This is a genomic window from Rhodococcus sp. Q, assembly GCF_005503035.1.
Taxonomy (GTDB): domain Bacteria; phylum Actinomycetota; class Actinomycetes; order Mycobacteriales; family Mycobacteriaceae; genus Rhodococcus_G.
The window spans coordinates 227,005-283,549 of record NZ_SCOY01000003.1 but is presented as its reverse complement, the minus strand read 5'-3'; the positions used below and the strand labels follow the sequence as shown (position 1 = coordinate 283,549).

Annotated in this window: 56 protein-coding genes and 4 tRNA genes (1 of these 60 cut by a window edge); 31 read left to right on the top strand and 29 right to left on the bottom strand. The window is 67.5% G+C overall.

Annotated features, from left to right (window positions below):
• Nucleotides 1-320: 320 nt before the first annotated feature.
• From FFS72_RS05505 to FFS72_RS05490, 4 genes are read left to right on the top strand one after another with little or no spacing between them, the layout of a single operon-like run.
• A complete protein-coding gene (locus FFS72_RS05505; RefSeq protein ID WP_050066689.1) occupies nucleotides 321-686 on the top strand; it encodes an anti-sigma factor antagonist in 366 nt (121 codons plus the stop codon).
• A 44-nt stretch (nucleotides 687-730) separates the two neighbouring features.
• Nucleotides 731-1,189, top strand: a complete 459-nt coding sequence (locus tag FFS72_RS05500; RefSeq protein ID WP_171018569.1) for an ATP-binding protein — start codon at nucleotides 731-733, stop codon at nucleotides 1,187-1,189.
• Entirely contained in the window at nucleotides 1,186-1,620 is a 435-nt protein-coding gene (locus tag FFS72_RS05495; protein WP_050066513.1) for an ATP-binding protein, read from the top strand. The genes FFS72_RS05500 and FFS72_RS05495 overlap by 4 nt, the downstream gene beginning before the upstream one ends.
• Entirely contained in the window at nucleotides 1,617-2,417 is an 801-nt protein-coding gene (locus FFS72_RS05490) for a SigB/SigF/SigG family RNA polymerase sigma factor (protein WP_050066512.1), read from the top strand. Before FFS72_RS05495 ends, FFS72_RS05490 begins: the two co-directional genes overlap by 4 nt.
• A 12-nt stretch (nucleotides 2,418-2,429) precedes the next feature.
• Here FFS72_RS05490 and FFS72_RS05485 read toward each other — a convergent pair whose 3' ends face one another.
• The 4 genes from FFS72_RS05485 to FFS72_RS05470 all read right to left on the bottom strand — a co-directional run bounded on the left by FFS72_RS05485 (nucleotide 2,430) and on the right by FFS72_RS05470 (nucleotide 6,696).
• Nucleotides 2,430-2,873 (bottom strand): response regulator, encoded by a 444-nt coding sequence (locus FFS72_RS05485; protein ID WP_050066511.1) that lies wholly within the window; start codon nucleotides 2,871-2,873, stop codon nucleotides 2,430-2,432.
• Complete coding sequence (locus FFS72_RS05480) at nucleotides 2,870-4,486, bottom strand: sensor histidine kinase (RefSeq protein WP_502704079.1); 1,617 nt, start codon at nucleotides 4,484-4,486, stop codon at nucleotides 2,870-2,872. Before FFS72_RS05480 ends, FFS72_RS05485 begins: the two co-directional genes overlap by 4 nt.
• Entirely contained in the window at nucleotides 4,483-5,646 is a 1,164-nt protein-coding gene (locus FFS72_RS05475; RefSeq protein ID WP_137873020.1) for a fused response regulator/phosphatase, read from the bottom strand. The genes FFS72_RS05480 and FFS72_RS05475 overlap by 4 nt, the downstream gene beginning before the upstream one ends.
• Before the next feature lie 309 nt (nucleotides 5,647-5,955).
• Nucleotides 5,956-6,696 (bottom strand): GAF and ANTAR domain-containing protein, encoded by a 741-nt coding sequence (locus tag FFS72_RS05470; RefSeq protein WP_137872979.1) that lies wholly within the window; start codon nucleotides 6,694-6,696, stop codon nucleotides 5,956-5,958.
• 402 nt (nucleotides 6,697-7,098) lie between these two features.
• On the opposite strand from FFS72_RS05470, the gene FFS72_RS05465 reads away from it, so the two are divergent.
• The 5 genes from FFS72_RS05465 (at nucleotide 7,099) to FFS72_RS05445 (ending at nucleotide 10,301) form a co-directional block, all read left to right on the top strand.
• Nucleotides 7,099-7,863 (top strand): methyltransferase domain-containing protein, encoded by a 765-nt coding sequence (locus tag FFS72_RS05465; RefSeq protein ID WP_137872978.1) that lies wholly within the window; start codon nucleotides 7,099-7,101, stop codon nucleotides 7,861-7,863.
• Nucleotides 7,850-8,881: a polysaccharide deacetylase family protein gene (locus tag FFS72_RS05460; protein WP_249353132.1), complete on the top strand. Its 1,032-nt coding sequence runs from the start codon at nucleotides 7,850-7,852 to the stop codon at nucleotides 8,879-8,881. Before FFS72_RS05465 ends, FFS72_RS05460 begins: the two co-directional genes overlap by 14 nt.
• 125 nt (nucleotides 8,882-9,006) lie before the next feature.
• Entirely contained in the window at nucleotides 9,007-9,342 is a 336-nt protein-coding gene (locus FFS72_RS05455) for a hypothetical protein (protein ID WP_137872977.1), read from the top strand.
• A gap of 48 nt (nucleotides 9,343-9,390) precedes the next feature.
• Nucleotides 9,391-9,876, top strand: coding sequence for a MarR family winged helix-turn-helix transcriptional regulator (locus FFS72_RS05450; protein ID WP_137872976.1), 486 nt, complete (start codon nucleotides 9,391-9,393; stop codon nucleotides 9,874-9,876).
• Nucleotides 9,873-10,301: an organic hydroperoxide resistance protein gene (locus FFS72_RS05445; protein WP_050066507.1), complete on the top strand. Its 429-nt coding sequence runs from the start codon at nucleotides 9,873-9,875 to the stop codon at nucleotides 10,299-10,301. Before FFS72_RS05450 ends, FFS72_RS05445 begins: the two co-directional genes overlap by 4 nt.
• Nucleotides 10,302-10,376: 75 nt before the next feature.
• On the opposite strand, the gene FFS72_RS05440 is transcribed toward FFS72_RS05445, so the two are convergent.
• Together FFS72_RS05440 and FFS72_RS05435 are read right to left on the bottom strand one after the other, a co-directional pair.
• Complete coding sequence (locus FFS72_RS05440) at nucleotides 10,377-11,033, bottom strand: GAP family protein (protein WP_137872975.1); 657 nt, start codon at nucleotides 11,031-11,033, stop codon at nucleotides 10,377-10,379.
• Between the two features lie 53 nt (nucleotides 11,034-11,086).
• Nucleotides 11,087-12,001, bottom strand: a complete 915-nt coding sequence (locus tag FFS72_RS05435) for an oxidoreductase (protein WP_137872974.1) — start codon at nucleotides 11,999-12,001, stop codon at nucleotides 11,087-11,089.
• 83 nt (nucleotides 12,002-12,084) lie between these two features.
• Between FFS72_RS05435 and FFS72_RS05430 the strand changes: the two genes are divergently transcribed.
• Nucleotides 12,085-13,188 carry a Gfo/Idh/MocA family protein gene (locus FFS72_RS05430; protein WP_137872973.1) on the top strand — a complete coding sequence of 368 codons (1,104 nt, stop codon included), beginning with the start codon at nucleotides 12,085-12,087 and terminating at the stop codon, nucleotides 13,186-13,188.
• 78 nt (nucleotides 13,189-13,266) lie between these two features.
• On the opposite strand, the gene FFS72_RS26340 is transcribed toward FFS72_RS05430, so the two are convergent.
• Together FFS72_RS26340 and FFS72_RS05425 are read right to left on the bottom strand one after the other, a co-directional pair.
• Nucleotides 13,267-13,404 (bottom strand): hypothetical protein, encoded by a 138-nt coding sequence (locus tag FFS72_RS26340; protein WP_171018568.1) that lies wholly within the window; start codon nucleotides 13,402-13,404, stop codon nucleotides 13,267-13,269.
• A 195-nt stretch (nucleotides 13,405-13,599) separates the two neighbouring features.
• Nucleotides 13,600-15,630, bottom strand: a complete 2,031-nt coding sequence (locus tag FFS72_RS05425) for a CocE/NonD family hydrolase (RefSeq protein WP_137873018.1) — start codon at nucleotides 15,628-15,630, stop codon at nucleotides 13,600-13,602.
• A 148-nt stretch (nucleotides 15,631-15,778) separates the two neighbouring features.
• Between FFS72_RS05425 and FFS72_RS05420 the strand changes: the two genes are divergently transcribed.
• Together FFS72_RS05420 and FFS72_RS05415 are read left to right on the top strand one after the other, a co-directional pair.
• Complete coding sequence (locus FFS72_RS05420) at nucleotides 15,779-16,678, top strand: pseudouridine synthase (protein WP_137872972.1); 900 nt, start codon at nucleotides 15,779-15,781, stop codon at nucleotides 16,676-16,678.
• Between the two features lie 74 nt (nucleotides 16,679-16,752).
• Nucleotides 16,753-17,961, top strand: a complete 1,209-nt coding sequence (locus FFS72_RS05415; RefSeq protein WP_137872971.1) for a globin domain-containing protein — start codon at nucleotides 16,753-16,755, stop codon at nucleotides 17,959-17,961.
• Between the two features lie 51 nt (nucleotides 17,962-18,012).
• On the opposite strand, the gene aztD is transcribed toward FFS72_RS05415, so the two are convergent.
• The gene (aztD, locus tag FFS72_RS05410) at nucleotides 18,013-19,233 is read right to left on the bottom strand and encodes a zinc metallochaperone AztD (protein WP_137872970.1); all 1,221 of its coding nucleotides are present in this window, start codon (nucleotides 19,231-19,233) and stop codon (nucleotides 18,013-18,015) included.
• Between the two features lie 130 nt (nucleotides 19,234-19,363).
• On the opposite strand from aztD, the gene FFS72_RS05405 reads away from it, so the two are divergent.
• The 3 genes from FFS72_RS05405 to FFS72_RS05395 all read left to right on the top strand — a co-directional run bounded on the left by FFS72_RS05405 (nucleotide 19,364) and on the right by FFS72_RS05395 (nucleotide 22,867).
• Entirely contained in the window at nucleotides 19,364-19,810 is a 447-nt protein-coding gene (locus FFS72_RS05405) for a Fur family transcriptional regulator (RefSeq protein WP_137872969.1), read from the top strand.
• A gap of 60 nt (nucleotides 19,811-19,870) precedes the next feature.
• Complete coding sequence (katG, locus tag FFS72_RS05400) at nucleotides 19,871-22,072, top strand: catalase/peroxidase HPI (protein ID WP_137872968.1); 2,202 nt, start codon at nucleotides 19,871-19,873, stop codon at nucleotides 22,070-22,072.
• A gap of 72 nt (nucleotides 22,073-22,144) precedes the next feature.
• Nucleotides 22,145-22,867: a potassium channel family protein gene (locus FFS72_RS05395; protein WP_137872967.1), complete on the top strand. Its 723-nt coding sequence runs from the start codon at nucleotides 22,145-22,147 to the stop codon at nucleotides 22,865-22,867.
• Between the two features lie 58 nt (nucleotides 22,868-22,925).
• Here FFS72_RS05395 and FFS72_RS05390 read toward each other — a convergent pair.
• From FFS72_RS05390 to FFS72_RS05370, 5 genes are all read right to left on the bottom strand, one after another.
• Nucleotides 22,926-23,002: transfer RNA gene (locus tag FFS72_RS05390), tRNA-Phe, on the bottom strand.
• 60 nt (nucleotides 23,003-23,062) lie between these two features.
• A tRNA-Asp gene (locus FFS72_RS05385) sits at nucleotides 23,063-23,136 on the bottom strand.
• 100 nt (nucleotides 23,137-23,236) lie between these two features.
• Nucleotides 23,237-23,309, bottom strand: a tRNA-Glu gene (locus FFS72_RS05380).
• Between the two features lie 81 nt (nucleotides 23,310-23,390).
• Nucleotides 23,391-24,110 carry a ScbR family autoregulator-binding transcription factor gene (locus FFS72_RS05375; RefSeq protein ID WP_137872966.1) on the bottom strand — a complete coding sequence of 240 codons (720 nt, stop codon included), beginning with the start codon at nucleotides 24,108-24,110 and terminating at the stop codon, nucleotides 23,391-23,393.
• A 245-nt stretch (nucleotides 24,111-24,355) separates the two neighbouring features.
• Nucleotides 24,356-25,378, bottom strand: coding sequence for a magnesium transporter CorA family protein (locus tag FFS72_RS05370; RefSeq protein ID WP_137872965.1), 1,023 nt, complete (start codon nucleotides 25,376-25,378; stop codon nucleotides 24,356-24,358).
• A 140-nt stretch (nucleotides 25,379-25,518) separates the two neighbouring features.
• Here FFS72_RS05370 and FFS72_RS05365 point away from each other — a divergent pair.
• From FFS72_RS05365 to FFS72_RS05355, 3 genes are all read left to right on the top strand, one after another.
• A tRNA-Lys gene (locus FFS72_RS05365) sits at nucleotides 25,519-25,594 on the top strand.
• 386 nt (nucleotides 25,595-25,980) lie between these two features.
• A complete protein-coding gene (locus FFS72_RS05360; RefSeq protein ID WP_137872964.1) occupies nucleotides 25,981-26,343 on the top strand; it encodes a hypothetical protein in 363 nt (120 codons plus the stop codon).
• A gap of 123 nt (nucleotides 26,344-26,466) precedes the next feature.
• Nucleotides 26,467-26,889, top strand: a complete 423-nt coding sequence (locus tag FFS72_RS05355; RefSeq protein WP_137872963.1) for an SPW repeat domain-containing protein — start codon at nucleotides 26,467-26,469, stop codon at nucleotides 26,887-26,889.
• Between the two features lie 24 nt (nucleotides 26,890-26,913).
• Here the strand turns inward: FFS72_RS05355 and FFS72_RS05350 are convergent, their stop codons facing one another.
• Nucleotides 26,914-28,164 carry an MFS transporter gene (locus FFS72_RS05350; protein WP_137872962.1) on the bottom strand — a complete coding sequence of 417 codons (1,251 nt, stop codon included), beginning with the start codon at nucleotides 28,162-28,164 and terminating at the stop codon, nucleotides 26,914-26,916.
• An 82-nt stretch (nucleotides 28,165-28,246) separates the two neighbouring features.
• On the opposite strand from FFS72_RS05350, the gene FFS72_RS05345 reads away from it, so the two are divergent.
• The 7 genes from FFS72_RS05345 (at nucleotide 28,247) to FFS72_RS05315 (ending at nucleotide 36,238) form a co-directional block, all read left to right on the top strand.
• Entirely contained in the window at nucleotides 28,247-29,134 is an 888-nt protein-coding gene (locus tag FFS72_RS05345) for a LysR family transcriptional regulator (RefSeq protein ID WP_137872961.1), read from the top strand.
• A 95-nt stretch (nucleotides 29,135-29,229) separates the two neighbouring features.
• Nucleotides 29,230-29,829 (top strand): DUF937 domain-containing protein, encoded by a 600-nt coding sequence (locus tag FFS72_RS05340; protein WP_137872960.1) that lies wholly within the window; start codon nucleotides 29,230-29,232, stop codon nucleotides 29,827-29,829.
• Between the two features lie 249 nt (nucleotides 29,830-30,078).
• Nucleotides 30,079-31,038, top strand: a complete 960-nt coding sequence (locus tag FFS72_RS05335; RefSeq protein ID WP_137872959.1) for an acyl-ACP desaturase — start codon at nucleotides 30,079-30,081, stop codon at nucleotides 31,036-31,038.
• A gap of 134 nt (nucleotides 31,039-31,172) precedes the next feature.
• Nucleotides 31,173-32,327, top strand: coding sequence for a tRNA dihydrouridine synthase DusB (gene dusB / locus FFS72_RS05330; protein WP_137872958.1), 1,155 nt, complete (start codon nucleotides 31,173-31,175; stop codon nucleotides 32,325-32,327).
• A gap of 159 nt (nucleotides 32,328-32,486) precedes the next feature.
• A complete protein-coding gene (locus FFS72_RS05325; protein ID WP_137872957.1) occupies nucleotides 32,487-34,385 on the top strand; it encodes an LCP family protein in 1,899 nt (632 codons plus the stop codon).
• A gap of 121 nt (nucleotides 34,386-34,506) precedes the next feature.
• Complete coding sequence (gene phoU / locus FFS72_RS05320; RefSeq protein WP_050066488.1) at nucleotides 34,507-35,178, top strand: phosphate signaling complex protein PhoU; 672 nt, start codon at nucleotides 34,507-34,509, stop codon at nucleotides 35,176-35,178.
• Between the two features lie 88 nt (nucleotides 35,179-35,266).
• Nucleotides 35,267-36,238, top strand: coding sequence for an endonuclease/exonuclease/phosphatase family protein (locus FFS72_RS05315; RefSeq protein WP_249353131.1), 972 nt, complete (start codon nucleotides 35,267-35,269; stop codon nucleotides 36,236-36,238).
• Between the two features lie 62 nt (nucleotides 36,239-36,300).
• Here the strand turns inward: FFS72_RS05315 and FFS72_RS05310 are convergent, their stop codons facing one another.
• From FFS72_RS05310 to FFS72_RS05275, 8 genes are all read right to left on the bottom strand, one after another.
• Nucleotides 36,301-37,263: an LLM class F420-dependent oxidoreductase gene (locus FFS72_RS05310; protein WP_137872956.1), complete on the bottom strand. Its 963-nt coding sequence runs from the start codon at nucleotides 37,261-37,263 to the stop codon at nucleotides 36,301-36,303.
• 106 nt (nucleotides 37,264-37,369) lie between these two features.
• Entirely contained in the window at nucleotides 37,370-38,146 is a 777-nt protein-coding gene (gene pstB, locus FFS72_RS05305; RefSeq protein WP_050066486.1) for a phosphate ABC transporter ATP-binding protein PstB, read from the bottom strand.
• A gap of 42 nt (nucleotides 38,147-38,188) precedes the next feature.
• Complete coding sequence (pstA, locus tag FFS72_RS05300; RefSeq protein WP_137872955.1) at nucleotides 38,189-39,094, bottom strand: phosphate ABC transporter permease PstA; 906 nt, start codon at nucleotides 39,092-39,094, stop codon at nucleotides 38,189-38,191.
• Nucleotide 39,095: 1 nt separating this feature from the next.
• Complete coding sequence (pstC, locus tag FFS72_RS05295; RefSeq protein WP_137872954.1) at nucleotides 39,096-40,142, bottom strand: phosphate ABC transporter permease subunit PstC; 1,047 nt, start codon at nucleotides 40,140-40,142, stop codon at nucleotides 39,096-39,098.
• Between the two features lie 46 nt (nucleotides 40,143-40,188).
• Nucleotides 40,189-41,313, bottom strand: coding sequence for a phosphate ABC transporter substrate-binding protein PstS (pstS, locus tag FFS72_RS05290; RefSeq protein WP_137872953.1), 1,125 nt, complete (start codon nucleotides 41,311-41,313; stop codon nucleotides 40,189-40,191).
• A gap of 181 nt (nucleotides 41,314-41,494) precedes the next feature.
• On the bottom strand, nucleotides 41,495-42,223 hold the full coding sequence (locus FFS72_RS05285; RefSeq protein ID WP_137872952.1) for a lysophospholipid acyltransferase family protein: 729 nt from the start codon (nucleotides 42,221-42,223) through the stop codon (nucleotides 41,495-41,497).
• Nucleotides 42,224-42,227: 4 nt separating this feature from the next.
• On the bottom strand, nucleotides 42,228-43,157 hold the full coding sequence (mshD, locus tag FFS72_RS05280; protein ID WP_137872951.1) for a mycothiol synthase: 930 nt from the start codon (nucleotides 43,155-43,157) through the stop codon (nucleotides 42,228-42,230).
• Entirely contained in the window at nucleotides 43,158-43,934 is a 777-nt protein-coding gene (locus FFS72_RS05275) for a winged helix-turn-helix transcriptional regulator (RefSeq protein WP_050066481.1), read from the bottom strand.
• A gap of 164 nt (nucleotides 43,935-44,098) precedes the next feature.
• On the opposite strand from FFS72_RS05275, the gene FFS72_RS05270 reads away from it, so the two are divergent.
• The 6 genes from FFS72_RS05270 to FFS72_RS05245 all read left to right on the top strand — a co-directional run bounded on the left by FFS72_RS05270 (nucleotide 44,099) and on the right by FFS72_RS05245 (nucleotide 48,192).
• On the top strand, nucleotides 44,099-44,878 hold the full coding sequence (locus FFS72_RS05270; protein WP_137872950.1) for an LmeA family phospholipid-binding protein: 780 nt from the start codon (nucleotides 44,099-44,101) through the stop codon (nucleotides 44,876-44,878).
• On the top strand, nucleotides 44,875-45,321 hold the full coding sequence (locus tag FFS72_RS05265) for a thioredoxin family protein (protein ID WP_137872949.1): 447 nt from the start codon (nucleotides 44,875-44,877) through the stop codon (nucleotides 45,319-45,321). The genes FFS72_RS05270 and FFS72_RS05265 overlap by 4 nt, the downstream gene beginning before the upstream one ends.
• Nucleotides 45,322-45,580: 259 nt before the next feature.
• Nucleotides 45,581-46,081, top strand: coding sequence for a DUF4395 domain-containing protein (locus FFS72_RS05260; RefSeq protein ID WP_137872948.1), 501 nt, complete (start codon nucleotides 45,581-45,583; stop codon nucleotides 46,079-46,081).
• A 65-nt stretch (nucleotides 46,082-46,146) separates the two neighbouring features.
• Nucleotides 46,147-46,980 (top strand): sulfurtransferase, encoded by an 834-nt coding sequence (locus FFS72_RS05255; RefSeq protein ID WP_050066477.1) that lies wholly within the window; start codon nucleotides 46,147-46,149, stop codon nucleotides 46,978-46,980.
• Between the two features lie 5 nt (nucleotides 46,981-46,985).
• Nucleotides 46,986-47,291, top strand: coding sequence for a DUF1416 domain-containing protein (locus FFS72_RS05250; RefSeq protein WP_050066476.1), 306 nt, complete (start codon nucleotides 46,986-46,988; stop codon nucleotides 47,289-47,291).
• Between the two features lie 259 nt (nucleotides 47,292-47,550).
• Nucleotides 47,551-48,192 carry a heme-binding beta-barrel domain-containing protein gene (locus FFS72_RS05245; RefSeq protein ID WP_137873016.1) on the top strand — a complete coding sequence of 214 codons (642 nt, stop codon included), beginning with the start codon at nucleotides 47,551-47,553 and terminating at the stop codon, nucleotides 48,190-48,192.
• Between the two features lie 313 nt (nucleotides 48,193-48,505).
• Here FFS72_RS05245 and FFS72_RS05240 read toward each other — a convergent pair whose 3' ends face one another.
• From FFS72_RS05240 to FFS72_RS05215, 6 genes are all read right to left on the bottom strand, one after another.
• A complete protein-coding gene (locus FFS72_RS05240) occupies nucleotides 48,506-49,726 on the bottom strand; it encodes a lipase family protein (protein ID WP_171018566.1) in 1,221 nt (406 codons plus the stop codon).
• Between the two features lie 85 nt (nucleotides 49,727-49,811).
• Nucleotides 49,812-51,527: a thiol reductant ABC exporter subunit CydC gene (cydC, locus tag FFS72_RS05235; RefSeq protein WP_137872947.1), complete on the bottom strand. Its 1,716-nt coding sequence runs from the start codon at nucleotides 51,525-51,527 to the stop codon at nucleotides 49,812-49,814.
• On the bottom strand, nucleotides 51,524-53,212 hold the full coding sequence (gene cydD, locus FFS72_RS05230) for a thiol reductant ABC exporter subunit CydD (protein WP_137872946.1): 1,689 nt from the start codon (nucleotides 53,210-53,212) through the stop codon (nucleotides 51,524-51,526). The genes cydC and cydD overlap by 4 nt, the downstream gene beginning before the upstream one ends.
• Nucleotides 53,213-54,256: a cytochrome d ubiquinol oxidase subunit II gene (gene cydB / locus FFS72_RS05225; RefSeq protein WP_137872945.1), complete on the bottom strand. Its 1,044-nt coding sequence runs from the start codon at nucleotides 54,254-54,256 to the stop codon at nucleotides 53,213-53,215.
• 10 nt (nucleotides 54,257-54,266) lie between these two features.
• Nucleotides 54,267-55,763 (bottom strand): cytochrome ubiquinol oxidase subunit I, encoded by a 1,497-nt coding sequence (locus FFS72_RS05220; RefSeq protein WP_137872944.1) that lies wholly within the window; start codon nucleotides 55,761-55,763, stop codon nucleotides 54,267-54,269.
• Nucleotides 55,764-55,951: 188 nt separating this feature from the next.
• A protein-coding gene (locus tag FFS72_RS05215; RefSeq protein WP_137872943.1) for an aminodeoxychorismate lyase crosses the window boundary here: on the bottom strand, nucleotides 55,952-56,545 show its 3' portion. The gene runs 279 nt beyond the window's last position; the window shows 594 of its 873 coding nt (coding positions 280-873); its start codon lies beyond the right edge, outside the window; the stop codon is at nucleotides 55,952-55,954.

Below are 56,545 nucleotides of genomic sequence, written 5' to 3'. Positions count from 1 at the left end.
TAGGCGGCCGCCCCACCGATCTCGCCGGAATCGGGTGGGTATGGAATCTCGGCGCACGGGGTACCAAGCGGTTGTCGGTATCAGTCGGTGGTCCTCACGGTCACCACGAAGGAGTGTTGAAGCATGCAGTCGAAGACAGCGCGGACATCCTTGTCCGCCGCTCGGATGTCTGTCGTGAAAGGCATGTACGCGGTGTACGGGGTCTCGTACTTTCGGGACAGGACCCGGACCGGGGGCAAGATCATGACGGCACGAACGCGGGCGGTGACCCCATGCGTGCAGTGAACTCCGAGCAGCCGGCCGACGGTAGGGTTCAACAGATGGACCTTCCCGAGCTCGCGCCCGTGTCAAGCCTCGAGCTGGCGGTCGACGTCATCGAAGGCGTCGTGGTCCTGCGTGCCAGCGGCGACATCGACGTCGTGACCGCGCCTGACTTCGAGCAGAAGCTGTCCGAGCTGGTCGGAACGCGCGGAGCGTCCGCGCTGATTGCCGACCTGCTCGGGGTGAAGTTCCTGTCCTCGGCGGGCCTCGCGGTGCTGATGCGCACCGCCGACAGCGCAGAAGGCAGAACCCGATTCCTGGTCGTCGCCGACGGCCCCAACACGTCGCGGCCGATGGAAATCGTGGGAATGACCGACACCGTCGAGGTCTTCCCCACCGTCGAAGCGGCCCTCGCGACGGTGTGACGCCAATGGAACAGGCGGGTTCGCAACGGACGTCGGATCACCGCGTGGACGCCGGCCGCGGCGATCGACGCCTGGCCCTCGAGAGCGTCCATGCCGACCCGTCCGTCCTCACCGCGGTCCGTCACCGGATCGACGGGTTCGCGCGCGAGATCGGGTGGCCGCCGGACACGACGACCGACGTACTGCTCGCGACCTACGAAGCCCTGGCCAATGTGGTCGAACACGCCTACCCAGCCGACGAGCGGGGCACGTTCGACCTGCTTGCCACCTACCACCATGCGGACGGCACACTCAGCGTCGTGATCGTCGACCGGGGCACCTGGCGCCCGCAATCCGACGACAACCCGGCGCGGCGCGGGCAGGGGCTCCGGCTCATGCGCGCCTTGTGCGAGTCCGTCCGCGTGGAACCCCGCGACGGCGGAACAGAAATCGAGTTGCAATGGAAGAGCGGAAATCACCGTCCGTTACCGTTGCCCGGCCGAGAACAGCAGGTTGACCCATGACTCAAGCCACACCGCAGTCGGACGCATCGAAGGCTGTCGGCAGCGAACCGCTTCCTGTCACGCTGTCCGTCCCGGCGCAGCACGCGCAGCTTCCGGTGATCCGGCTGCTCACGGAGATGGTCGCGATGCAGTCCGGCTGCACGCTCGATCAGACCGCCGACGTCAAGCTCGCCGTTGACCAGGTGTGCACACTGCTCATCGATGCAGCTGCCCCGGCCACCGAGATCACCTGTCGATACCAGGCCGTCGGAGACGACTTCCGAATCACTTTGACGGCAGACACGATCACACAGTGGCGACCGGCTCCCGGCAGCCTCGAACGGCGAATCCTCGAGTCGCTGACCGACATGCTCACGATCCGGGACGAGTCCGCCGGAGCAACGCAGCCCGACCGATCGATCGTCCTGCTCAGCATCGGGAAACCCGTATGACGGTGGCAGAATCGGACCACCCGTCCGAACCCACCCGCTCGGCCGAAAGCCAGCAGATCGACGAGTTGTTCACGACCCTTCGACAGCACCCTGAGGGCAGCCCCGAGGCATCCTCGGCACGCGACGAGATAGCAGCCCTGTCGATGCCGTTGGCGCGCAACATCGCCCGACGATTCGCGGGGCGAGGCGAGGACGTGGAGGATCTCAACCAGGTTGCCTACGTCGGCCTGCTTCACGCGATCGACCGATTCGAACCCGCCCGGGGAAGCAACTTCACCTCGTTCGCCGTCCCGACCATCATGGGCGAGGTCCGCCGGTACTTTCGCGACCACAGCTGGAGCACCCACGTGCCCCGCCGAATCAAGGACCTCACCGTCAGCATCGGCAAGGTCACCGACGGATTGGCGCAGCGCCTCGGACGGTCTCCCACGGCGGCCGAGATCGCCTCCGAGATCGGCGCAGAGACCGGCGAGGTGATCGAGGCGCTCGCGGCGCGCAGCGCGTATCAGCCTGCGTCCCTGGACAGCCCGCTCGCGTCGGAGGACGACAACGCCGCCACCCTCGCCGACACCCTCGCCGCGGAGGACGACGAGCTCGAACGTTCGGAGCACTACCTCATGCTTCGGCCACTGCTCGACGAGGTGGCACCCCGGGAGCGGCAGATTCTGATCCTGCGGTTCTTCAAGGAGAAGAGCCAGGCCGAGATCGCCCGCGAGATCGGCGTCTCACAGGTCCACGTTTCCCGGCTGCTGACCAGGACTCTCGCCGAGATCCGCGCCCGACTCGGCGACGACTGATCTCCGCGCCGGTCAGGGCCGGCTGGGTAGGCGAACCACCTGGACGAAGAAGTTGTCTATCTGGCGGATCGCCGCGATGAACTGGTCCAGGTCGACCGGCTTGGTGACGTACGCGTTGGCGTGGAGCTTGTAACTGCGCACGATGTCCTCCTCCGCACCGGAGGTGGTGAGGATGACCACGGGGATGTCCACCAGTTCCGGATCGGATTTGATCTTCTCGAGCACCTGCCTGCCGTCGTACTTCGGCAGGTTGAGATCGAGCAGGATCAGGTCGGGCCGGACGGCATCCGCGTAGTCGCCCTTCCGATACAGGAAGTCGAGGGCCTGCTCCCCGTCGCGAACCACGTGCAGGGTGTTGCCGACCTTGTTGAACTCGAACGCTTCCTGGGTCATCAGTACGTCACCCGGATCGTCCTCGACGAGCAGGACGTCGATTGCCTGGCCTACGGGGCTCATGTGTGTGTTTCTCCAATGTTGTCGACGGTGTCGGTTGACCGGGCATCCGGATCGGTGAGGGCGGGCAGCGTGAAGCAGAACCGGGCGCCGCCGTCGTAGCTCGAATCGAGCGCAATGGTGCCGCCGTGATACTCGACGATCTTCTTGCACAACGCCAGCCCGATTCCGGTGCCGGCATACGCCTCGCGGGCGTGCAGTCGCTGGAAGATGACGAAGATCTTCTCGGAAAACTCTTCGGACACCCCGATCCCGTTGTCCTGCACACATATCTGCCACATGTCGTCGGATCGCTGCGCGGTGACGACCACCAGCGGCTCGATGCCGGGTTCCGCGAACTTGACCGCGTTGCCGAGCAGGTTCTGCCAGAGCATCACCAGCAAGGTGGGATCCCCGTCGATCTCCGGCAACCGATTGGGCCGTTCGATGCGAGCTCCGGTGTCCTCGATCACGACCGCGAGGTTGGCCGCCGCCTTGTCGAGAGTCCGGTCCAGTTCGATCCGTTCGAAACTGTCGGTCACCCTACCCACTCGGGAGAACGTCAGCAGATCGTTGATCAGCGTCTGCATTCGGCGCGCACCGTCGACGGCGAAGTCGATGTACTGACGGCCCCGGTCGTCGAGCGCGTCGCCGTAGCGCTTCTCGAGCAATTGGCAGAACGAGGCCACCTTGCGCAACGGCTCCTGCAAATCGTGGGAGGCGACGTAGGCGAACTGTTCGAGGTCGGCATTGGACCGCCGTAGCTCCTCCGCCTGGGCGTCAAGCTGTCGAGCCTGTTCTTCGAGCTGCGACTGTCGTTCCCGGACCACGCCGAGCTCCGCAACGATCCGTTGACGCATCCCCTCGATATCGGTTGCGAGCGAACGGATGTCGGCGGGACCACGTCCGGCATCGACCCGCCGATCGAAATCGCCCTGCGCGACGAGGCGCGAGGTGTCCGCCAACCGTGCGAGAGGCCGAGTGACAGCGACGCGGACCAGCACCGCGAAGACTCCGGCCGCCAGCACGAGTACCACCGCGAGGGCGGTGAAGACGGCGTTGCGGATGGTCCGCATGTCGCCGAGTTGCTCCTGAGCCTCGCCCACCACGTCGGTCAGGTGCCGATTCTGCTGGTCGAACCCCGCGCGTACCTGGTCGAAGAGTTCCTTTCCACGGTCGTAGAGCGCCTGATCGGCCACGATGGCGTCACCGGCCGGGTCGGCGAGGAGCGGCTCGGCGAAACTCGACCGCCAATCCTGCGCCGAGGCCTCCAGCGCGTCGAGATCATCAACCAGATCGGGCCTGCCGTCGAGTAGTTCGCGGATCTGGTCCGCCGACCGCTGCTGCGTCTGCAGTCCTTCCTGATACGGCGCCAGGAACGACTCGTCGCCCGTCAGCGCGTACCCACGCACGCCGGTCTCCTGGTTCACCAATCCGGCCTGCAGTTGGTAGGCCTCGGAACGCGCGGGCATCAGGCGTCCGACCAGGTCGTCGGTGATGTGGGAACTGCGGGTGAGCACAGTGGCACCGACCACCGCACCGGTGCACACGAGCAGTGTCATGATCACCAGGATCAGGTTGAACCAGCCCTGCACCGTCAGTTTGGTGCCAAGTGAGTTGCGTGCCGTCGTCGTCACGAAGCCTCCTCCGTCTCCGTCCAGCGCACGTGCAGTACCGCGACGTCGTCGCTCAGCCCTCCGTACGGCGCCGCGAGACCCTCCACGTGTCCGATCATCGAGTCGACGAATTCCGCTCCGTCCCATTGATCGTCACACGAACGGGCATACGCGAGCAGACCGTCCTCGCCGAGGCGTTCCTCGGGACCTACTCGCGCCTCGAACAATCCGTCGGTGAACAGCACGAGCCCGGTTCGATCATCGATCTCCAGGATCGACTTCTCCCACTGTCCCCGCCTGCGTCCCACTCCGAGCGCCGGCCCCCCGGGCACCTCGAGCCACTGCACGCCGCCCGGCGTTCGCAGCAGGATGCCCGGATGGCCGGCGCGCACGATCTCGACCGTGCGACGGTCGGCGGCCAGAACCATGCTGGTCACGGTGGCGAAGATGTGCGAGCGGGCACGTTCGGCGACGAGGAGTTCCTCCAATGTGCTCATCGCCGTCTCGGCGTCGATCCCCCCGAGTACCAGAGTCCGCCAAGCAATTCGCAACCCCACACCCAGTGCCGCCTCGTCGGCGCCGTGACCGCAGACGTCACCGATGAGCACGTGCACGGTGCCGTCGTCGCCTTCGACCACGTCGAAGAAGTCACCGCCGAGAAGGCCACCGACGCGGCCCGCCCGGTACCTGGTCACGACCTCCATGCGGCCGCTTCGGAGCAACGGGACCGGAAGCAGGCCGCGTTCGAGGCGCGCATTCTCGCGGGAGCGCTGCTCGCTGGCCCGCAATGCCGCCGACGCCAACTCGGCCCGCTTGCGTTCGATCGCATACCGCACTGCGCGGGTGAGCAATTGCGCGTCGACGTGCCCCTTGACGAGGTAGTCCTGAGCGCCTTCCGCGACGGCGTTCAGTCCCGCGCCCTCCTCTGCCAGCCCCGTCATCACGATCACCGGAACACCAGACGCGTAGCGCTGCACCGCGTCGAGCGCATCGAGCCCTCTCGCATCGGGAAGGTTCAGGTCCAGCACGACGCAGTCGGGCCTGGCGGTGCCGAGATGGAGACGTGCCTCGTCGAGCGAACGCGCCCAGACGATGTCGAACTCGACCGCGGCCTCCGTCGCCATCTCCTCAACCAGTACGGCGTCGCCGAAATCGTCCTCGATCAGCAGCAGGGACACCATGGCGGTCCTCGACCCGCCGAACCGGACGCCGTCGGTTCCGATCACTTCATCTCCTGCACCCCTCACACGGAGTTCCCGAGGGTATCGGGTGTGGAGTGCACTGCGCACGTCATGGACATACCTCTAGTCGTACTCGTCAGGGCGATCGGTCCGCTCACCGGCTCGTGTCGATTGCGGGCTTCTGCTCGCGCAGAATTCACGGAACCGTCTCAGGCACCGTCCCGAGAAGCGTTCATGATCGGCCCGTCGTGGCCGGCAGGAGCGAAAAGGGTTTCGGCCGCGGCGCTGTCGCGATACTCGACGGCCACGTCATCGACCCGACGACCGGGCGTGGTGGCTTTCGACGAGGTCGCGAGCGAGATCTGCCACTTTGCGGTTCATCTGCTGGGACGTGCGGCGAAGCAAATCGAATGCCTCGTCCGACGAGATGTTCTCCGTGGCCATCAACAGCCCGATCGCCTTGCCGATCTCCCTGTTGCTCGCCAACCCGGAGCGCAGTGACGCGACGTCGTCGCCACGATCGACGGCCGTGACGGTCACCGATGCGAAGGCAGTCAGGACGCTGGCATGATCCGCGGACCTGGCGGTGAAGGCGCCGGGCCGGTCGGAGAACAGATTCAACGCCCCGACCTTGTGTTCGTCGATCAACAACCGGAAGCCCATCGCACCCCGGACCGGGGTGGTCTCGACGAGCACGCGGGCCAGTTCGGGCCAGGAAGACCCGTCCCGCAGATCCGCCTCGATCTGTGGGACGGCCTCCTCGATGGTGTCCACACAGGGCCCCTCTCCGAGGGACCTCTCGAGCTGATCGATGTGTGCGGCAACCGGATCTGTCGCGGCGACGGTGACGTAGTCACCCCCCTTGCGGAGCATCACGCTGGCGCGGTCGCAACCCGGCACCAGGAGGGTGGCCGCGGCACAGATGGCGGTGTAGACCTGCTCGGCATCCGCCCCCTTGTAGAGAATCCGCGCCAGCTCGGCGAACACCGTGCCCGGGTCGACGCTCGCTCCATCGAAGGGGCGATCCGAGTCGCCTTCGTCCACCGTCACCGGAGCCGGCTTTCCAGGTTGGGTCGGCGGCTCTGCGTTGACGGGCCTGCCGAGGGGCGGCACGGGGACAACACGCTCATCGATGGGGTTTACCTCCTGGAGGCCCCGGATCCCGCCGCAGCAGCACGACTCGACCCCGCGGACACGGCGACAGAATGGGCTGCTTGTTTAACCCGGACCGATCCTACCCCGGCCGACGCGGTCCCAGCACCGCCGACCTGGGGCGTCACCCGTACAGGAAGCGGCCGAGAACCCTCGCTGTAACCAGACTCACCCAACAAAGGTAAGGTTCACCTAACTCACAGGGGGTTCCCACCGGGTTCCCAGGTTTCAGCCCCTGCGAGTGGTCGCCGCAGCCGAAGCGGCGACCACCCCGTGCCGTATGACGAGGATGGACCGAGGATGACGCTTCTGCAGGAAAAGCGGACCGCACTGGCCCGCGCGGTGCTGGGCGAAGACAACTACCGCCGCGTGTTGCGTGTACTCAACGACCGCCGACAGAAGCCGCGCGTAGGCAAGGTCCGGTTCGGCGACCTGCGGCGAATCGAACCGATCTGCCGCGAGTACGGCTTCGACCGGGGACGCCCCGTCGACCGCTTCTACATCGAGAACTTCCTCACGGCGAACAGCCACCTCGTCACCGGAGCCGTGCTGGAGATCGGCGAGCGGACCTACACCGAATCCTTCGGAGAAGGCGTCACTCGCTCGGACATGCTGCACGTCGCCGATGTCCCGGGCGCGACCTACGTCGCCGACCTCACCGACGCACCGAACGTGCCGACCGACACCTACGACTGCATCATCCTCACGCAGACATTGCAGATGATCTTCGATACGAAGGCGGCGGTGGACACCCTGCACCGCATCCTCAAGCCGGGCGGCGTCGTGCTGTGCACCGTTCCCGGCATCAGTCAGATCGCCGATCCCGTGTGGAACTCGACCTGGTACTGGTCGTTCACGGAACTGTCCGTGAACCGCCTTTTCGGGGACGCGTTTCCGGCGGAGGGAGTGGCGGTGCGGGCGTACGGCAACGTGCTGTCGGCGACGGCGTTCCTGCACGGCATGGCCGATCGTGAACTCGAGCGGCACGAGTTGAACGTCTTCGACCCCGAGTACCCCGTCATCGTGTCGGTGGTGGCGCGCAAGGGCGGCGATGTCGCGGCGTGACGCCCTCGTCGCGGCGCTACGACTGCGGGCCCGGCGATGTCGGCGTCGCGGCGGAATCCTGATGTACCACTGCATCACCGAGGACACCGTCGACCCCTGGGCCATCTGCGTGTCCCCGCACGCATTCGACGAGCAGATGACCGTGCTCGCCCACGCCCGGGCCGCCGTCGATCTCGGCGACTTCGCCGGCGACGACGCCTACACCCGCACCGGCGCCCGGATCGCGGTGACGTTCGACGACGGCTACCTCGACAACCTCACCACGGCATTGCCGATCCTCGAACGCCACGAGATCCCGGCGACGATCTTCGTCATCGGCAACGGGGTGGGACGCACCCGCGAATTCTGGTGGGACGCACTGCAACGCGCTCTGCTCACGGGACCCCTACCCGAAGCGTTGGACTTTCCGTTCGGCTCCGCCCCGACGGGGTACACCCTCGACGAGCGACCCGGTGACGACGAGGCACTCGCGGGTTGGCGCGCCGATTTCGACGTCGCCGTCACATCGCGCCAGAAGCTCTTCCGCGCGTTGTGGGATGCGATCGTCGTACTGGAGCCGACCGAACAGGACGACGCGATCGACCACCTCCTCGCCTGGGCCGGGCGGCCGACGTCACCGCCGACACCACGGCCGGCGGTCGATGCGGAACAGTTCGCGGAGCTCGCGGCGCACCCGCTGATCACCATCGGCAGCCACACCCTCGACCATCCCTCACTCACGGACCTGCCCCCGACTCGGCAGCACGCCCAGATCCTCGAGGGGCGACGGACGATCGAGGAGCTTGCCGGCCATCCCGTGACCCGCTTCTCGTATCCGTACGGCCGCCACGACGACACCGCACGCGCAGCTGTTCGCGATATCGACATCGACATCGCCTGCTCCAGCGTTCCCGTGCCCGCGATCACCGGGGACGATCGCCACGCCCTGCCACGACTGCAGCCGACCGAGATGGACGGCGACCGGTTCACCCGCCGGCTACGCGAGGACTACGGCCTGCTCACCAGCACGACGCGATGAGCACGCGGTCGTGTCACGGGATTCGATCCAGGTGGTAAACCCCGTGTAACCACGGGTCCGGAACGGTGTTCGCTCCGCCACACTTGGCGACGTCCCGATCCGTCACCTCGCCCGCTGGGAACCCGATGAACCCCCTCGAATCCACGCTCCCGAACACCCGCGAACTCGATGCGGCCTGGTTACGACGTTCCCTCGGTGTCTGCAGCTTCCTGGAGCAGTCCCGAGCACTGTGTCCCACCGACGGCGCAGTGGTCACTTTTGCCGTCAAGTGGGCGCCGTTCGGTGGGCCGAGCCCGGAAGATCTCCTGGTCACGTTCGGGGTGAGTCGGGCGAAGTTCGTGTCGATGCTGCGCGCTGCACTGGCCCCGAGGGACAGTGATGTGCACCAGGCCAGGGAGATGAAACGAAAGCTGTTCACCGAACTGGCGGAGTCGTGGGGTGCGGGGTCGCGACCAGCATGAACCGGAGATAAGTTGTGCACAACCAAACTGTGCACTATCTTTCATCGGGTGACCGACGAACTGGCTCTCGACAGGCAGCTGTGCTTTGCGCTGTACGCAGCGTCCCGTGCAACGACGGCGGTGTACCGCCCACTGCTCGACGAGCTGGGACTGACCTACCCGCAGTACCTGGTCATGCTCGTCCTGTGGGAACGCGACGGCCGCGGCGTCCGTGAGATCGGCGACGAACTCGACCTGGACACCGGCACCCTGTCGCCACTGCTCAAACGCATGGAGGGGCTCGGTCTCCTCGAGCGTCGCAGGCAGTCCGACGACGAGCGGCGGGTCCTGATCCATCTCACCGACGCCGGATCCGACCTGCACGAGCCCGCGCTTGCCGTTCCCCGCCGCCTCGCCGGATGCTCCGGTCTGCCGACGGAGGAACTTCTCGCACTCCGCTCGACCCTCAAGCGCCTGACCCTCGAGTTGCGCTCCGGCGCGACCCCAACCGACGACTCCACCACAAGCTCCACCGACACAGGGAGAAACCCATGACCATCGTCTACACCGCAGAAGCGCTCGTCTCCGGAGACGGCCGCAACGGCCAGGGTCGCACCAGCGACGGACGCCTCGACCTGACGTTCGCGATCCCGGTCGAGATGGGCGGCACCGGCGACGGCACCAACCCCGAACAGCTGTTCGCCCTCGGGTACGCCGCCTGCTACCACTCCGCACTGCGTCTGGTCGCCCGGCAGTCCGGCGCCGACGTGACCGACTCCGCGGTCGGCGCCCGCGTCGGCATCGGCCCGACCGAGGGTGGCGGCTTCGGCCTCGAGGTGACCCTCGAGGTGACGCTGCCCGCCCTCACCCGCGAGCAGGCCCAGGAGCTGGCCGACAAGGCCCACCTGGTGTGCCCCTACTCGAACGCCACCCGCGGCAACATCGACGTCACCATCCTCGTCACGGGCGACGACGACTGACGGAACGAGGACCGACGATTCGGCCCGGAAGCACGGATCCGCCACGGCGGAAACGACTTCCGGGCCGAAGCCGTTCTAAAATCCGCCGAGGCCCTTGCCGATCACCACTGCCCCCATCACGACAAGCACGATGGCCATCACCTGGTGGTTCTGGGCCTGCAGCCAGTTCTTCGCGGACGCGAGCGGCTCACGCAACCGGTCTGCAGCCAGTGCGTACCCCACGACCGGGATCACCACCGTCGAGGCCGCCAGCACCGTGAACACCACCAGCGCGACCACCTCGCCGCCGCCATCCAGCCCACCGGCACCGATGGTGACGCCCGCGGACACGCACAGCAGCAGGTTCTTCGGGTTCACCGCGGCCAGCACGACACCGAGACCGGCCGCCTTCGGCAACGTCAGCTGATCGATCGCCTCCATCCACTTCGGGGTGGATGTGTCCCCGCGCTCCCGCCACTGCTTGGCCGCCAGCACCACCAGCAGCGCACCCAGGATCACCTTGATCCACGAGACCGAAGACGACCCGTCGTCGTCCGATGCCCCGACCGTGCCCGCGAGGAGAATGAAGATGCCCGTCGCGGCGACGATCCCGACGACCCAGCCGATGCCGAATCCCACGCTCGCACTGCTCGCGTTCGCCGACAGCAACATGAGGATCGCCGCGACGATCGGAATCGGCGAGATCGCCACACCGACCGCGAGGGGAAGTAGATCACCGATGACTGCACCCATGACGCGACCGTAATTCGGACGGCGTCACACCGCCTCGCCCGATACGAGTGAAATCACTCCACGGGAACACTCTCTTCCCCGAGCCCGGACGACTTCGCGAACCGGTAGGTGACGCCGGTGAGCCGTTCCGACAAACCCCACAGCGACGCCGCGACGGCGCGATCACGGGACTTGCCGGACGATCCCACCACCTTGGGATACCCCCGCTGCTCGAACGGTCCGTCGGGACCGAGGTAACTGCCCGACACCGCGGACGGGGCGGTCGCCGCATACAACTCGGGTAGCGCGCCCATCTCGGCGCTCTGCGCGAACAGGTTGCCGACTCCCATGAGGCGGTCCCAGACGGACTGCGTGTGGCCCTGCAACCCCGTGGACGCGTACCCGGGGTGAGCTGCAAGCGATTTCACGGTGGACCCCGCGGCAGCGAGTCGACGATCGAGCTCGTAGGCGAACATCAGATTCGCCAGCTTGGACTGCCCGTACGCCGGCCACCTTCCGTAGCGGCGATGCTGCCAATTCGGATCGTCGACGTTGATCGTGCCGATCCGGTGCATCAGGCTCGACATCGTCACGACCCGGTCGGTGACGCGGTCCAGCAGCAGCCCGGTGAGTGCGAAGTGCCCGAGGTGGTTGGTACCGAACTGCATCTCGAAGCCGTCCGCGGTCGCGGACTGCGGTACCCCCATCACCCCCGCGTTGTTGATCAGGACGTCGACCGTGTCGACGCCGGCCGCAAAGTCCCGTACCGACGACAGGTCCGCGAGGTCGAGGCGGCGCACCTCGGCGTTCGCGCCGATCGCGTCGGCCACCGGGGCGGCCTTGTCGACGTTGCGGCAGGCCAGGATCACGGTCGCGCCCGCGGCCCCGAGTGCCTTCGCTGCTTCCGCCCCGAGTCCGCTGTTCGCTCCGGTGACGACGACGGTGCGCCCCGTTTGATCGGCAATGTCACGCGCAGTCCATTTCGCCATGCCGCCAGCCTACGTGGATCAGCGGTTCCCGGGACGTGAGAACACCCGCCGATCGAAACAGGCACCGGCTATCGTCGCGTGACATGACCGACCCCCAGACACCCCTCGGACTCGCCGTCATCGGCACCGGATTCGGGTGTATCACACACGTTCCCGCCTTCCGCGACGCCGGCTTCGACGTTCGCGTCCTGATCGGCCGCGATCGCGAACGCACCGCGGCGCGGGCGAAGCGCTTCGACATCCCGCACGCGGCGACCTCACTGTCCGAAGCGATGGAGTTGACGCAGATCGACGCCGTCACCGTCGCCACTCCCCCACACACCCATGCCGACCTGGTGATCGAAGCGGTCGGCCTCGGCCTGCACGTGGTCTGCGAGAAGCCGTTCGCCGCGGACCTGTCGCAGGCGCGCACGATGCTCGACGCGGCGGAGCGAGCCGGTGTCGTGCACCAGGTGGGAACGGAGTTCCGTTACGCGACGCCTCAGGCATTGCTGGCGCGGGAGGTTGCCGCGGGCTCGATCGGTACCCCCAAGCTGGGCACGTTCCTCCTCCACCTGCCGATGTTCGCCGCGGAGGGCGCCGAGGCGCCCGACTGGTGGACCGACGGCGCCTCGGGTGGCGGCTGGCTGGGCGCGCAGGGGACACACATGATCGACCAGATCCGTTACACGCTGGGAGAATTCGAGACGGTCAGCGCCGGACTGCCTGTGGTGGCCGACCGCGGCCAGACCGCAGAGGACTCGTTCACGGTGCACTTCCGGACGGTCACAGGCGTGGACGGAGTACTGCAGAGCACGGTCGGGGCGTGGGGTCCGCTGATGATGACGACCCGGGTCGCGGGAACGTCAGGCACGCTGTGGTTCGAGGGCCAGACCCTCCGGCACGCCGACGCGACCGGCGAACGCGACGTACCGGTTCCGGACGATCTCATCAGCCCTGCACCGGTGCCGCCGCCCTTCGACCTGTTCTCGACCACCTACGACTGGCTGCACGCCTCCGGGATCGACCGCGCGCCGTACACCCGGCTCGCGGACGCCTTCCGTCGCCGCATCCTCGGTGAGCCGATCGGCACGGACGAGCCGCGGCCGGCCACCTTCGCGGATGGGGTTGCCGGGCAAGCGGTGATGGATGCCATCCGGCTCTCGGCAACCGAGGGTCGGTCGGTACAGGTCGCGAACCCGACCTGACCCGGACGGGACCCGACGCACGAGGGAGGGGGTGCAGATTCCTCCGCGCCCCCTCCCATCGGGATCCCGACCTGCGGTCTACAGCGGCGGGGGGGTCACGCCTCCGGCCGACGTATGGGCGCTGATCCAATTGATCACCTCGATGATGCTGAGGATGGACGAGCCGGCGGCCCCGTCCTCGGGCGTCGTCTCGTCGGCAATGTAACCCAGCGCCATGCTGGTCCCCTCTCGTACGTCCGATGCCGCCGATCGGCATCGATTGCCCGGCGGACGTTACCGGAACGAGCGCACCCTCGGCCTCGAACGAAAACAATCACACCTGCGCAGATCCGGATGGGACACCGCTGACTCGCGCACCTGGGCGTTTCCGGTCCGGCAGCACACCCGCGGACCCCCGGAAACCCATCGGATTCAGCGTTCGACACCAACGGTCGGGTAGGTGACGAAGCTCGGCTGATTCGGGTCCAGCTGCAGGTGCTGCGGTCGCAACGCGCTGTCCGAGCGCATCGGTCCGAGAGGCAGGTACCGCGGCGCACTGAGTGCATACACGTCGACCCGAAGGCGGTGACCGGGCTGCAGAATCGCATCGGTCGCCAGCAGCTTCACGTCGAGCACCGTCTGCTCACCCGGAACCGTCGGCTGTCGCGATTCCAGCGAGAGGCGGTGATGTGCATCCACGTAGTCACCGTTCGGAGCCTTCGTCGACTTGGAGTCGTCGACGGCGCGGAGCGAGGACGTGAGTGCACCGTTGCTCAGCACCGTGGACCGGCCGTCGGGTGCGACGTCGTTGAGCGTCACAGCCCAGAAGCCGTCCGTCGCGTCGTGGACCGTGTTGAGGCGCACGTTGACCGGACCCGAGATCGCCGTCGGTTCGGTGACCGGTGCGCCGGTGAACGTCAGACCGTCGCCCTCCTGGACACGCGAGTCCTTGGTGCACACCGATCCGAGAATCACGGTTGCGCCCGCGGTGCCCTGTGCCGAATCCCGGGAGCACAGGCTGCGCAGACCGGGTGCGACGGTCAGCCGGGAATTCTCGGCGGGCTTGTCGACGGCGAGGCTGCCGTCGTGGACGCTGTGGCCGGCGGTGCCGCTCGGCGCCGCCGACAGGTACAGCCGCTCGTACTCGACGCCCACCCTCGGAAACTGGTCGGTCGTCGTCCATCCGCCGCCCTGCTGGAGCAGCGTCACCGGCCCGTACTCGTCGATGCCGTTGTCGATTCCCTTGAGCCACTTGTCGAACCACGCGCGCTCGAGGACGTCGATGCGGGGCGGCGCGCCCGCGGTACCGAATCCCTGACCCGGGTTGAGGTGATACGTCTCGCCCATGACGAGTTGCTTCTCGCCCGGCGGCAGGTCGATGCCGTTGTAGATACGGGGCTCGCTGTTGGCGAAGATGTCGTGCCAGCCGCCGAAGACCATCGTCGGCACCTCGATCGCGCCCAGGTTCGCGAGCCGCTGCTGATAGAACGGCCCGTCCTGCGCGACGTCGAGCGTGGTCGGCGAGATCTCGCCGACCGTCGGAGCGGACATCGCCTGCACCAGTTCGGGAAGCAACGTGCCGGGGTTGGCGAGCCGATCGGCCACCCACCGCTGATCCACCGTGCCCCGCAACAGATCCTGGGCGTTCGGAATGAGTTTGGTGCCGTTCACCAGCGACAGCCACAGAGGCATGAAGCCGACGCCGAGACCGCCTCCCGTACCGACGATGTCGCGGATCAGGTCGTTGCCCGGCTCCACGGGAAAGATCGCCTCGAGCGCGGGTGGCCGATGACCCGCGGCCTGCACCGAGTTGATCCCGGAGTACGAGACGCCACCCATGCCGACCTTGCCGTTCGCCCACGACTGCTTGCTCGCCCAGTCGACGAGCTCGACGCTGTCCTGCTGCTCACGGGGGCCGAGGACGTCCCACATGCCCTGCGAGAAACCCGTGCCGCGGGCGTCGACGACGACCTGCACGTAACCGCTCTGCACCAGCGGGCGATTGACCCCGAACGCCTTCATGCCGCCACCGGCGACCATGCCGGTGAGCTCCGGGATCCCGTCGAGGGGCGTTCCGGTGAGATTCAGTTCGTTGAGGAAGGCGATCAGGTTCTCACCCACGCCGGGCAGCGACAGTCCCGCGTCGGCGACGGCACTGACGAGCTTCGTGTACGGAGTGACATTGAGAACGATGGGCAGCTTCTCGTCGATGGCGCGTCCGGAGGCGTCGGCGGGCCGATACACGTTGGCTCGCAGCACGGTCCCGTCGCTCATGGTGATCGGGACGTCCCAGTCGATCGCGACGCCGGGATGCTTCGGGGCCTCGTCGGCGGTGGCCAGCCACTGCTGCGCGGCCGCTCCGCCGGTGGGATCCGCGACCGCGACGGCCGGACCGCCTGCGATTCCGACTCCGATCGCCAGCGCGGTCACGACCGCACCGAGTACCTTCCCCTGTACGCGCACCCCGGTTGCCCCCTCTGTGTCGACGGGCACCGGGCGCAGCACACCATGACCGGCACCACAGAAAACCTACCGGAGGGTAACGGCTCACTCGGGGCAGGTCAACGGCTACAGGTTCGCGCCCAGAGGCCGTTGCGCCTACCTTTGGACCGTGCCTTCCGCTCCGCTGCCCGTGCGTGACGGCCTCAACCCGACCCGGTTGCGGCTGCCCGCAGACAGCGACAGCGCCACGGTGCTCGATCACCTGCTCGCACGGTTTCCCGACGACCACGAGCGCCTGCGAGAGAAGGTCGCAGCAGCCGAGGTCGTCGACGGATCCGGGACCGCGATCACCGCCGAAACCCCCTATCGCGCACACTCGTTCGTGTACCTCTACCGGGATCCGCCGACGGAGCCGCGGGTGCCGTTCGAGATCGACATCCTGCATCGCGACGAGGATCTCCTCGTCGTCGACAAGCCTCATTTCCTGGCGAGCACTCCGCGTGGCAGACACGTCGTCGAGTCGGCCCTCGTCCGGCTGCGCCGCGACCTGGAGTTGCCGGACCTGACGCCGGTGCACCGGCTCGATCGGGTGACGGCCGGTGTCCTCGTCTTCACGATCCGGCCGCAGGCGCGCAGGCCTTATCAGGAGTTGTTCGCGCACCGAGCGGTCACCAAGGAATACGAGGCTGTCGCCGGGTTCGACGCGAACCTGCCCCTACCGACAACCGTACGGAGCCGGATCGTGAAGCCGGACGGCGAACTGCGGTGCGTCGAGGTCGCGGGCGAGCCCAATGCGGAGACACGAGTCGAGCTGATCGAGGCCAGCGGCGAGGTCGCCCGCTATCGGCTGCTCCCCCGGACGGGGAAGATGCACCAGCTCCGGGTCCACCTGAACTCGCTCGGCATCCCGATCATCGGCGACAATTTCTACCCAACCCTGCACGACGTTGCGCCCGAAGACTATTCGAGTCCGTTGCAGTTGCTCGCACGCTCACTGAGCTTCGTCGATCCACTGTCCGGCGCGACGCGGACATTCACGAGTCGCCGACGCCTGGCCGCCTGGACCTGACCGGCGAAAGGGTGCGGAAGTGGCCTGAATCACACTATCTTGCATCTCAAATGCAAATTAAATAGCTTCAGTTCATGAGCCTCTCAGCAGCGTCCACCGAAGTCATCCGCGCCACCCTCCCCGCGGTCGGGGCAGCCATCGGCGACATCACCCCGCTCTTCTACAGCAAGATGTTCGCCGCGCACCCCGAGCTCGAGCGCGACCTGTTCAACCGCGGGAACCAGAAGCAGGGCGAGCAGCAGCGTGCCCTCGCCGGCTCCATCGCCGCCTTCGCGACGCTGCAGGTGAGCGAGGACGCAGCCAACATCGATGCGATCATGTCCCGAATCGCGAACAAGCACGCTTCGCTCGGCATCACGGCTCCCGAGTACGAGATCGTCCACAAGTACCTCTTCGAGGCCATCGTCGAGGTGCTCGGCGAGGCCGTCACCCCGGAGGTGGCCTCCGCGTGGGACGAGGTCTACTGGCTGATGGCCAACACTCTCATCGCGATGGAGCACAAGCTCTACGCCGACGCGGGCGTAGAGGACGGCAAGGTCTGGCGCGAGGTCAAGGTCGCGCGACGCGTCCTCGAGTCCGCCGAGACCGTGTCCTTCGTCCTGGCTTCGGTCGACGGCACCCCGCTGCCGCACTACCTTCCGGGCCAGTACATCTCGGTCGGCGTGCACCTCGCGGACGGTGCCCGACAGATTCGCCAGTACAGCCTGGTCGGGTCCCCGACTGCCGACGACTGGCAGATCAGCGTCAAGGCCATTCCCGTCGACGGAGACAACCCGGCAGGCGAGGTCTCGAACTTCCTGTACGAGAACGTCTTCGAGGGCGACATCCTGTCGGTGACCACCCCGTTCGGCGACCTCGTCCTCGACGAGGGCGACGCACCACTGCTGCTGGTGTCCGCGGGTATCGGCTGCACCCCGATGATCGGCATCCTCAACCACCTCGCGGCCACCTCTACCGCCCGGCCGGTCTCGGTTCTGCACGCCGACCGCTCCCCCGCACGCCACGCGCACCGCGCCGAGCTGACCGAGCTCGTCGGCCAGCTGCCGTCCGCGACGATCCACCGGTGGTACGAGGACCTCGGACAGCGCACGCAGGACGAGGACACCTATCTCGGACGCGCCGACCTGTCCGGCATCGACATCGCCGACGGCACGCAGGTGTACCTGTGCGGACCGCTGCCGTTCATGCAGTCGGTGCGCGAGAGCCTGATCGAGCGCCAGGTGCCCGCGACCGCGATCCACTACGAGGTCTTCGGCCCCGACAGCTGGGCTCCGGCGAGCTGATCCGAAAATACTTGTGGCCCCGACTCGTTCGAGTCGGGGCCACACGCTTCTCTACGTCCCGGAGATCTCGTTGGGCGTGACGGCGAGCTCCGCACTCGCTGTCACCGCGCCGGTCGTCAGATCCACCGCACGCACGGTCCTCGTCGCAGGCTCGGTCACGTACGCGGTGTCACCGTCCACGAACAGCGTCGGTCGCGGATCCTGCCATTCGAGCGGTTCGGTCCACGGAGCGACGACGTCGATGCGGCGAGCGACGGTGGCGGCGACGGGATCGATCACGTGCAGCGCGCCGTCGGTGCCGAGCACGAGGGCCTCACCCCGCGGCCCGCGGCCCAGCGACCGGAAGCTGTAGCTCGTCCCGAGTTCGACCGGAGTCAGCCGATGGGTCACGGTGTCGACGAGCATCACCCGTTCGGGACGCTCCAGCTCGGCGTCGCGGTCGGTCTTGTAGTCGCCGAGGACGATCGGCGACGCCTCACTGCCCGCCTGATTTCCGATGCGCCCGTATGTGTCCGGGCTCTGCACCTTCGTGATGACACCGTCGCGGTGGACGAGAACGCCGTCCTGACATCCGAAGACCAGCGCATCGTCGGCGGCGACGGCCTCTCCGTGCACGCCGGGGCACTGCTCGACGCGCGTCACCTCGCGGCGGTCGCGGTCGAGAACGACGATGCCGCTGCGGGATTCGGAGTCGCCGATCGTCGTGACGAGTCCGCCGTCGGGTAGGTCGACCGCGACGCCGTGGTGCGCGTGCGGCGTCTGGTGGACGGCGACCTCGGGCCGACCGTCGGCCAATGCGTGTGGATCGAAGGACTCCACGCGCCCGGATCCGTCGGCGAACAGCGTCGTCCGTCCGCCGTGCCGGACGACGTGCCCGGGTTTGTCGGCATCGAAGGCCCAGTCCGCCAACGCAGGCGTGGCGGCGTAGTGGTGCGCGTGGTCGCCGTGAGCCTCCGACCACGCACCCGTGTCGAGCACCCGGAATTGGGACCCGGCGGAGAGCAGGACGTGCCGACCGTCGCCCGCGGGGTTGAGCCGCGTGAAGCCGTCGAGTTCGAACTCGGCCACGGTGTCGAGGCTCGACGCATCGAGGACCGTGACGCCGCCGTCGTGGGTCACGACCAGCCGCGGTGCGGCCTTCGACACCTCTGCCGGCGCCGCGGCCACCGGGGATGTCGATTCGGGATCGGGCGAGTCGGCCGAGGCCGCGCAGCCGGTGAGCAGAGTCGCGAGGGCCGCCGCCGGAACGGCGACCCGGAAGAGTGAGGTCATGCGACAACCCTGACCGTTAATGAAAACTATTGTCAAAGACGATTGCGTGCATGTGTTCGCCGCGAGAAATCCGAAGAAACACCGACGCCAAGTCTTGACTCGTTCCAGAGTGAGGGGCCATATTGGCCAGGTGTCCCCGACACCGGACTACGCAGGCCGACTGCGCGAGGCGGATCTCCGGGCGACCCGACCCCGGGTCGCCGTGATGGGCGCCGTGCACGCCCTACCCCACGCGGACACCGAGACGATCTTCTCGTCCGTCCGCCTCGTACTCCCCGACGTGTCCCGTCAGGCCGTGTACGACGTGCTGCATGCACTGACCGCGGCACGACTGGTCCGGCGCATCCAACCGGCCGGGTTCGTCGCACGCTACGAGGCGCGAGTCGGGGACAACCACCACCACGTCGTCTGCCGATCCTGCGGGATCATCGCGGACGTCGACTGCACGGTCGGCGAGGCACCGTGCCTGACGCCGTCCGATCCCAACGGCTTCCACCTCGACGAGGCGGAAGTGGTGTTCTGGGGCACCTGCCCCAATTGCCACACCGCACAACCAGATTCGTCCGCAAGCACCTGAGAGCGACAGCACCGAAGAGACCTGTGATCAGCCCGTTCACCCACTCTCGGAAGGAACACCGTGACATCCGACAGCAGCGCAACCAACAGCGGTAGCGACAGCGAGAACCCCGCGATCGACACGCCCACACCGAAAGCGCACCGCCCCAACACCAATCAGGACTGGTGGCCGAACCAGATCGACCTTTCCGTCCTGCACGTGCACTCACCACTGTCCAACCCCCTCGGCGCCGACTTCGACTACTCAACCGAGTTCGCGAAACTCGACGTCGAGGCACTCAAGCGCGACGTCATCGACATGATGACGACCTCCCAGGACTGGTGGCCTGCCGACTACGGCCACTACGGCGGACTGTTCATCCGCATGAGTTGGCATGCGGCAGGCACCTACCGCATCTCCGACGGACGCGGCGGCGGCGGACAGGGCGCACAGCGCTTCGCACCACTCAACAGCTGGCCCGACAACGCGAACCTCGACAAGGCACGTCGCCTGCTGTGGCCGATCAAACAGAAGTACGGGCAGCAGATCTCGTGGGCCGACCTGCTCGTGTTCGCAGGCAACTGCGCGCTCGAGTCGATGGGATTCGCAACGTTCGGTTTCGGGTTCGGACGCCCCGACATCTGGGAACCCGAGGAGGTCTACTGGGGCCTCGAGGACGAATGGCTGGGCACCGACAAGCGCTACAGCGGCGAACGTGACCTGGCGAAGCCGTTCGGCGCGACGACCATGGGCCTGATCTACGTGAACCCGGAGGGCCCCGAGGGCAAGCCCGACCCGCTCGCGGCCGCCTACGATATCCGAGAGACGTTCGCCCGCATGGCGATGAACGACGAGGAGACCGCGGCACTGATCGTGGGCGGTCACAGCTTCGGCAAGACGCACGGCGCCGGCGACGCCGATCTGGTCGGCCCCGAACCGGAAGCCGCTCCGATCGAACAGCAGGGCCTCGGCTGGAAGAGCGCATACGGCACCGGGAAGGGCCCGGACCAGATCACCAGCGGCCTCGAGGTGGTCTGGACGCCCACCCCGACCCAGTGGGACAACAGCTTCCTCGAAACCCTGTACGGCTACGAGTGGGAACTGACCAAGAGTCCCGCCGGAGCGTGGCAGTTCACCGCGAAGGACGGCGCGGGCGCGGGCACCATCCCCGATCCGTTCGGCGGTGCCGGCCGGGCCCCGACGATGCTCGTCACCGACATCACGCTGCGCGAGAGCCCCATCTACAAGGACATCACCCGACGCTGGCTCGACCACCCGGAGGAACTCGCCGAGGCGTTCTCCAAGGCCTGGTACAAGCTGCTGCACCGCGACATGGGTCCGGTCTCGCGGTACCTCGGGCCATGGATCGGGGAGCCGCAGCTCTGGCAGGACCCCGTCCCCGCCGTCGACCACCCGCTCATCGACGAGCAGGACGCCGCCGCACTGAAGTCGACGCTCCTCGCGTCCGGCCTGACGGTGGCGCAGCTGGTCGGCGTCGCATGGGCGTCGGCCTCCAGCTTCCGCGGTACCGACAAGCGAGGTGGCGCGAACGGTGCCCGCCTGCGCCTCGAACCGCAGCGGAGCTGGGCCGCCAACGACTCCGCGGACCTGGACACCGTCCTTCCCGTGCTGGAACGCGTCAAGCAGGATTTCGACGCGTCGGGCAAGACGGTCTCGCTCGCGGACCTGATCGTGCTCGCCGGAGCGGCGGGAGTCGAGAAGGCCGCGAAGGACGCCGGATTCGACGTCACGGTGCCGTTCTCGCCGGGACGCACCGACGCCACTCAGGACATGACGGACGTGGAATCGTTCGCGGTACTCGAACCGCGTGCGGACGGCTTCCGCAACTACGCCCGGCCCGACGAGAAGGCTCCCCTCGAACAGCTTCTGCTCGAGCGGGCGTACATGCTGGACCTGACGGCGCCCGAGCTGACCGCGCTCGTCGGCGGCCTGCGTGGCCTCGACGTCAACCACGGTGGCACCAAGCACGGCGTGTTCACCGACAAGCCGGGCACGCTGACGAACGACTTCTTCGTCAACCTGCTCGACATGGGCACGGAATGGTCGGCGTCGGAATCGGAGCCGAACGTGTACGTCGGACGCGACCGCACGACCGGTGACGCCAAGTGGACCGCGACCGCCGCCGACCTCGTTTTCGGATCCCACTCCCAGCTGCGTGCCCTCGCCGAGGTGTACGCGTCGGAGGACGGCAAGGCGAAGCTCGTGGACGACTTCGTCGCGGCCTGGACGAAGGTCTCGAACCTCGACCGCTTCGATCTCTGACCTGATCCACAGCCTCAACCCCGGCACCCCGCGACGCAGTTCTCGCGGGGTGCCGGACATTAAGGTGTGCCAATGACTTCCCAGGAACAGTGGGAGCGGCGCACCGAATGGCCGATGGCCGTCGTCGCATTCGGATTTCTCGTCGCGTACAGCTGCGAGGTGCTGCTCAACCTCAGCGCCGGCTGGGCAGCGGTCTGTTCGGCGGTGATGTCCGGCACCTGGCTGCTGTTCGTGATCGACTACGTCGCTCGTCTGTATCTCGCCGAGCGACGCGTGCACTGGTTCTTCCGGCACCTGCACGAGTTCGTCGTCGTCGTGCTGCCCGCGATCCGGCCGCTGCGCCTGCTTCGCCTCGTGGCGATGGTCACCGTCATGCAGCGGGCAATCGGCGGCGCGATTCGCGGCAAGGTGCTCATCTACACGATCTCCACCTCGTCACTGCTCCTGTACGTCGCGTCCCTCGCCATGTACGAAGCGGAGCGCGACCATCCCGACTCGACCGTCAACTCGTTCGGCGAAGCCCTCTGGTGGTCGATGACGACGGTGACCACCGTCGGGTACGGCGACTACTCACCGGTGACGACGACGGGCCGTCTGATCGCGGCCGCCCTGATGATCGGCGGGATCAGCCTCATCGGTGTGGTGACCGCCACCATCGCCTCGTGGATCGTCGAGCAGGTCGCGGAGGAGGACAAGGCGAAACAGGCGGCCACGGCTCACCAGATCGAGGAGTTGCGGCACGAGGTACGGCGCCTCACGGATCGACTGGCGCAGGATCGGGTGCCGTCGGACTGACACCATCCGAGAAAAGCGAAAACCCCTTCTCGACGGAGAAGGGGTTTCGACGGCATTGTGGTGGCCAGGGCCGGGATCGAACCGGCGACCTTCCGCTTTTCAGGCGGACGCTCGTACCAACTGAGCTACCTGGCCGGGCGGCACCCGGACCGGATGCCTTCGCTCGGTGTGACACGTCACTCTCACACACAAGAGCGACCCTGACGGGACTCGAACCCGCGACCTCCGCCGTGACAGGGCGGCGCGCTAACCAACTGCGCCACAGGGCCTTGCTAAATGTCGTTGTCAGGCGACATTCGTTGTGCCAGACGCTCTCGCGTCTCGCTCGGTTTGAAACCTAGCAGGCGAACCCGCTACTTCCCAAATCCGTACCCCCTACGGGATTCGAACCCGCGCTACCGCCTTGAAAGGGCGGCGTCCTAGGCCGCTAGACGAAGGGGGCCTACCGAATCTCTCCGGCAAGTACCCGCAACGGCTGTTCCGTTGGGAGCTCGCATAGCTTAGGACACATCTTTCCCAGAACTCAAATCGGCTGGTCACCGCCCGTTTCTGCGTCGTTTTCGACGTTCTTCCGGGCCGCCGCGGCCTCGGCAGCTGCGGCAGCGAGCGGCGCGAGGTCCTGCCAGCCGTCCCGATGCCACCGGGCAAGCCATTCCTCGGATGCCATGGCCTCGAGCAGTACCTCGAAGGCCTCCTCGAACCGGTCGGTCAGTCCCGTGCTGTCCGTGGTCATGTCGACCATGTACCGCTGGCCGGCCAGACACGCACCGAGCACGCGACTGAAGACTGCCGGGTCGGCGCCCGGACGAAGGAGACCCTCGCGCTGTGCGCGCAGGACGAGTTCGTGAGCGGTGTGCCCCCAGACCTGCGATCCGCCTGCGCGAACGTCCGAATAGAACTCGGGTTCGATGATCAGGCGGAATTCGGCCTGGACGATGACCTCCGAAGCGAAACGCTCGGAGAGTTCGACGATGATCGCGTGCAGCACCTGAAAGGGGTCGGCGTCGACCCGCTTCCAGTAGTCGATCGCCTCGGTGTACTTGCCGAGTGCTTCCGCCAATACTGCTCGAGCGAGGTCTTCCTTCGATTCGAAATGGAAGTACATTGCGCCTTTGGTCGCGTGCGAACCTTCGAGGATCGTGTTGACCGACGCCGCGGCGTAACCGCGGCGCGCGAACTCAACAGCGGCTGCCTCGACAATCGCCGCGCGGGTTCGCCGTGCGCGTTCCTGTTGACGTGCCATATGAGCTTGTCTCGCCTCCGAAACCTGCAAGTCGTGTCCGTCCGCCCCGACAGGCCACAGAAGACCTCGATCAACACTAACCCCGCAGGACCCGAATTGTGCGCATGCTCGCCGACGTGCGGAATGTTAGAGTTCTTACCCGGGAGTAAGGTTGCGTTACCCACGGCAGAACACACCAAGTGGTACGCTTTCCGGAACTCGGGTGCGCCGCAGGGGGTGCGCACCCGAGTTCACTCTTCCCGAACCTAGAGCCAGTCCCGCCTCTTGAAGCTCCAGTACAGGCCGAATCCGAGCCCGAGGAGCAGCGCCAGACTGAACCAGAACCCCGAGGGGTTCCCGAATCCGGGAAACGGGACGTTCTGCCCGAAGTACCCGGTCACACCCGTCGGGATAGCGATGATCGCAGCCCACGCCGTCAGCTTCTTCATGGTCTCGTTGAGGGAATTACCTTGCATGGCAAGGTGCGTCGCGAGAATCGACTCGATGGTGTCCCGCATGCCGTCGATCCGCTCGGTGGCCCGCAGGGTGTGGTCGTAGACGTCCTGGTAGTACGGCACCAGGTCGCCCGCAACGACGTGCGAACCCTGACGCAGCAGGGCACTGAACGCCTCGTTCATCGGCAACACCGCCCGACCGAGATGCGCGACCGCCTTCCGCAGCACGAAACTGCGAAGCTGCACCGCGTTCTTCGGCCCCGCCCCCAGCAGCAGGTCGTCCTCGAGGGTCTGGATCCGGTCGTCGAGCGTGTCGATCACCTCGAAGAACCCGTCGACGACCGCGTCGAGCACCGTGTGCAGGAGGAACCCGACGCCATGCGTCACGAGATCCACGTTGTCGTCCCACTCCTCCAGGACCGGCCCGAGCGCGAATCGGTCGTCACCTCGGATGGTGATCAAAGCGCGGGCGAGCACGAAGATCGACAGATCCGTGCCCTCGAGATGATCGGTCGCGGTGTCGTACCGCACCGCGCGGCAGTGAAGGAGGCTGTGGTCGCGGAAGCGCACCAGGCGCGGTCGCTGGCGCCCGGAGAGCACGCTCTCGATCGCGAGGTGATGCAGGGCCACCTCGCCCCCGATCAGCGGCGCCATCAGGGCGATGTCGGTGGCGGACGGAGCGAGGAGATCCACCCAGATCAGGGCGTTCTCCTGCGAGCGATGTGATGCGAGCTCCGCCAGCGGCAGGTCGCTGCCCACCAGCTTCCCGTCGACGTAGAGCCGATTGCGGATCGCGCACGACACGTGCGCACCCGCCGCGCCCACCGTGTCCATCGCACCTCCAGATCGCCGCCCACCAATCCTGACCCGGCGAACCCACAATCGCAGGCAACCGCGGCCGTGCGCGGCGCGGCGTGGCGGGTGGGGGTCCCGTGGTCGCAGCCGCCCCGGGCACATTAGACTCCTGCACCACTGCCCCTTTAGCTCAGTTGGTAGAGCTACGGACTTTTAATCCGCAGGTCCTCGGTTCGAGCCCGAGAGGGGGCACCACCGCCCCATCGGGTTCACCCGGTGGGGCTTTTTGTTTGCCCTCCGTTTGCCAAACGATGTGGTGATCATCACCTCCAACCCTCCCGCGGTCACTCAGGGTCACGTTTCACGCGATTCCGAAACAACCTGATATGCAGCGGTTTTCGAGAGATTCCGCGCCTTCCTGCCGTGCATCGGACAGTCGATCCGTCGGACTCGACTGGGTAACGCTTTCCTCAAATCCCACTCCAGGGATATCGGTTAGGCGAGTGGTCTGATACCACTAATGAGGCAGCAACGAAGTAAAACGGCCAACTCGACTACAAATCAACAACTTTCGTGGTCGACCTCGGCTTACGCGCAACGCACGAGCTTGTTCAACGAGGCCCGAAAGGCGGTGAGTGGAGATGACCATTCCCCACGTCGCTAAGCAGTCGACCCTACGCTCGGCACGACGGTCCTGTGCGTGCCCAGGCGAACGTATCGTCGAGTCCGCGGCCATCCGTTCCACCGATGCCGACCTCGGTCACACCACCTTCCGCACCCTCGAGAACGCGACGACCTCTCCGCTCACGACCGCCCAGGCCGCGGGCCTCGGCCGGCTGGTCCGCAGGATCGTCAACAGCCCCGTCGGCCTGCCGGGCGGTTTCGACACCGTCGAGGATCTCTGTCGCGGGTACCTCGCCGCCAACCTCGCCGCTCCGACCACCGACCAGGTACGGGCAGGCGTCCAGCGCACCCTCACCATGCTGCGATCCACACACGCCTGACGACTGCGGGCGGCACCCGCCGCCCGACTGTGTCGAGTGGTGCACGATCCGGTAAAGCAGGTCGACACCGCGTTCACCACGGGATCAGAATGGACTCCTGAGGCTCTATCCCAGGAGGCCGTCATGACCGTGAACGCCGCCGACGCGAGTTCCGCCAACTACTCGGACGACCGAGATCCGTCACATACCCGCGAGGTCCGCCGGGACTTCCTGGTCGTGGCGACGGGCGTGGCCCTCGTCCTGCTCAGCCTGTGGGTGCCCGTTCAGGGCGACGAACAGATCACCGCCACCATTCTCATCCTCGGCATGGTCGCCTACTCGGCCGGACTCTGGGCCATGACGACGGAGTCTCGAACCAGCCACTGGGGGCTGGTGGTCCTGGGAGCGGCACTCCTGCTGACCCCGCTGGTCATGGCGTTCCCGTCGGGAACCACCACCGCGGCCGTGGTTGCCGTGACATCGGGCGTCATCGTCGCCGCCGCCGGCATCCTCGGGCTGATGATGAACCGGGACGACGACCAGGTCGCCCCCCAGCACCGCCGCTGACCGGCGCACGAGGAGGATCGCCGGCTACCGACGGGTGAGCACCGCCAGCCGCGACGCGAGCAGGACGCCGATCGCGAGCAGCGCCCCGATACAGGCCACCGTTCCGAGCCAGCCGCCCGCCCCGTATGCGATACCTGCGCCTGCCCCCGCGAGGCTCGACCCCAGGTAGTAGGCGCACAGGTACAGCGCGGACGCCTCCGCCCGGTGGCGGGTCGCGAGGAGCCCGACCCATCCGCTCGCAACCGAGTGCGCCGCGAAGAATCCCGCGGTGAACAGCACCATCCCGGTCAGCACCCACGGCAGCGAGTCCACGAGCGTGCACGCCATTCCCGCTGCACTGCACCCCAACCCCGCGAGCAACACCCAGTGCCTTCCGAGTCGGTCCGCGAGGCGTCCCGCGGCGGACGACGTCACCGTCCCGGCGAGGTAGATGAGGAAGACCAACCCGACGACGGACGACGGCAACGCGAACGGATCGCCGAGCAGTCGGAAACCGAGGAAGTTGTAGGCGGAGACGAACCCACCCATGAGGATGAAGCTGAGTACGAACAGGATTCGCAGTCGTGGGTCACGGAGGTGTTCGGCGAGGTTCGACGCCACAACCCGCAGGCCGACGGGCTGCGGCCGGAAACGCCGAGACGCGGGCATCACTCGCATCATCACGACCGCGAACAGCAGCGCCGCGATCGCCGCCGCCTGCATCGCCCACCGCCAGGTGGTGACGTCGAGCAGGGTGGTGGGGATCATCCGGCCGAGCAGTCCGCCGATGGTGGTGCCCGCCACGTACCGTCCCATCGCGGCGCCGAGGTCGCCGCCGTGCACCTCCTCCGCGAGATACGCCATCGCGACGGCGGGGATTCCCGCGAGCGTGGCGCCCTGCAGCGCCCGCCCGGCGATCAGGACCTCCAACGTCGGACTGAACGGCAGGAGCAGACCGATCGCACTCGACGTGACGGCCGAGACGGCCATCACCCGAGTCCGCCCGAAGCGCTCGGACAGCGCGCTGGCGGGCACGATCACCAGCGCCAGGACTCCGGTGGTGACGGACACCGCCAACGCCGCCGAGGCGGGCCCGACCCCGAAGTCGTCGGCCAGCGCAGGAAGCAGTGCCTGCACCGAGTACATCGAGATGAAAGCGGCGAGACCCGCGGCGAACAGGGCCACGGTGATACGGGTGTAGCCGGGTGTGCCGCGGCGGTACGGCGGCACGCGATGCGCAGCCGTTCGCGCTTGATCCGTGTCGGGCCGAGCAGTGCTGTGGTTGACGAGCGTCATGGAACCTCCGGGCCCCATCCTGATCCGCAACCACTCATCAGTAAAATGCGAGAAACTCGCGTTTCTCATGTAGAAAATGCATATGCTCAGCACCGGGCTCCGCTGGTTCGTCACCCTCGCCGAGGAGGGACAGGTGACGGCGGCCGCGGACGTCCTCGGCATCGCCCAGCCCACCCTGTCGCGGCGCCTCGCGACGCTCGAACAGAGCATGGGTGTCGACCTGTTCGACCGGTACGGCCGTCGACTCGCACTCAACGCCCACGGCGCACTCCTCTACGAGCACGCCCGGCGTGCCCTCGACGAACTCGACGCCGCCGAATCCCGCATCGCGGAGCTGACGAGCGCGACGGACGGCACTGTCCGGCTCGACTTCCTTCACTCCCTCGGCTCCTGGCTGGTACCGGCACTGATCCGCGACTTCCACCGCACGGCACCGCGGGTGCGGTTCGCCCTGCACCAGGACGCCGCCGGCCATCTCGCCGACCGGATCCTCGCGGGACACAGCGACCTTGCCGCGGTCTCGCCGCGGCCACGCGCGGAGGGGCTCGGCTGGCTCCTGCTCGACCGCCAGCAACTCGCGCTCGCCGTCCCGACCGGGCACCCCCTCGCGGACCGCCCCGAGATCGACCTCCGCGACGCAGCAGGCGAACCGTTCATCGCGATGCACCCCAACTACGGCATGCGGCGCCTCCTCGACGAGGCCGCCGAACGCGCCGGCTTCGCCCCTCGAATCGTGTTCGAGTCGAGCGAGCTCGCCACCGCGACGGGCCTGGTCTCCGCGGGACTCGGGGTCGCGCTGGTGCCCATCCGGGAAGCCGACCCCGAGGCAGCAGGCGTGGTCGTCGTGCCGATCCGCGGCGCGGACGCCGTCCGCGAAGTGGGGATGGTGTGGGCGCTGAGCCGCCCGCTCACTGCTCCGGCCCGCAGGTTCCGCGACTTCGTCGCACAGCACGACCGATCCACAGGGTGACGGCCGAGCGCGTCGACGCGCGAACGGCGCCCCAGCGGGCCGATACTGTCCGGAATGGCTTGCAGCGACGCAGACCTGAACAGAAAGCGAGCACCATGTCCGCCGTAGACGAACTCCTCGCACAGATTCCCATCTCTCAGATCGCCGCCCGGCTCGGGGTCGACGAAGCCACCGCGGAAACGGCAGTGAGGTCGGCCGTCCCGACACTCCTGGGTGGCCTCGAAGCCAACGCGCAGGACAGCGGCGGAGCCGCATCCCTCGAGAGCGCTCTCGCCCAGCACCAGGGCAGTTCCCTGCTCGAAGGCGGCGTCGACATCGACCAGGTGGACGCGGCCGACGGGGAGAAGATCGTCGGTCACGTGTTCGGCGACAACACGGACCAGGTGGTCAGCACCCTCGGCGGCATCGGTGGGGCAGGCGGCAGTTCCCTGATGAGCAAGCTCCTGCCGATGCTGGCACCGCTGGTGCTCACGTTCGTCGCCAAGCAACTCGGCGGTGGGGCGCAGGGGCAAGCGACCTCCGCATCGGGTGGCGGTATCGGCGATCTCCTCGGCGGCCTGCTCGGCGGAAAGTCGGCGGGCGCGGGCGGCGGTATCGGGGACCTCCTCGGCGGCCTGCTGGGCGGCGGCGGGACCGGCGGTTCCGGCGGTATCGGCGACCTCCTCGGCGGCCTGCTGGGCAGCGGCCGCAAGTAGCGCAGAGCCTCCGGCGGCATCCAGGTCGCCGGGGGCCGCGTAACGGATCCGACTCCGTCGCCGATGTCGATCGGTAACCGGCTGTAGGTGACCTCCGGGATATCGACGGCGAATTCCGAGGTGGTCGCGGTAGGGAACCGAAAGTTATCAGCCGATTCCCAGTTCGAGACCCGCCGGAAACATCCCGGGCCAACCTACGGTCCCGTAGGCTGGGTCCCGCCAATACCCGCGACACCTGGAGGCACAGCAATGGCGAGAGAGCTCACCCAACTCGAGTTGCTCAAGGAACTGGAGCCGGTGGCCGAAGCCAACCTCAACCGCCACCTGTCCATGGCCAAGGATTGGCACCCGCACGACTACGTCCCGTGGGACGAGGGCCGCAACTTCGCGGCGATGGGTGGCGACGACTGGGCGGAAGAGCAGTCCCGACTCGATCCCGTCGCGAAGGCGGCGATGATCACCAACCTCCTCACCGAGGACAACCTCCCCTCCTACCACCGGGAGATCGCGGAGAACTTCTCCCGCGACGGTGCCTGGGGCACCTGGGTCGGCCGCTGGACGGCCGAGGAGAACCGGCACGGCATCGTGATGCGCGACTACCTCACCGTCACCCGCGGTGTGGACCCCGTCGCCCTCGAAGAGGCCCGGATGATCCACATGACCAACGGGTACTCCTCCCCCGGCGACACCGAGGGCCTCCTGCACTCCGTCGCATACGTCACCTTCCAGGAGTTGGCGACGCGCGTCTCGCACCGCAACACCGGCAAGGCGTGCAACGACGACATCGCGGACCGGATGCTCACGCGCATTGCGGCCGACGAGAACCTGCACATGATCTTCTACCGCAACATCTGCGAGGCGGCGCTCGACGTGTCCCCCGACCAGACGGTCGCGGCGATCACCGACGTTCTCACGCATTTCCAGATGCCCGGCGCCGGCATGCCGAACTTCCGCCGCAACGGCGTTCTCATGGCCAAGCACGGCATCTACGACCTGCGTCAGCACCTCGAAGAGGTCGTCATGCCGGTGCTGCGCAAGTGGAAGATCTTCGAGCGCACCGACTTCACCGCCGCAGGCGAGGCCTCGCGCGATTCGTTGTCGGTGTTCCTCGACGACCTCGGCGTGCAGGCGAACAAGTTCGAGGAGCAGCGCGACCGCGCGCTCGCCCGCGAGGCGGCCAAGCGGGAGCGCGAGGAGCGCGCCTCCTGACCTGAACCAGGTGCGACCCCGGCCGCCGTGCACGCTGCAGAGCTGCCCGCGCGGGACGGTCGTTCCCGGAAAACAGCTATCCTGTGCCCGGCACCGAACTTCGGTGCCGGGCACATTTCTTTCGAGGTTTATCGATGTCCACCACTGACCCACGCCTGCGTATCGGCTCGCTGGAGCTGCGCAGTCCCGTCGTGCTCGCCCCGATGGCGGGCATCACGAACGTGGCGTTCCGCACGCTCTGCCGCGAGCTCGAACTCGAACGCTCCGGCAGTACGTCCGGCCTGTACGTCTGCGAGATGGTCACCGCTCGCGCGCTCGTCGAGCGGCAGCCCGCGACACTGCACATGACGACCTTCGGCCCCACCGAGACGCCGCGTTCGCTGCAGCTGTACACGGTCGATCCCGACACGACGTACGCGGCAGCCAAGATGATCGTCGACGAGAACATGGCCGACCACATCGACATGAATTTCGGCTGCCCGGTCCCCAAGGTCACCCGCAAGGGCGGCGGGTCTGCACTGCCGTACAAGCGCACCCTGTTCGGCCGGATCGTCGCGGCCGCGGTGAAGGCGACCGAGGGCACCGACATTCCGGTCACGGTGAAGATGCGCGTCGGAATCGACGACGAACACCACACTCACATGGACGCGGGACGCATCGCCGCTGCCGAGGGTGCGGCGGCGATCGCACTGCATGCGCGTACCGCTGCGCAGCGCTACTCCGGCACCGCCGACTGGAGTGAGATCGCCCGGCTCAAGGAACACGTCACCGACGTTCCCGTGCTCGGCAACGGCGACATCTTCGCCGCGGAGGACGCCGTGCGCATGATGGCGGAGACCGGCTGCGACGGCGTCGTCGTCGGTCGCGGCTGCCTGGGCAGGCCGTGGCTGTTCGCCGAGCTGAGTGCCGCCCTCAACGGCACGCAGATGCCGACCCCTCCGACGCTCGGCGAGGTCGCCGCGATCATCCGCAGGCACGCCGAGCTGCTCGCCGACCACCACGGCGAGGGCAAGGGGATGCGGGAACTGCGCAAGCACGTCGCCTGGTACCTGCGCGGCTTCCCCGCGGGGTCGGACATGCGCGTCGCGATGGCGATGGTGTCGACCCTCGACGAATTGGACGCGCTCCTCGTGCAGCTTCCCGCGGACGTGCCCTTCCCGAAGGACGCGGAAGGCCCGCGCGGCAGGCAGGGGTCGCCCGGCACCGTCGCCCTTCCCGACGGCTGGCTCGACGACCCCGACGACTGCCTCGTCCCCGTGGGTGCCGACATGATGCATTCGGGTGGCTGAGCTGCACTGATTCGGCCCGAATGGCTGCCTCAGGTTCGATAAGTATCATGTGTGAACCGTTGCCGGGCGGTCACGAACAGGTCATGTTCGTGACCGCCCGAAGCACGGCACCAGAACTGCGGCACACCAGACGACGAGACCACGAGCAAGGGACATCAGTTGGGCGACGATCACGATCCGGGTTCCGCACCCGACGGTCGCGCCCCATGGGAAAGACACCTCTCGCATGTCGGTCGCCCCGGCCATCGACCTCGACCCGAGCCGGAGGACCCGCCCGCCCCCACCTCGCCCGAACCGGACCAGCCGCCCAGAAGTGGACGCGGCGAACCCAGTGACCGGCTCTCCGTCGCCGAACTGATGCAGCGGGTCGGCCGTGAGGACGATCCCGAAGCCACCGATCTCACGACCCCCGTTCAGGAACCGTCGCGGTCGACGACCGGATGGATGTACAAGGCCGCGCCCACCGCGGTCGCCCCGGACGAGCAGACCCAAGCGGGTACCGCGGCAACCACACGACTCGTGGAGAGCAAGGCGCGCAAACGTCGACGCCTGCGCCTCGCCGGCCGAACGGCCACCGCATTCGTCGCCGTGATGGTGCTCACGATGACCGGTGTCGTGTGGGGGTACCTCCGCTCCACCGACAGCGGCTTCAGCCAGGTCGCTGCACTCGACCTCGAGAGCACCGACGTCGTCGACCCCGGCGGCCAGTACGGCGACGAGACGTACCTGATCGTCGGCACCGACACCCGCGCGGGCGCGAACTCCGCCATCGGCGCGGGCACCGTCGAGGATGCCGAGGGCGCCCGTTCGGACACCGTCATCCTGGTGAACATTCCCGCCGACCGCAGTCGGGTGGTCGCGGTGTCGTTCCCTCGCGACCTCGACGTCGAGGTGCCGACCTGCCAGGCCTGGGACAACAACACCGCCCAGTACACCGACGAGATCTACCCGGGCGGCTACAACGACAAGCTCAATTCGGCGTACGCGCTGGGTGGACCGAAATGTCTGGTGAAGGTCATCCAGAAGATGTCCGGTCTGAAGATCGGCCACTTCATCGGAATGGACTTCTCCGGGTTCGAAGCGATGGTCAACGAGATCGGCGGTGTGGAGGTGTGCACCACCACTCCGCTGGTCGACGGTGAACTCGGCACGGTCATCGCGAACCCGGGCAGGCAGACCATCGACGGCGTCACCGCCCTGAACTACGTGCGGGCCCGCAAGGTCGAAGCCGAAGGCAACGGCGACTACGGCCGCATCAAGCGGCAACAGGTGTTCCTGTCGTCGCTGCTGCGTGGGGCCCTGTCGAACAAGGTGCTGTTCGACCCGGGCAAGCTGAACGGATTCATCTCCGCCTTCACCAAGGAGACGTTCGTGCAGAACGTCGACACCAAGTCGCTGGTGACGCTGGGCCGGTCCCTGCAGAAGGTCGATGCGGGCGCGGTGACGTTCCTGACCGTCCCGACGGCAGGCACGAACGAGGTGGGCAACGAGATTCCGCGCCTCGACGACATCGATGCGATCTTCCGGGCGATCATCGACGACGAGCCGCTGCCCGGCGAGGTGCGCACCCCGGACGCCGTCGCCACCGAGGCCGCGAAGGCTCCGGCCGTCGCGACTCCTCCCCCTCCCTCGGAAGTCATCGCCGTCGACTCGTCGATGGTGACCATCCAGGTGTCCAACGCGTCCGGTGTGACCGGCGTGGCGGCGCAGGCCGCGGAATCCCTCGAGGCACACGGGTTCGCCATCTACAGCGTCGGCAACTACAGCGGAACGAGCTCGTCGACACTGGTCCGATTCGGACCGGGCCAGGAGGCGGAGGCGGCATCCGTCGCGGCAACCCTCCCTGGCGCACAACTGTTGGAGAGCGACGACCTCGACGGCATCGTCGACGTGGTGCTCGGCTCCGACTTCGACGGCATCGTCACCACACCCCCCGAGCCGGGCACGCAATTGCATCCGACGATTGCACCGCGATCGACGGTCATCTCCGGGACGACGATCGAAGAGCTGCCCGCCGACCTCGCCTACACCAACGCCGGTGACGACACCTGCGCCTGAGCCGATCGCGCCCGAAAAGCGGTATTCCGAGGTCGGGGGGCACCTACGTGCACCCACGGTTCATTCCACGTTCACTGCCAGTAAGTGACTTGTCCCAAGACGAGAATTAGACTGTCCCAACATGCGCGTGGCTTACAACGAACAGATGACCGAACTCGCCGACATGCTCGGCGTGATGGCCGGGCTCGCGGGCACGGCGATGGAGAAGGCGACGCAGTCGCTGCTCCAAGCCGATCTGACCCTCGCCGAAGAGGTCATCAGCGATCACGACCAGATCACCGACCTCAGTGCCCTCTGCGAGGAGCGGGCCTTCGCCCTCCTCGCGCTGCAGGCCCCGGTCGCCGGTGACCTGAGGTCGGTCGTCAGTGGCATCCAGATCGTCGCCGACATCGACCGGATGGGCGCCCTCGCACTGCACGTCGCAAAGGCCGCTCGGCGCCGACATCCCAACCACGTGCTCCCCGAAGAGGTCAACGGCTACTTCGCGGAGATGGGACGCCTCGCCGTCGCACTCGGCGCCGCCGCCAGGGAAGTCCTCGAATCGCGCGATCCCGAACGCGCCGCGAAGCTCCGCGAGGAGGACGAGGCGATGGACGACCTGCACAAGCACCTGTTCACCGTGCTCATGGACCGTGAATGGGAGCACGGCGTCGCGGCGGCCGTCGACGTCACCCTCCTCGGCCGCTACTACGAGCGGTTCGCCGACCACGCAGTCGAGGTCGGCAGGCGCGTGATCTTCCTCGTCACCGGCAAGATGCCGACCGAACCCGAGGACACCGGCGAGATCAACTGACCCACATCCACCTGACGGGCGGTGCCGGGCCACGCTGCGAAGCGAGGTCCGGCACCGCCCGTATTCATGTGTCGGCGAAGATCGAGGCGTGAGGTATCTGGAGGTCTATCGGCAGTCGGCCGCGGTCTTCGCCGCGGCCTGCGGCGCAGTCGGTGCGGCGGCGGTGCTGGCGTCGCAGATCCGGGTGGAGAATCGTTTCGTCATCCTGCTCGCGGGCTGGGCGCCGGTGTGGATCGGCGCGGCCCTCGTCGGTGCGGTGGTCGCCACGATCGCGCGGCGCTGGCTTGTGCAGGGCGCATGCCTGGTCGTGTGCGCGCTCGGCGGCTGGCTGCTCGCGCCGCTCTATGTCACGGGGCCAGGTGTCCCCGATCCGGGCGGTCCGACCCTGCGTGTCATGCAGGCGAACATCAAAGTGGGGCAGGCAGATCCGACGAAGCTCACCACCGCTGTCCGCGAAAGGGGCGTCGACGTCCTCACCGTGCAGGAGCTCACCGACGAGGCCATCGACGCCCTGCACACCGCTGGGCTCGACGACCTCCTCCCCCACCGATTCGTCGTCCCCCTCGGGCCCGGCGGCCTCGGGGGCGGCGTCTACAGCCGATACCCACTGTCGGACACCAGAGTCCTCGACGGATACCTGTCCGCGAACCTCGCCGCCGACATCGACGTCGGACTTCGGGAGCCCGTCGCGCTGCTCGCGGTACACCCGGCCCCGGCATACCTCTTCCCCGCCCGGATGTGGGCCTCCGAACTCCGCGCCGTCGGCGCCGAGATGACAGCAGTCACGAACCGCGACAACATCGTCGTCGCAGGCGATTTCAACGCGAGTTGGCCGCAGCGTCAGTATCGGGATCTGCTCGTCGACGGCTACCTGGACGCCGCCGACCAGACCGGCGCCGGCCTGGTCCCGACCATGCCCGCCCACCGCCGGTACCCGGCCGTCACCGGCATCGACCGCATCGTGACGAAGGGTGCGGTGGCGACGAGCCTCGACCGCATCGTCGTCGACGGCTCCGACCACCACGGCGTGGTCGCCGACATCCGACTGGCACGCGACTGACCCGAATGCGCTGTCCTCGATGCGCACTCGCGCACGGTGCACCGGCAACCGCGCACTCGCGGCTAGCGAGGCGCGAGGGCGCGGATCATCGGCGCCGGATCACCCGGAGCCATGAGCGCGATGACGGGGGTGGTGACGCCCGCGTCGACGTACCGTTCGATGTGCTCGCGGCACCGGGCTGCCGGGCCGTGCACGATCAGCTGATCGACCACCCTGTCGGGGATCGCCTCGAGAGCCGCCTTGCGGTCGCCCTCCGCCCACGTCTTCCACATGCCGGCGAATTCCTCTGTACGGCCGAGCCATTCATGGAACGCCCGGTATACGGGCACGGTCATGTACGCGGCGATCATGCGGCGGCCGATGGCGCGGGCCGTGTCGGCGTCGACATCGGGCAGCACGAAGATCCGCGCGACGATCTCCTTGTCGGGGCCACCGGCGTGCACGTGCGGCGCAACCACCGCCACGTCGTCCGCGGACAGCCAGTTGACGATCGCGCCGTCACCCTCGCGACCGGCGAGCCGCAGCATCGACGGACGCAACGCGGCCAGCAGCACGGGCGGCGGTGGTTCCGCGACCACACCGGACACGAAACCGTCGATCGCGAAAGTGTCGTACTCCTCGACGACCTTCTCCCCGCGCAGCGCCGCGTGCAGGAAGCGCAGAGTGTCGCGGGCCCGCTTGTACGGTTCGTCGAAATCGAGGCCGTTCCACTTCTCGACGATGACGTTCGACGACGTGCCGATGCCGAGCACGAACCGACCCGGCGCGGCCTGCGCCATCGTCGCCGCCGACATCGCCAGCGTCGCCGGCCCCCGCGTGTACACCGGGACGATCGCGGTACCCAGCCGCAGCTGCGGCGCCCACACGCTCGCCAGCGCCAGCGGCGTGAACGCATCCGTCGCGTTCGCCTCCGACGACCACACGTCGGTGTAGCCGAGGTCCGGCAGCTCCGCGACCAGGTCACGCTGATCGGCCAGGGACGGTCCAAGAAGGGGCACGGTCAGTCCCCAGCGCTTCGCTGTCATGGGACCAGACTAGGCAGGGGCCGTCACAGCAGGGATCGACCACGCCCACGCCGCACTGCACCCCGGCCGCAGCGCGACCGGGGTGCGGTGAGAGACGGTGTGCCGATTATCCGAAGCGGCCCGAGATGTAGTCCTCGGTCGCCTTCTGGGACGGGTTGGAGAAGATCTTCTCCGTGTCGTCGATCTCGATGAGCCGGCCGGGCTTGCCGGTGGCCTCGAGGTTGAAGAAGGCGGTCTGGTCGCTGACGCGGGCGGCCTGCTGCATGTTGTGCGTGACGATCACGATGGTGAAGTCCTTCTTCAGCTCCGTGATCAGGTCCTCGATCGCGAGGGTCGAGATGGGGTCGAGGGCCGAGCAGGGCTCGTCCATCAGCAGCACGTCCGGAGAGACGGCGATCGCCCGGGCGATGCACAGACGCTGCTGCTGACCGCCGGACAGTCCGCCGCCCGGCTTGTCGAGACGGTCCTTGACCTCGTTCCACAGGTTCGCGCCTCGGAGGGACTGCTCGGCGATCTCGTCGAGTTCCTTCTTGTTCCGGCCACCCTGCAGTTTGAGCCCCGCGACGACGTTGTCGCGAATGGACATGGTGGGGAACGGGTTCGGGCGCTGGAACACCATGCCGATGGTGCGGCGAACACCGACGGGATCGACCTGGGAGCCGTAGATGTCCTCGCCGTCGAGGAGGATCGCGCCCTCGACGCGGGCACCGGGCGTCACCTCGTGCATGCGGTTGATGGACCGCAGCACCGTGGACTTGCCACAGCCGGACGGGCCGATGAACGCGGTCACGTTGCGCGGAGGCACTGCCAGGCCGACGTCGGCGACGGCGTGGAACTTGCCGTAGTAGATGTTGACGTCCTTGAGATCAAGACGCTTCGCCATGGTGGCTCCCTTGCATGGTGGTGACTCGGAGGGTTGAGGGGGTCACTTGCTGACCCGGGAGAAGTGACCGATCAGCTTCGCGACGATGTTGAGCACCGCGATCAGCAGGATCAAGGTCAGGGCGGCGCCCCAGATTCGCTCCGAACCCGCGGGGGTCGGGTTGTTCATCTCCGCGACCATGACGCCGGGCAGGGAGCCCATCTCGCCGTTGAACAGGTCGAAGTTGATGAACGGCGCGTACCCGACCAGGATCAGCAGCGGCGCGGTCTCACCGAGCACTCGGGCGAGCGCGAGCATGACACCGGTGATGATGCCGGGCAGCGCGGTCGGGACGACGATCCGCATGATCGTCTTCCACTTCGGCACGCCGAGCGCGTACGACGCCTCCCGCAGATCCTGCGGGACGATCCGCAGCATTTCCTCGGTGCTGCGGATCACGACCGGAACCATCAGCAGCACCAGCGCGAGCGACACCGCGAACGCCGACTTCGGGAATCCGAACGTCGCGATCCACAACGCGTAGATGAACAGTGCGGCGACGATCGACGGCACACCCGACAGGATGTCGACCATGAACGTGGTGATCTTTCCGAGCCTCGACGTCCCCGCGTACTCGGTGAGGTACACCGCGACGGCAAGGCCGAGCGGAATCGAGATCACCGCGCACACGACGCCCTGCAGGATCGTGCCGATCAGCGCGTGGTAGATGCCGCCGCCGGAGGCGGACGCGGACAGGCCGTTGAACGAGTTCGTGAACCAGGTGGGGCTGGTGATCGCCGCGAAGCCCTTCTGGATCACCGTGTACAGCACCCAGACCAGCGGGATCAGCGCCAGCAGAACCGATGCCGTGACGAGGACCTTGACGACGAGGTCGGTGATGCGGCGACGCCCGCCCACACCCTGAAATGTGGGGGCCTTGACGGGCCGGTCCATTGTCGAGGTCGTCATGTCAGCTCTTCTTCCCTGCGACGGCGGCGCGGGCCGCGGCGTTGACCACGAAGGTCAGCACGAACAGGACCAGGCCGGCCGCGATGTAGGCACCCGCCTGGATGTCGTTGTTGAACTCGGCATAGCCGAGTGCGATCTTCGACGCGATCGTCGAACCGCCGTCGAAGAGCGACCATGTCGCGCTCTTCGCGGTCGTACGCAGGATCATGTAGAGCGCCATCGTCTCGCCAAGCGCGCGACCGAGGCCGAGCATGGAACCGCTGATGTATCCGGACTTGCCGAACGGCAGGACCGTGGTCTTGACGACTTCCCACTTCGTGGCGCCGAGCGCCAGCGCCGCCTCGATGTGCGACACCGGCGTCTGCGCGAAGACCTCACGGGTCACGGCGGTGATCATCGGCAGGATCATCACCGCGAGCACGATGCCCGCGGTGAAGATCGTGCCGCCGCCCTGGATCGACCCGGACCCGGTCGAGAACAGGAAGAACCAGCCGAGGTTCTCGTTCAGCCATATCGCGAACGGCTTGATCGCAGGCGCGAAGATCAGCAGACCCCACAGGCCGTAGACGATCGAGGGAACCGCGGCGAGCAGATCGATCACGTAGGCGAGCGGGCGCGACAACCGCGGCGGCGCGTACTGCGTGAGGAACAGTGCGATGCCGAGCGAGACCGGCATCGCGAGCGCCAGCGCGAAGAGCGAGACGAGCACCGTGACCTGCAGCAGGTCCAGGACACCGAACGCCATCGCGTTGATGTCGGTGGTGACCCACTCGCGGCTGGTGAGGAAGTTGACCTCGTTCCGCGAGAGCGCCGGGACCGCCCGCCACACCAGGAACGCACCGATCGCTGCGATCAGCACGGAGATGAAGATCGCCGAGCCGGTGGTCAGCGAGGTGAAGATCCGGTCGCCAGGACGGACCACCGCCTTGCCGGGGGAAGACGGTGTGGGCATCGGTGCCTCCGGTGCTCCGCGCGTGCCCCCTGTCCCGGCCCCGGAGTCACCGGGGCCGGGTGCGGGAGGCGCCGACTGGGTGGGCGCGTCGCTCATCTGCGCTCGCATTCTGTTAGTTCTGAATATAGAGCGTCCGACAGAGTCAGCCGATAGCGGCGATCGACGCGTTCAGCTTGTCCTGGACGGTGCCGGGCAGGCTCACGTAGCCCTGCTCCGAGAGTCCGTCCTGACCTTCGTTGGCGGCGCTGGTCAGGAACGACTTCACCGCGGCGGAGGTGTCGGCGTCGTAGCCGTTGGAGCACACGATGGAGTACGTCGCCAGGACGATCGGGTAGGCGCCTGCCTCCTTGGTGCCGAAGATCGAGTCGAGGTTCAGCGTCATGTCGCCGACGGTCTCGGACTTGAACGTCGCACCCTCGATGGCCTTCGCCGCGGTCTCCTCGGTCAGCTCGACCGCGCCTGCGCCGGAGTCGATCTGCGCGATCGCGAGCTTGTTCTGGTCCGCGAAGGACTTCTCGACGTAGGTGATCGAGCCGGGGGCGCCGGCGACGGCCTGCGAGACACCCGCGGAGCCCTTCGCGCCCTCGCCGACGCCGCCGACGAAGTCGGATCCGGCGCCCTTGGTCCAGGCACCGTTCGATGCGACGGTGAGGTACTGCTGGAAGTTGTCGGTGGTGCCCGACGAATCGGAACGCACGATCGGAGTGATGGCCGTGTCCGGCAGCGTCACACCCGAGTTGAGCGCCGCGATGGCCGGGTCGTTCCACTTGGTGATCGCACCGGTGAAGATCTTGGCGATGACCTCGCCGTTGAGGGTCAGGTTCTCGACGCCGTCGAGGTTGTACGCGATGGCGACCGGACCGAAGACCAGCGGCAGGTTCCAGGCGTCGTTGCCCGCGCAACGCTCCTTGGCGGCGACGGCCTGGTCACCCTTGATCGCGGAATCGGAACCGGCGAAGTCGACCTGCTTCGCGATGAACTGGGTGCGTCCGTCACCGGAACCGGTGGGGTTGTAGGCGATCTTGACGTCGACGCCCTTGTCCTTGCACACCGCGATGTAGGTGGCGATGAAGTTGTCCATCGCGTTCTTCTGCGCGGACGAGCCTGCGGCCGACAGCGAGGTCTTGCCCTCGCACGTCGCGCTCGACGCCGCGCTGTTGACGGAGGTTCCCGACGAGGCCGTGTTGTTGTCGCTTCCACAGGCAACCAGGGTCATGGCACCGACCGCGACTGCACCGAGCACGGCAGCATTGCGCTTGAAGTTCACGCTGTTTCCTCCGGGAGACTCATCAAGTTCGGGCAGCACCCCGCCACCCTGCTCGTGAAACGTAAGCGCAGGTGGTGGACAGGTGGTCCCGAGAGGATGAACGAGAGGTGAACAGGACTATGCGTCTTCAACTACCCTGCGACGCTCCACCGCGATCGTGGTGAAGATCACGTGGTCGACGTCAGCCGGCCTTGGATTCGGGAGCGCGGAAGTCGCGGACGGTGTCGGCCGCGGGGGGCACGTTCTTCTTCAGCGACGCCGCGTAGACGTCGACGTACTCCTGGCCCGACATCCGCATCAGCTCGTACATGATCTCGTCGGTGACGGTCCGCTCGACCCACCGATTTCCTGACATGCCCTCGAAGCGGGAGAAGTCCAGCGGCTTGCCGTACTTCACCTGAACTCGGTGTCGACGCCACTTGAACGGCCCGGGCGGGCAGATGACGTCGGTCCCGATCACGGCGACGGGGATGACGGGGATGCCCGTGCTCAGTGCGAGCCGCGCGGCACCAGTCTTGCCCTTGTACAGGCGACCGTCGGGCGAGCGAGTGCCCTCCGGGAACAGGCCGACGAGCTTGCCCTCGTCCAGAAGCCGCGTCGCCGTGTTCAGCGCGGAACTCGCAGCGTCGGCACCACTGCGGTCGATCGGAACCTGGCCCGCACCCGCGTAGAACGCCTTCTGCAGGAACCCCCGGAAACCCGGGGTCGTGAAGTACTCGCTCTTCGCGAGGTACGTGATGCGCCGCGGCGACGACAGCGGCGCGAACAGCCAGTCCGCGATCGACAGGTGATTGCCCACCAGGATCGCCGGACCCGACGTCGGGATGTTCTCCACCCCTTCGACCTTCGGACGGTTGTACAGGCGGATGAACGGCCCGACGAACACGAACTTCAGCAGCCAATAGAACATCTCGCTACCCCTCGTCCCCTGTATGCGCGACGTCCGCATAGGCGACGTCCACGTGATACCGCTCGAATGCGAGCCGATAGTAGGTGTGGAGGGCGGCCTCGTTGTCCGCCTCCGTGTACAGCAGTACCGCACCGAGGCCGCGGTCGCGCAAGTAGCGCAATCCGGCGACGGTCAGCAACCGGCCGAGTCCACGACCCTGGGCCGTCGGGGCGACCGCGACGACATAGACCTCGCCGATCGCGGGTTCCGCGCCGGACTCCGGATGCACCTTCGTCCAGTGGAAGCCGAGCATCTCTCCGGTGTCGGAGTCGACCGCGACGAACAGTCCTGCCGGGTCGAACCACGACTCCGCGACCCGCTCGTCGATTTCTCGTTGGGTCCAGGAGCCCTGCTCGGGATGCCAGTCGAACGCCGCCGCGTTGACGCGAAGCAGATCCGCGTCGTCGCTCGGTCCGGCGTAGGTGCGGAGCGTGACGCCCTCGGACGCGGGAACCTCCGGCAGTGCGGGCTCGCCCAGTGCTCGGCGCAGTTGGAGCAGTTCTCGCGCCGGTGCGAGCCCGAGCCGGGACGCCACAGCCCGCGCTGCGGGCAGGTCGCCGTGCGCCCACACCCGAGCGTCGCGGCCACCGCGCTGCAGCGCCTGCGCCACGAGTTCCCGGCCGATTCCCGCACCCCGGTGATTCGGATCGACTGCCGCCTCCACCATGGCGGGGTGCCCGTCGTGCGCCGGCTCGACACCGGCATAGCCGACGATGTCGCCACCCGACCTCGCCAGCAGATGCGTGGCGTCGGAGCGCCCGCCGAGACGGTGCACCGCCTGCTCGGACACCGGTTCGGTGCCGTCGACCACGGCCGCGCGGGACAGCAGTTCGCGCACCTGCCTTGCCTCGTCTGCACTCAGCAGGCTGGACCAGTTCGTCGCCGCTTCGGCCATCTAGAGGGCCGTGCCGTTCGCCGGCGTCAGCGACGTGTCGTCGGGGTTGTCCTCGTCGGCACCGAAGTCGCCCTCGTCGTCGGTGCGGCTCGCTCCCGGTCCCGGCTTGCGGCTCGGCCGGACCGCCTTGTAGCCGACGTTGCGGACGGTACCGATCAGCGCCTCGTACTCGGGGCCGAGCTTCGCGCGGAGTCGTCGCACGTGGACGTCGACGGTCCGTGTGCCGCCGAAGAAGTCGTAGCCCCACACCTCCTGCAGCAGCTGGGCTCGGGTGAACACCCGACCCGCGTGCTGCGCGAGGTACTTGAGCAGCTCGAATTCCTTGTAGGTCAGGTCGAGGGGACGTCCACGCAGACGCGCGGTGTACGTGCCCTCGTCGATGACGAGTTCACCGAGCGTGATCTTTCCGCTCGATTCCGGAGCTGCCGCGCCGCCGTTGCGTCCCACCAGCAGACGAAGACGCGCATCGAGTTCCGCGGGCCCGGTGCCGGGCAGCAGGATGTCGTCGAGACCCCAGTCCGAATTGACTGCGACGAGTCCGCCCTCGGTGAGAACCGCGACGACGGGAATCGCGGACCCGGTGCTGCCGAGCAGCCTGCACAGGCCACGTGCCGCCGCAAGATCGGTACGGGCATCCACGAGTGCGACGTCGGCCGAACCGGCGTCGAGCAGCGACGACACTTCCGTCGGTGCCGGCCGAACTGTGTGCGCGAGCAGCGCAAGGGAAGGTAGGACCGATTCCGGATTCGGATCGGAGGTCAGCAGGAGCAGCTCCACACAGGCCTCCCCTTCTTGCCGTTCAGGTGCCTGAGCACAGCCGACAACGATGCCAAGTACGGAGTACAGACTAGCCTGCCATCCCCCGGTACCGGCGACGCGAGGCCTGCGGCTCAGACCGCGACGCCTGCGGGTCCACCGCCGGCGTCCGTCACAATGGTCGAGTGCGCAAACTGATACTCACCGTGGTGTGCCTGATCGCGGCGGCCGTACTCGTCGACTTCGGCGCCGCCGCATATTCGGAGTACCGGGTGTCGCGGAGCCTGAGAGAGGGCGCGGGCCTCGACGCCGATCCGTCGGTGACGATCACCGGATTCCCGTTCCTCACGCAGGCCGCCGCCGGCCGCTACAAGCACATCGAGATCCGCGCGACGGGCGTCCCGAGCACGGAACTCGGTGACGTGTCCGTCGAGGCCGACCTGCACGGCGTCGAGGTGTCCGCATCGGACCTGATGGCGGGCGACGTCCAGACGATTCCGGTGGAACGACTCGACGGCCGCGTGAAGATCGAAGCGACGAGTCTCGGTGCGTACCTCGGTATTCCGGACCTCGAGGTCTCCGCTCCGCCCGCCGACCCGTCGGACGGGACGGGCGGCTCCGGCGGATCCGGGATGACCACGGGCGGCGGCATCGTCCTCACGGGCACCGTCCCGGTCGGCCCGGTGGAGGCCACGGTCAGCGTGACCGCCAACCTCGCTCTCGACGGTGACAACGTCACCATCGTCGCGACGGATCTGTACTTCGGGCCCGAGGGCAACGCCAACTTCACCGTTCCCGCGCCACTCAAGCCCGCGGTGCTGGGACTGTTCAGCAGGCAGGTCGACGTCGACCAGCTGCCGTTCGGCGTTCGCCCGACGAAGGTGTACGCGCAGGGGTCTCAGGTGGCGATCGAGGGTTCCGGCGAGAACGTGGTGATCAACATCGACGAGATGACCACGCCGTGACGGGGCTGATCGTGCTGCTGGTGGTGCTGGTGGCGGCGCTCGGGGTCGCGATGCTGATCAAGGCACGTTCGGGGACGGTGCGCGCCACCGGTACCGGCGGGTCGACGCCCGCCGCCCGCGCGGCGTTGCTGCGCGAGGTGGGCGTCCCGGGTGCGGGACCGACGATCCTGCACTTCTCGGCAGACTGGTGCGGTCCGTGTGCGGCGGTGCGGCGCGTGGTCGGCAACACCGTTGCGGCCCTCGACGAGCGGCTCGACGCGGACTCGGCCCGCCCCGTCGACCTCGAGCTCGACATCGACGAGAACCCGGTACTTGCACGCGAACTCGGCGTACTGTCCCTTCCTACGACCTTCATCTTCGACCGTGACGGCGCGGAACGGTTCCGGGTCTCGGGTGTACCCACCGCGTCGGACCTCGAAACGGCCTTGGTGCCGCTCTGCTGATAGGCCCTGGTCGTGCTGCGCCGACCTGAGGGTTCACTTCCCGACGAAAACCGGTAAGCTCGCCGACGTGCACACCGCCACCGAGCTGCTGCTCACCCGACGCCGCGCAGTTGATCTGTGCCGCCTCGGCGGTTGTTGCTGTCCCTGCTGCTGATCATCACGCCTCCTCCGGTTCGCGCTCCCGCGAGCCCCACGTGACAGATCCCCCATGCCCCGCCAGTCACATCTGTGCACGGCACTCGAGCAGGAGCACTACGCAATGCCCACCAACACCACCCATGTCACTCCACCCGTGCCCAGCGTCCACACGGCCGATCAGGTCGACGTCCGTGGACCTCGATTCGCGGCATGGATCACCACCGTCGTACTGGTGGCCGTGCTGATCGTGTCCGTTTTCTCGGCCGTCGCGGCGGCCCTGCTGCTCGCTGTGCAGGCGGTCGTGTTCGCGATCGGAGCCGTCGTCGGCCCGCGTCGCAGCCCCTACGGCCAGATCTTCGCGAAAGTGGTCGCGCCCCGACTCGACCCGGTGTCCGAACGGGAGCCGGTGGCACCGCTGAAGTTCGCACAACTCGTCGGTGGCGTCTTCGCCACCGTCGGTGTCGTCGGATTTCTCGCGGGACTGCCCCTGCTCGGCACGGTCGCGACCGGTTTCGCCCTGTTCGCGGCCCTTCTCAACGCCGCCGTCGGCTTCTGCCTCGGCTGCCAGATATATCCGCTCGTGGCCCGCTTCCGCAGGTCGACCCCGATCGCATCGGCGTAGCCGCCAGGACCGGGCCGCAGTACCCACTCATCAGCACCACGCAAGTCAGTACCGAAAGGAAACCCATGGCACGCTCCGACGTCCTGGTCTCTGTCGACTGGGCCGAGCAGAACCTCAATGCGCCGAAGACGGTGTTCATCGAGGTCGACGAAGACACCTCGGCCTACGAAGGTGGCCACATCGAGGGCGCGATCCGCCTCGACTGGCGCAAGGACCTCCAGGACGGCGTCCGTCGCGACTTCCTCGACCGTGAGAAGTTCTCGGCGCTGCTCTCCGCGAAGGGTGTCGCCAACGACGACACCGTGATCCTGTACGGCGGAAACAACAACTGGTTCGCCGCCTACGCGTACTGGTACTTCAAGATCTACGGCCACAAGGACGTCCGGCTCATCGACGGTGGACGCAAGAAGTGGGAGCTCGACGGCCGCGAGCTCTCGCGCGATGTGGTCGTCCGCCCCGTCACCGAGTACAAGGCCGAGGAGGCCGACACCTCGATCCGCGCGTTCCGCGACGAGGTCATCAACGCCATCGGTTCGAAGAACCTGGTCGACGTCCGCTCCCCCGACGAGTTCGCCGGCAAGATCCTCGCCCCGGCGCACCTGCCGCAGGAGCAGGCGCAGCAGCGTGGCCACGTCCCCGGAGCCATCAACATTCCGTGGTCGACCACCGCGAACGAGGACGGCACCTTCAAGTCCGACTCGGACCTCGAGACCCTGTACGCGAACAAGGGCTTCGACGACAGCCGCGAGACCATCGCGTACTGCCGGATCGGCGAGCGCTCGAGCCACACGTGGTTCGTGCTGCAGGAGATCCTCGGCAAGAAGAACGTCAAGAACTACGACGGCAGCTGGGTCGAGTACGGCTCACTCGTCGGTGCACCGATCGAACTGGGAGCGTAATAGTCATGTGTGGAGCACCTGTCCAGGGACAGACCCTGCCCGCCGGCGTGGACGCGTCGAAGGAAACCGTCATCACCGGTCGCGTGCTGGCCGCTGACGGCCAGCCGGTCGGCGGTGCGTTCGTTCGCCTGCTCGACGGCACCGGCGAGTTCACCGCCGAGGTCGTGGCGTCCGGCACCGGCGACTTCCGGTTCTTCGCCGCCCCCGGCACGTGGACCGTTCGCGCCCTGTCGAGCACCGGCAACGGCGACAGCACCATCAGCCCCGAAGCCAACGGCATCCACAACGTGGACATCACCGTCAGCAAGTAGTCGGGCAACGACGGCAACATGCTGTCGGACCCCGACGGCGGCCCCGCACCTATCGGTGCGGGGCCGCTTTCGGTTCGCGGCGCCTGGCGGTCTAAACTGTCCCCGTGGTCATCTTCTTCGAGGTGCTGCTGGTTCTCGCAGCCGTTCTCATCACCTGGTTCTCGCTGTACGTCGTGTACCGACTGGTCACCGACAAGCCGTGAGCTCGACCGGCGACAACGAGCCGCGCGACGCCGGTAGCGACGCGTCGGCTCCGTCCATCAAGCGTGGCAGCGGCGACAAGGCCCTGGCTGACGCCGCTGAGCGCTCCAAGGACACAGCCGGGCTGAACATCCCCGTACTGCCCGGACTTCCCCTGCCCGAGGACACCGCGAACCTGCGCCTCGGTCCGGACATCCATCCGGAGCTGCTGGCCCTGCTGCCGCTGGTCGGCGTGTGGCGCGGCGAGGGCGAGGGAAACAACCCCGACTCCGGCGACTACCGCTTCGGGCAGCAGATCGTCGTCTCGCACGACGGCGGCAACTACCTGCGCTGGGAGTCCCAGTCGTGGGTTCTCGACGCCGACGGCAACTACGTCCGCCCCGACCTGCGTGAGAGCGGCTACTGGCGGGTCGGCGGCGACGGCATCCCCGGCAGCGTCGACGAGGAGACCGTCGAACTGCTCCTGACGCACTCGTCCGGCGTCGTCGAACTCTATTACGGCACGGCCCTCACCCAATCGAGCTGGGAACTCGCCACCGACGTGGTGATCCGCAGCAAGCACGGTGCGCTGGTCGGCGGTGCGAAGCGCCTGTACGGCATCGTCGAGGGCGGCGACCTCGCGTACGTCGAGGAACGCGTCCTCGCGGACGGCGAACTGAAGCCCCACATCTCGGCGCGACTGTCCCGCTACATCGGCTAGGTGCGCCTCGCGCATACATCGGCTAGTGCACCTCGCGCATACGTCGCTGGTGCGCTGCGCGCAGAACGACCCCCGAGCCGGACGTCGACGTCCTGATCCCGGTCGGACTTGGCCGGGAGACTCGGGGGCCGGGTGGCTGCTGGGATTCGCCGGCCGCGGAGGCGGTTGGTGAAACCCTTCAGCGTCGTTGGCTAGCGGACAGCCACCTCACGCGTCCTGTAGTTCTTCAACTTCAGACCACCTCCTTCCTCGTGTAAGGCCGAAAGTACGCCCGTCCCGCGATGTCGGCAACGGATTATTCGGAGCGTGGAACTCAGCAGGTCGAGGGTGCGGGCACGCCGCGGAACCGGGCGTCGAGCCAGTCGAGGGCCTGCGGCAGTCCGAGTACCGCCGCGGACAGGTGGTCGGGGCTCGGTGTGAGAAGCGTCTGTACCGGAACGCCGGCGGCGCAGTATCGACGGACCGTGTTGTCGATGGCGTCGACGGGCACAAGAGCGTCCGTGGGACTGTGCCATTCGAAGATGGGGACGGACGGAACACCGGGATACAGCTCGAGACTGTTCTCCTCCATCACCTGCCACGCCGACGGGTCGTCCATGAAGTTGACGTTGTCGGTGACCTGTGACGCGGAACGGCCTACGCCCCAGAACATGATCTCGTTGGTGCAGCCGTCCCGGATCATCGACTGGAGCCAGCGCCCGTTGTCGTTCAGCTGATCCGTGACGTTCATCCGCTCCGGGTACTCGCGCTCGAGGCCGAGCGCCGCCGCCATGGCGAGACCGAACGCCGGATGCGGATTCGTCCCGAGCGTCGATGCCATCTTCACCATGTTCATCGGCGCGCCGCCCTCGGCAGCGCCGACGATGTCCAGCTCGGGCGCGTAGGTCGGCGCGAGCGCGGCAGCCCACGACGTCGCCATGCCGCCACCGGAGTAGCCGCCCATCCCGACCGGGCTGTTCACCACCCGCAGCTCGGGCACCCGCTTGACTGCCCGGATGCCGTCGAGCGTGATCTGACCACCGAGTTTCGCTGCACCGTAAGCCATTCGGGGACCGAGGTGATCCGGCAACGCAACCGCCCATCCCCGTGCCAGTGCAATGTTCAGCCCCGGCGCCTCGCGAATCTGGGTGAGCGGGTCCGTCGTGTACAACTCTGTCGCGATCTTGCACTTGTGCCCGAGCGCATTGATGATGTGCTGGTACGACACCAGCGGGCTGTCCGGAACGAAGTTGGGCGGAATCAGCAGGGTGGTGTTCGCCGCGATCGGTTTGCCCTCCGAATCCGTTGTCCGGAAGAGCAGTTCCCACACCTCGCTGCCCGGAAAGTACAGATTGGGCGGCATGTGCCGGATCTTGAGGACGTCGCCGGGCTGATGCGCTGCGACCAGGTCGGCGGGTGCTCCGAAGAACGGGTCCGGGTCGGACACGGGGTAGATGGGCAGCGCAGAGGCGGACGGTCCGACCGTGGACATCATCAGTGCCGTTGCGAGTCCCACGATCGGTAAGGCGACTAGTCGACGAATCAACGCTCCCATGAACAACTCCCAGAGCCGTATGGACGTGTGACCGAGCACTACGACCGAGCACTATGCCAGTTACGCACGCACCCCGCAGCGTTCGTTACCGCAACGCGTCCGTGTCGTCCGACCTGTCGTGTCCACGGTCGGACCGCCGGTCGATCGTGACGATCCGGTCTGCGCGGAGGGATTCGGGCAGGTGGTGCGTCACCACCACGACGGTGCGGTCGACGTCGACGAGCGCGCCGCCGCGGTCCAGGAGCGCGTGCAGGACGCGGGCAGCCGCATCGGCGTCGAGATGTTCGGTGGGTTCGTCGAGGAGCAGGACCCGTGCCGGCGACACCAACGCGCGGGCGAGCAGGATGCGACGGCGTTGACCACCGGAGACGGACCGACCGCCCGCGTCGAGGGTGGTGTGGACGCCGTCCGGCAGTGAGCGCACCCAGTCGCCGAGGCCGACCTGCTCGAGCGCCGCGACGGCCTCCTCGTCGGTGAGACCGCCGTGCGCCACGCGCAGGTTCTCGAGCAGTGACGTGTCGAACAGGTGCGCGTCCTCGGCGAAGAAGCCGACCTTGCGGCGCAGCTGGTCGGCGTCGATCTCCCGGAGGGGCGTGCCGTCGATGTCGACCGTGCCCTCGATCGGCGGCAGCAGCCCGGCGAGCGTCATCAGCAGCGTCGTCTTGCCCGCCCCGGACGGCCCGACGACGGCGGTGCGCGATCCCGGCCGAAGATCCAGGTCGACCGGTCCGCCGGGAGCCGGGGTGCCGGGCCATCCCGTGCGCAGCCCGGACGCCGCCAGGTGTACGGGCTCGGGAACGGGGTCGGCCCCGCCCGACTGCGGTGTGCCCGACCGGTCGAGCAGTTCCATGATGCGGGCGGACGCGAGCCGGCCGCGCGTCAGTGCGATCGCCGCCGCGGGCAGCGCCGACGTCGCCTCGAACGCGGACAGCGGCAGCAGGACGAGGATCCCGAGTGCCATCGGCGTCATCGCACCGGCGGTCCCACCGTCCGGTCCGTACAGGGTGATGCCGATGAGCAACGCTCCGAGGACGCTCGCCCCGATGGCGAGGGGTGTCGCTGCGTCCGCGAACGCGGCCGGAACGGCGGCGCGGTCGGTTGCGCGGATGACGTCCCGGTCGTGGCGGTCGGCGCGCTGCACCATCTCGTCGAGTCGGCCTGCGACGCGCAGTTCGGCGGCGTGGTCGAGCGCGAGGACAGCGGTTTCGGAGTATCGGGCCGCCGCCTCGGCGCTCGCCGCCTCTGCCAGGCGAGCGGACCTGGCCGCGAGCGCGGGCGCGAGGATGCCGGAGACGGTGAGCGCGACCGCGAGGACCAGCGCCGCCGCGGGCGAGATCAACGCGAGGCCGACGACGGCCGTCAGTGCCATCACGACGGCGACGGCCATCGGGACAAGCGCCCGGATCACGACGTCACCGAGCGCGTCGACGTCCGCACCCGTGCGGGCGAGGAGGTCGCCGCGGCGCAACCCCGCCGGCGCGGCCGGATCGCCGGTCGCGAGCCTGCGATACAGGTTCTCCCTGGCCGAGACCGTGCCGCGAAGTGCGGCGTCGTGGGTGGCGAGACGCTCCAGATAGCGGAACAGGCCGCGGGAGATGCCGAGGGCACGAACGGCGACGACGGCGACGGTCAGGTCGAGCACCGGGGGCATCTGCCAGGCGCGCGTGATGAGCCACGCGGACAGCGCCGCCAACGCGAGCGCACTGCCGAGCGTCGCGACGCCCGCGAGGACGGCGTACAGGACACGGCGCGGATCGAGGTCGAGGAGCGCCAGTGCGCGGCGCAGCGGGTCGCGGCTCACACCGTCACCTCCGCGGCGACGGTGACGACACTGTCGGCGGCGGCGAGCACCGACGCGCGGTGCCCGACGAGGAGCACGGCCGGACCCGACGCGGCGAGCGTGCGGATCGCCGCGAGTACCCGTGCCTCGGACGCGGCGTCGAGGTGTGCGGTCGGCTCGTCGAGCAGGACCACGGATGCGTCGGTGAGCAGCACGCGGGTCAGGGCGAGCCGCTGCCGCTGTCCGAGCGACAGGCCGAGGCCACCCGCGCCGACGACGGTGTCCCAGCCGTCCGGGACGTCGCGCAGCACCTCGTCGAATCCCGTTGCGCGGCACGCGGCATCGAGCTCGTTCGGATCGGCGTCGACGGGTCCGGTGAGTTCGAGGTTCTCGCGCAGCGTGCCGGGGACGAGGACCGGATGCTGAGGGAGCCACGCGACCGTCTTCCACCACGCTGCCGGGTCCAGGTCGCGCACGTCGGTGTCCCCCATCACCACCATCCCCTCGTCCGGATCGGCCAGTCCGAGGATCGCCTGCAGAGCGGACGATTTCCCGACCCCGTTGGGTCCGGTCAGTCCGGTCACCCGCCTCGGCTCCAGTGCGAGATCGAGACCTCGTGGGGCCCAACCCGATCGGCTGCGCATCCCGAGCCCGCGGACGGTGACAGTGCCGTCCGGTACGGCCGCTCGGCCGCGCCGGACCGCCTCACCACGATCGTCCAGTACGCCGAACGCCTTGTCCGCAGCGGCCATTCCGTCCTCCGCGGCATGGAACTGCGCACCGACGGCACGCAGCGGGAAGTACACCTCCGGTGCCAGCACCAGCGCGATCACGCCGGCCTGCAACGCCATCTCGCCGAACACCAGACGCAGACCGATGCTGACGGCGATCAACGCGACCGACAGCGTCGCGAGGAGTTCGAGCACCATCGACGAGAGGAACGCGATGCGGAGCGAGGCCATCGTCGTGCGGCGATGATCGTCGCCGAGTTTCCGGACCCGGTCCTGCGGTCCCCGTTCGCGGCCCAGTGCGCGCAGCGTCGGCAGGCCCGCGATCAGGTCGAGCAACTGCGCGGACAGCGCCGTCATGGTGCGCAGCGACGCGGCCGCCTTGCCGCGGGTCAGCAGACCGATCAGGATCATGAAGATCGGAATCAGCGGCAGCGTGATGACCACGATCACCGCCGACGTCAGGTCGGTCAGCAGGATGACCAGCAGTGTCAGCGGTGTGACGGTCACCGCCAGGAGCAGCGCGGGCAGGTAGCCGGTGAGGTACGCCCGCAGACCCTCGATTCCGCGGGTCAAGACCGTGGCCGTCTCGTCGCGTCGGGGGTCGAGTTCGCGGGGCGTCATCTCGGTCGCCGCCGCGAGCACCTCGGCGCGCAGTTCACCGATCACGCGCGACGCGGACCGGTGGGCGTACCTCGAGTGCACCCAGGTCGCCCCCACGCGCACCGCGACCGCGGCGGCGAGAACCCTGAGCTCACCGGACCAGTGTCCGATGGTGCGGGAGTCGGATTCGGTGATCACCCCGGCGAGGACGGTGCCGATCATGATCGCGGAGACGATCACGGCGGCCGCGACCACCAGCGACAACGTCACCGTGAGCAGCAGGTAGCCACGCGCAGACTGCGAGTACCGCCACAGCCGGGGATCTACCGGGCCGCGCCTGCTGCGGGCAGACGCGGCCGGGGTGTCGGTCTCCATTCAGCTGGTCTTGATCGGCAGCCCGATCGACGGCGGGATGTGCTTGGTGGAGATCCGCTGCCGGAACACCCAGTACGTCCAGCCCTGGTAGAGCAGCACGACCGGGGTCACGATCACCGCCGCCCAGGTCATCACCTTCAGGGTGTACGGACTCGACGACGCATTGTGGATGGTCAGGCTGTAGGCATCGCTGATCGTCGACGGCATCACGTTCGGGTAGAGGCACGCGAACAGCAGGACCACGGCCCCGACCACGGCGACCGTGGTGAGTACGAACGCCCACCCTTCCCGTGCGACCGCGGTCAGCGCGACGACGCCGAGCAGAGCGGCCGCCGCGACGCCGACGAGGATCCAGGTCCAGCCCTTGCCGTAGGCGAGCTGGGTCCACAGCACGAACGCGCCCGCGACGACGACGGTCGGGATCGACAGCCGGGAGGCCAGCTTCACGGCATCCTCGTGCACCTCGTCGGAGGTCTTGAGCGCGATGAAGACGGCACCGTGCAGCGCGAACACGATGGCGGTGGTGGCCCCGCCGAGCAGCGCGTACGGGTTCAGCAGGTCGAAGAACCCGGACACCACCTGACGGTTCTCGTCGATCGCGACGCCGCGGACGATGTTCGCGAACGCGACACCCCACAGGATCGCAGGCACCCAGGAGCCGAGGATGATCCCCCAGTCCCACCTGGACCGCCACGTCGCGTCGTCGATCTTGCCGCGGTACTCGATCGCGCAGACGCGGACGATCAGGGCCACGAGGATCAGCAGCAGCGGCAGGTAGAAGCCGGAGAACAGCGTTGCGTACCACTCGGGGAAGGCCGCGAACATCGCGCCGCCCGCGGTGAGGAGCCACACCTCGTTGCCGTCCCAGACGGGTCCGATGGTGTTCAGCACGACGCGACGCCGGGTGTCGTTGTCGGCGGATCCGTTCTTGCTTCGGCCGAGCACCGGCATCAGCATGCCGACACCGAAGTCGAAGCCTTCGAGGACGAAGTACCCGGTGAACAGAACCGCGATGAGGATGAACCAGAGTTCCTGAAGTCCCATGTCGCCTCTCCTAGTACGCGAACGACAGTTGCTCGGGCTTGCCGGTGTCGTCCGGCTCGTCGGGCTTGTCGCCCGGCGGGTGCGCGTCGTGCGGGAGCGGTCCCTCGATCGTGTAGCGCCGGATGAGCCAGAACCAGACGACGCCGAGCGCCGCGTAGAGCAGGGTGAACACGATCAGCGACGTCCAGACGGTGACCACCGAATGATCGGAGACGCCCTGGTCGACGGTGAGCCGGATCATGTCGACGCCAGTCGGATTCGGGTGCACGACCCACGGCTGGCGGCCCATCTCGGTGAAGATCCAGCCGGCACTGTTCGCGAGGAACGGCGTCGGGATCGCGATCAGGCTCAGCCACGAGTACCACTTCTGGTCGGGCACGCGGCCGCCTCGGGTCACCCACAGGCCTGCCAGTGCCAGGGCCGCGGACCCGGCGGCCAGGCCGATCATGGCGCGGAACGACCAGTAGGTCACGAACAGGTTCGGCCGGTAGTTACCGGGCCCGAACTGTTCCTCGTACTGCACCTGCAGGTCTTCGACGCCCTGCAGGGTGACGCCGGTGAACTGGCCCTCGGCAAGGAACGGCAGGACGTAGGGCACCTCGAGGACACGGGTGATGCCGTCGCAGTTGTTGTGGGTGCCGATGGTGAGGATCGAGAAGTTGGGGTCGGTTTCGGTGTGACACAACGATTCCGCGGAGGCCATCTTCATGGGCTGCTGCTCGAACATGAGCTTGGCCTGGATGTCACCGGTGATGAACAGGCCGATGCCCGCGATGATCATGACCAGCATGCCCAGTCGGGCCGCGGGGCGGAACATGACCCGCGCCTCGTTCTCCATCCGCTCGGCCTCGGCGGCCTCGGCGAGCTTGGCCCGTCGCATGTTTCGGACCATCCACCAGCCGGCGATTCCTGCGACGAAGGTCGCGGCGGTGAGCAGTGCACCCGCGATCACGTGGGGGAAGGCCGCGAGGGTGGTGTTGTTCGTCAGCAGCGTCCAGATGCTCGTGAGTTCGGCGCGGCCCTTCTCCTCGTTGTACACAGCACCGACCGGGTGCTGCATGAAGGAGTTGGCCGAGATGATGAAGTACGCCGAGGCGTTCACACCGATCGCGACCAGCCAGATGGTGGCGAGGTGAACGAGTTTCGGCAGCCTGCCCCATCCGAAGATCCACAGGCCGAGGAAGGTGGATTCGAGGAAGAATGCGACGAGTCCCTCGAGCGCGAGTGGTGCACCGAACACGTCGCCGACGAAGCGGGAGTACTCGCTCCAGTTCATGCCGAACTGGAACTCCTGCACGATGCCGGTCGCCACACCGAGGGCGAAGTTGATCAGGAACAACTTCCCGAAGAACTTGGTGAGCCGGTACCAGTGGTCCTTCTTCGTGACCACCCACATCGTCTGCATGATCGCGATCAGCGGTGCGAGACCGATGGTCAGCGGGACGAGAATGAAGTGGTAGACCGTCGTGATTCCGAATTGCCAGCGCGACACATCGAGTGCGTCCATGTCATCTCCCGGTCCGGGCCCGTGGGGCAGGCTTACCGGAACTGCAGGTGTGGGCTGACACATGCAGTCCGTTCAAAAGGTAACCCCCGCAGCACGAAACCGCAGGCCTTCGTCTACTACGAACAGTAGTAAAGAAGTTCCCAAGCGCCTACCCGTGACACGCAACCGTGCGTGGCATCACATTTCAGTCACGCGGCGTCTTCCTCGACTCCGACCGTTCCGACTGCGAGATCCACCAGCTCGGACAACTCGTCGGCGATCGCAGGCACCGGCAGAACCAACCCGTCGAGCGTGTGAACCCGCGCGGCCAGAGTCACGCTCGACAGCAGCCAAATACCGTCCGCGGCAATCAGATCCACCGGACGCAGCGCGGCCATCTCGCATCGGAACCGATGTGCGCCCGCCACTTCGAACAGTGCCTGCTGCGTCGTGCCGGGAAGGATGCCGTGCTCGACCGGAGGAGTGATCAGGGTGCGACCACGAGCGATCAGCACCGTCGACCTCGGCCCCTCGAGCACCCGGCCCTCACTGCTGGTGAAGATCACGTCGTCGAAATCACGGGCCTGCGCGTACCGCAGCGCCGCCATGTTCGTCGCGTACGAGAGCGTCTTGGCGCCGAGCAGCAACCACGGCGCCTTCTCGACGACATCCACCGAGAACCCGCGGTCGAGCGTGCACACCGACACCCCGTCGCGGCGGGCGACGGCGACCCGATCCGCGACCGGGCCGACCGAGACGTACGCGGTCGGCCCGCCACCGGACTCGCGGCCCCGGCTGAGCAC

Coding starts and splice junctions, on each gene's coding strand:
- FFS72_RS05505 (WP_050066689.1), top strand. CDS start 321: ATGGACCTTCCCGAGCTCGCGCCCGTGTCAAGCCTCGAGCTGGCGGTC.
- FFS72_RS05495 (WP_050066513.1), top strand. CDS start 1,186: ATGACTCAAGCCACACCGCAGTCGGACGCATCGAAGGCTGTCGGCAGC.
- FFS72_RS05490 (WP_050066512.1), top strand. CDS start 1,617: ATGACGGTGGCAGAATCGGACCACCCGTCCGAACCCACCCGCTCGGCC.
- FFS72_RS05485 (WP_050066511.1), bottom strand. CDS start 2,873: ATGAGCCCCGTAGGCCAGGCAATCGACGTCCTGCTCGTCGAGGACGAT.
- FFS72_RS05475 (WP_137873020.1), bottom strand. CDS start 5,646: ATGGTGTCCCTGCTGCTGATCGAGGACGATTTCGGCGACGCCGTACTG.
- FFS72_RS05465 (WP_137872978.1), top strand. CDS start 7,099: ATGACGCTTCTGCAGGAAAAGCGGACCGCACTGGCCCGCGCGGTGCTG.
- FFS72_RS05460 (WP_249353132.1), top strand. CDS start 7,850: ATGTCGCGGCGTGACGCCCTCGTCGCGGCGCTACGACTGCGGGCCCGG.
- FFS72_RS05455 (WP_137872977.1), top strand. CDS start 9,007: ATGAACCCCCTCGAATCCACGCTCCCGAACACCCGCGAACTCGATGCG.
- FFS72_RS05445 (WP_050066507.1), top strand. CDS start 9,873: ATGACCATCGTCTACACCGCAGAAGCGCTCGTCTCCGGAGACGGCCGC.
- FFS72_RS05440 (WP_137872975.1), bottom strand. CDS start 11,033: ATGGGTGCAGTCATCGGTGATCTACTTCCCCTCGCGGTCGGTGTGGCG.
- FFS72_RS05435 (WP_137872974.1), bottom strand. CDS start 12,001: ATGGCGAAATGGACTGCGCGTGACATTGCCGATCAAACGGGGCGCACC.
- FFS72_RS05430 (WP_137872973.1), top strand. CDS start 12,085: ATGACCGACCCCCAGACACCCCTCGGACTCGCCGTCATCGGCACCGGA.
- FFS72_RS26340 (WP_171018568.1), bottom strand. CDS start 13,404: ATGGCGCTGGGTTACATTGCCGACGAGACGACGCCCGAGGACGGGGCC.
- FFS72_RS05415 (WP_137872971.1), top strand. CDS start 16,753: ATGAGCCTCTCAGCAGCGTCCACCGAAGTCATCCGCGCCACCCTCCCC.
- aztD (WP_137872970.1), bottom strand. CDS start 19,233: ATGACCTCACTCTTCCGGGTCGCCGTTCCGGCGGCGGCCCTCGCGACT.
- FFS72_RS05395 (WP_137872967.1), top strand. CDS start 22,145: ATGACTTCCCAGGAACAGTGGGAGCGGCGCACCGAATGGCCGATGGCC.
- FFS72_RS05375 (WP_137872966.1), bottom strand. CDS start 24,110: ATGGCACGTCAACAGGAACGCGCACGGCGAACCCGCGCGGCGATTGTC.
- FFS72_RS05370 (WP_137872965.1), bottom strand. CDS start 25,378: ATGGACACGGTGGGCGCGGCGGGTGCGCACGTGTCGTGCGCGATCCGC.
- FFS72_RS05360 (WP_137872964.1), top strand. CDS start 25,981: ATGACCATTCCCCACGTCGCTAAGCAGTCGACCCTACGCTCGGCACGA.
- FFS72_RS05355 (WP_137872963.1), top strand. CDS start 26,467: ATGACCGTGAACGCCGCCGACGCGAGTTCCGCCAACTACTCGGACGAC.
- FFS72_RS05350 (WP_137872962.1), bottom strand. CDS start 28,164: ATGACGCTCGTCAACCACAGCACTGCTCGGCCCGACACGGATCAAGCG.
- FFS72_RS05345 (WP_137872961.1), top strand. CDS start 28,247: ATGCTCAGCACCGGGCTCCGCTGGTTCGTCACCCTCGCCGAGGAGGGA.
- FFS72_RS05340 (WP_137872960.1), top strand. CDS start 29,230: ATGTCCGCCGTAGACGAACTCCTCGCACAGATTCCCATCTCTCAGATC.
- FFS72_RS05335 (WP_137872959.1), top strand. CDS start 30,079: ATGGCGAGAGAGCTCACCCAACTCGAGTTGCTCAAGGAACTGGAGCCG.
- dusB (WP_137872958.1), top strand. CDS start 31,173: ATGTCCACCACTGACCCACGCCTGCGTATCGGCTCGCTGGAGCTGCGC.
- phoU (WP_050066488.1), top strand. CDS start 34,507: ATGCGCGTGGCTTACAACGAACAGATGACCGAACTCGCCGACATGCTC.
- FFS72_RS05310 (WP_137872956.1), bottom strand. CDS start 37,263: ATGACAGCGAAGCGCTGGGGACTGACCGTGCCCCTTCTTGGACCGTCC.
- pstB (WP_050066486.1), bottom strand. CDS start 38,146: ATGGCGAAGCGTCTTGATCTCAAGGACGTCAACATCTACTACGGCAAG.
- pstA (WP_137872955.1), bottom strand. CDS start 39,094: ATGACGACCTCGACAATGGACCGGCCCGTCAAGGCCCCCACATTTCAG.
- pstC (WP_137872954.1), bottom strand. CDS start 40,142: ATGAGCGACGCGCCCACCCAGTCGGCGCCTCCCGCACCCGGCCCCGGT.
- FFS72_RS05285 (WP_137872952.1), bottom strand. CDS start 42,223: ATGTTCTATTGGCTGCTGAAGTTCGTGTTCGTCGGGCCGTTCATCCGC.
- mshD (WP_137872951.1), bottom strand. CDS start 43,157: ATGGCCGAAGCGGCGACGAACTGGTCCAGCCTGCTGAGTGCAGACGAG.
- FFS72_RS05260 (WP_137872948.1), top strand. CDS start 45,581: ATGCCCACCAACACCACCCATGTCACTCCACCCGTGCCCAGCGTCCAC.
- FFS72_RS05255 (WP_050066477.1), top strand. CDS start 46,147: ATGGCACGCTCCGACGTCCTGGTCTCTGTCGACTGGGCCGAGCAGAAC.
- FFS72_RS05250 (WP_050066476.1), top strand. CDS start 46,986: ATGTGTGGAGCACCTGTCCAGGGACAGACCCTGCCCGCCGGCGTGGAC.
- FFS72_RS05240 (WP_171018566.1), bottom strand. CDS start 49,726: ATGGGAGCGTTGATTCGTCGACTAGTCGCCTTACCGATCGTGGGACTC.
- cydD (WP_137872946.1), bottom strand. CDS start 53,212: ATGGAGACCGACACCCCGGCCGCGTCTGCCCGCAGCAGGCGCGGCCCG.
- cydB (WP_137872945.1), bottom strand. CDS start 54,256: ATGGGACTTCAGGAACTCTGGTTCATCCTCATCGCGGTTCTGTTCACC.
- FFS72_RS05220 (WP_137872944.1), bottom strand. CDS start 55,763: ATGGACGCACTCGATGTGTCGCGCTGGCAATTCGGAATCACGACGGTC.